43 protein-coding genes, 11 tRNA genes and 1 riboswitch are annotated in these 40,966 nt (G+C 40.5%); of the genes, 48 read left to right on the top strand and 6 right to left on the bottom strand.

The window, feature by feature from the left end; translation table 11 throughout:
- Nucleotides 1-264 precede the first annotated feature (264 nt).
- A riboswitch (cobalamin riboswitch) is annotated at nt 265-451 on the top strand.
- Nucleotides 452-702: 251 nt separating this feature from the next.
- From F7731_RS25095 to F7731_RS25030, 14 genes are read left to right on the top strand one after another with little or no spacing between them, the layout of a single operon-like run.
- Entirely contained in the window at nt 703-1,677 is a 975-nt protein-coding gene (locus F7731_RS25095; protein WP_151537509.1) for an ABC transporter substrate-binding protein, read from the top strand.
- Nucleotides 1,643-2,701 carry a FecCD family ABC transporter permease gene (locus F7731_RS25090; RefSeq protein WP_151537508.1) on the top strand — a complete coding sequence of 353 codons (1,059 nt, stop codon included), beginning with the start codon at nt 1,643-1,645 and terminating at the stop codon, nt 2,699-2,701. The genes F7731_RS25095 and F7731_RS25090 overlap by 35 nt, the downstream gene beginning before the upstream one ends.
- 3 nt (nt 2,702-2,704) lie before the next feature.
- Nucleotides 2,705-4,171, top strand: a complete 1,467-nt coding sequence (locus F7731_RS25085; RefSeq protein ID WP_151537507.1) for an adenosylcobinamide amidohydrolase — start codon at nt 2,705-2,707, stop codon at nt 4,169-4,171.
- Nucleotides 4,168-5,130: an adenosylcobinamide-phosphate synthase CbiB gene (gene cbiB / locus F7731_RS25080; protein WP_151537506.1), complete on the top strand. Its 963-nt coding sequence runs from the start codon at nt 4,168-4,170 to the stop codon at nt 5,128-5,130. The genes F7731_RS25085 and cbiB overlap by 4 nt, the downstream gene beginning before the upstream one ends.
- Nucleotides 5,105-6,181, top strand: coding sequence for a threonine-phosphate decarboxylase CobD (gene cobD / locus F7731_RS25075; protein ID WP_151537505.1), 1,077 nt, complete (start codon nt 5,105-5,107; stop codon nt 6,179-6,181). The genes cbiB and cobD overlap by 26 nt, the downstream gene beginning before the upstream one ends.
- Entirely contained in the window at nt 6,163-6,735 is a 573-nt protein-coding gene (locus tag F7731_RS25070; protein WP_151537504.1) for a bifunctional adenosylcobinamide kinase/adenosylcobinamide-phosphate guanylyltransferase, read from the top strand. Before cobD ends, F7731_RS25070 begins: the two co-directional genes overlap by 19 nt.
- A gap of 2 nt (nt 6,736-6,737) precedes the next feature.
- Complete coding sequence (locus F7731_RS25065; RefSeq protein ID WP_151537503.1) at nt 6,738-7,601, top strand: cobyric acid synthase; 864 nt, start codon at nt 6,738-6,740, stop codon at nt 7,599-7,601.
- Nucleotides 7,588-8,379, top strand: coding sequence for an adenosylcobinamide-GDP ribazoletransferase (gene cobS / locus F7731_RS25060; protein ID WP_151537502.1), 792 nt, complete (start codon nt 7,588-7,590; stop codon nt 8,377-8,379). Before F7731_RS25065 ends, cobS begins: the two co-directional genes overlap by 14 nt.
- The gene (locus F7731_RS25055) at nt 8,337-8,942 is read left to right on the top strand and encodes a histidine phosphatase family protein (protein WP_151537501.1); all 606 of its coding nucleotides are present in this window, start codon (nt 8,337-8,339) and stop codon (nt 8,940-8,942) included. The genes cobS and F7731_RS25055 overlap by 43 nt, the downstream gene beginning before the upstream one ends.
- Nucleotides 8,894-9,325, top strand: coding sequence for a bifunctional adenosylcobinamide kinase/adenosylcobinamide-phosphate guanylyltransferase (locus F7731_RS25050; RefSeq protein ID WP_151537500.1), 432 nt, complete (start codon nt 8,894-8,896; stop codon nt 9,323-9,325). The genes F7731_RS25055 and F7731_RS25050 overlap by 49 nt, the downstream gene beginning before the upstream one ends.
- A 47-nt stretch (nt 9,326-9,372) precedes the next feature.
- Nucleotides 9,373-9,957, top strand: a complete 585-nt coding sequence (locus tag F7731_RS25045) for a cob(I)yrinic acid a,c-diamide adenosyltransferase (protein ID WP_151537499.1) — start codon at nt 9,373-9,375, stop codon at nt 9,955-9,957.
- Nucleotides 9,958-10,452 (top strand): ECF transporter S component, encoded by a 495-nt coding sequence (locus tag F7731_RS25040; protein ID WP_151537498.1) that lies wholly within the window; start codon nt 9,958-9,960, stop codon nt 10,450-10,452.
- Complete coding sequence (locus tag F7731_RS25035; RefSeq protein WP_151537497.1) at nt 10,449-11,171, top strand: ATP-binding protein; 723 nt, start codon at nt 10,449-10,451, stop codon at nt 11,169-11,171. Before F7731_RS25040 ends, F7731_RS25035 begins: the two co-directional genes overlap by 4 nt.
- Nucleotides 11,165-11,773 carry a histidine phosphatase family protein gene (locus F7731_RS25030; protein ID WP_151537496.1) on the top strand — a complete coding sequence of 203 codons (609 nt, stop codon included), beginning with the start codon at nt 11,165-11,167 and terminating at the stop codon, nt 11,771-11,773. Before F7731_RS25035 ends, F7731_RS25030 begins: the two co-directional genes overlap by 7 nt.
- Nucleotides 11,774-11,896: 123 nt before the next feature.
- Here F7731_RS25030 and F7731_RS25025 read toward each other — a convergent pair whose 3' ends face one another.
- The 3 genes from F7731_RS25025 to F7731_RS25015 form a co-directional block, all read right to left on the bottom strand.
- Nucleotides 11,897-12,319, bottom strand: a complete 423-nt coding sequence (locus F7731_RS25025) for an exosporium protein C (protein WP_151537495.1) — start codon at nt 12,317-12,319, stop codon at nt 11,897-11,899.
- Between the two features lie 200 nt (nt 12,320-12,519).
- Nucleotides 12,520-12,810, bottom strand: coding sequence for a YxcD family protein (locus F7731_RS25020; RefSeq protein ID WP_151537494.1), 291 nt, complete (start codon nt 12,808-12,810; stop codon nt 12,520-12,522).
- Nucleotides 12,798-13,244: a hypothetical protein gene (locus tag F7731_RS25015; RefSeq protein WP_151537493.1), complete on the bottom strand. Its 447-nt coding sequence runs from the start codon at nt 13,242-13,244 to the stop codon at nt 12,798-12,800. Before F7731_RS25015 ends, F7731_RS25020 begins: the two co-directional genes overlap by 13 nt.
- A 327-nt stretch (nt 13,245-13,571) precedes the next feature.
- Here F7731_RS25015 and F7731_RS25010 point away from each other — a divergent pair, with 327 nt between their 5' ends.
- The 11 genes from F7731_RS25010 (at nt 13,572) to cshA (ending at nt 26,462) form a co-directional block, all read left to right on the top strand.
- Nucleotides 13,572-14,627 carry an ABC transporter substrate-binding protein gene (locus F7731_RS25010; RefSeq protein WP_425482042.1) on the top strand — a complete coding sequence of 352 codons (1,056 nt, stop codon included), beginning with the start codon at nt 13,572-13,574 and terminating at the stop codon, nt 14,625-14,627.
- Nucleotides 14,617-15,444, top strand: coding sequence for an alkaline phosphatase family protein (locus tag F7731_RS25005; protein WP_151537491.1), 828 nt, complete (start codon nt 14,617-14,619; stop codon nt 15,442-15,444). Before F7731_RS25010 ends, F7731_RS25005 begins: the two co-directional genes overlap by 11 nt.
- 117 nt (nt 15,445-15,561) lie before the next feature.
- Nucleotides 15,562-16,398 (top strand): ABC transporter permease, encoded by an 837-nt coding sequence (locus F7731_RS25000; protein ID WP_151537490.1) that lies wholly within the window; start codon nt 15,562-15,564, stop codon nt 16,396-16,398.
- Complete coding sequence (locus F7731_RS24995; protein WP_151537510.1) at nt 16,395-17,174, top strand: ABC transporter permease; 780 nt, start codon at nt 16,395-16,397, stop codon at nt 17,172-17,174. The genes F7731_RS25000 and F7731_RS24995 overlap by 4 nt, the downstream gene beginning before the upstream one ends.
- Nucleotides 17,171-18,175, top strand: a complete 1,005-nt coding sequence (locus F7731_RS24990; RefSeq protein ID WP_151537489.1) for an ABC transporter ATP-binding protein — start codon at nt 17,171-17,173, stop codon at nt 18,173-18,175. Before F7731_RS24995 ends, F7731_RS24990 begins: the two co-directional genes overlap by 4 nt.
- The gene (locus F7731_RS24985; RefSeq protein WP_151537488.1) at nt 18,172-18,960 is read left to right on the top strand and encodes a DeoR/GlpR family DNA-binding transcription regulator; all 789 of its coding nucleotides are present in this window, start codon (nt 18,172-18,174) and stop codon (nt 18,958-18,960) included. The genes F7731_RS24990 and F7731_RS24985 overlap by 4 nt, the downstream gene beginning before the upstream one ends.
- Nucleotides 18,954-19,961 (top strand): histidinol phosphate phosphatase domain-containing protein, encoded by a 1,008-nt coding sequence (locus F7731_RS24980; RefSeq protein ID WP_151537487.1) that lies wholly within the window; start codon nt 18,954-18,956, stop codon nt 19,959-19,961. The genes F7731_RS24985 and F7731_RS24980 overlap by 7 nt, the downstream gene beginning before the upstream one ends.
- A gap of 321 nt (nt 19,962-20,282) precedes the next feature.
- On the top strand, nt 20,283-21,365 hold the full coding sequence (locus tag F7731_RS24975; RefSeq protein ID WP_151537486.1) for a D-alanine--D-alanine ligase: 1,083 nt from the start codon (nt 20,283-20,285) through the stop codon (nt 21,363-21,365).
- A 335-nt stretch (nt 21,366-21,700) separates the two neighbouring features.
- Nucleotides 21,701-23,074, top strand: coding sequence for a UDP-N-acetylmuramoyl-tripeptide--D-alanyl-D-alanine ligase (locus tag F7731_RS24970; RefSeq protein ID WP_151537485.1), 1,374 nt, complete (start codon nt 21,701-21,703; stop codon nt 23,072-23,074).
- Between the two features lie 451 nt (nt 23,075-23,525).
- Nucleotides 23,526-24,224, top strand: a complete 699-nt coding sequence (locus tag F7731_RS24960; protein WP_151537483.1) for an alpha/beta hydrolase — start codon at nt 23,526-23,528, stop codon at nt 24,222-24,224.
- A gap of 765 nt (nt 24,225-24,989) precedes the next feature.
- Entirely contained in the window at nt 24,990-26,462 is a 1,473-nt protein-coding gene (gene cshA / locus F7731_RS24955) for a degradosome RNA helicase CshA (RefSeq protein WP_151537482.1), read from the top strand.
- A gap of 64 nt (nt 26,463-26,526) precedes the next feature.
- Here cshA and F7731_RS24950 read toward each other — a convergent pair whose 3' ends face one another.
- The gene (locus F7731_RS24950) at nt 26,527-26,937 is read right to left on the bottom strand and encodes a VOC family protein (protein ID WP_151537481.1); all 411 of its coding nucleotides are present in this window, start codon (nt 26,935-26,937) and stop codon (nt 26,527-26,529) included.
- Nucleotides 26,938-27,105: 168 nt separating this feature from the next.
- Between F7731_RS24950 and F7731_RS24945 the strand changes: the two genes are divergently transcribed.
- Both F7731_RS24945 and F7731_RS24940 read left to right on the top strand, forming a co-directional pair.
- The gene (locus tag F7731_RS24945) at nt 27,106-27,585 is read left to right on the top strand and encodes a PH domain-containing protein (RefSeq protein ID WP_151537480.1); all 480 of its coding nucleotides are present in this window, start codon (nt 27,106-27,108) and stop codon (nt 27,583-27,585) included.
- Entirely contained in the window at nt 27,578-29,008 is a 1,431-nt protein-coding gene (locus F7731_RS24940) for a PH domain-containing protein (protein WP_151537479.1), read from the top strand. The genes F7731_RS24945 and F7731_RS24940 overlap by 8 nt, the downstream gene beginning before the upstream one ends.
- Before the next feature lie 32 nt (nt 29,009-29,040).
- Here F7731_RS24940 and F7731_RS24935 read toward each other — a convergent pair whose 3' ends face one another.
- The gene (locus F7731_RS24935) at nt 29,041-29,637 is read right to left on the bottom strand and encodes a rhomboid family intramembrane serine protease (RefSeq protein WP_151537478.1); all 597 of its coding nucleotides are present in this window, start codon (nt 29,635-29,637) and stop codon (nt 29,041-29,043) included.
- 358 nt (nt 29,638-29,995) lie between these two features.
- Between F7731_RS24935 and acpS the strand changes: the two genes are divergently transcribed.
- The 9 genes from acpS to F7731_RS24890 all read left to right on the top strand — a co-directional run bounded on the left by acpS (nt 29,996) and on the right by F7731_RS24890 (nt 38,343).
- Entirely contained in the window at nt 29,996-30,349 is a 354-nt protein-coding gene (gene acpS, locus F7731_RS24930) for a holo-ACP synthase (protein WP_151537477.1), read from the top strand.
- Nucleotides 30,350-30,725: 376 nt separating this feature from the next.
- Nucleotides 30,726-31,733, top strand: coding sequence for a LolA family protein (locus tag F7731_RS24925; protein ID WP_151537476.1), 1,008 nt, complete (start codon nt 30,726-30,728; stop codon nt 31,731-31,733).
- 195 nt (nt 31,734-31,928) lie between these two features.
- The gene (alr, locus tag F7731_RS24920; RefSeq protein WP_151537475.1) at nt 31,929-33,098 is read left to right on the top strand and encodes an alanine racemase; all 1,170 of its coding nucleotides are present in this window, start codon (nt 31,929-31,931) and stop codon (nt 33,096-33,098) included.
- A gap of 434 nt (nt 33,099-33,532) precedes the next feature.
- Nucleotides 33,533-33,814: a CopG family ribbon-helix-helix protein gene (locus tag F7731_RS24915; protein ID WP_151537474.1), complete on the top strand. Its 282-nt coding sequence runs from the start codon at nt 33,533-33,535 to the stop codon at nt 33,812-33,814.
- A gap of 4 nt (nt 33,815-33,818) precedes the next feature.
- Nucleotides 33,819-34,169 (top strand): type II toxin-antitoxin system endoribonuclease NdoA, encoded by a 351-nt coding sequence (ndoA, locus tag F7731_RS24910; RefSeq protein ID WP_151537473.1) that lies wholly within the window; start codon nt 33,819-33,821, stop codon nt 34,167-34,169.
- A gap of 277 nt (nt 34,170-34,446) precedes the next feature.
- Entirely contained in the window at nt 34,447-34,791 is a 345-nt protein-coding gene (locus F7731_RS24905) for an STAS domain-containing protein (RefSeq protein WP_151537472.1), read from the top strand.
- Nucleotides 34,775-35,248, top strand: a complete 474-nt coding sequence (gene rsbW / locus F7731_RS24900) for an anti-sigma B factor RsbW (RefSeq protein WP_151537471.1) — start codon at nt 34,775-34,777, stop codon at nt 35,246-35,248. The genes F7731_RS24905 and rsbW overlap by 17 nt, the downstream gene beginning before the upstream one ends.
- Nucleotides 35,226-36,023, top strand: coding sequence for an RNA polymerase sigma factor SigB (gene sigB, locus F7731_RS24895; RefSeq protein ID WP_151537470.1), 798 nt, complete (start codon nt 35,226-35,228; stop codon nt 36,021-36,023). The genes rsbW and sigB overlap by 23 nt, the downstream gene beginning before the upstream one ends.
- 139 nt (nt 36,024-36,162) lie before the next feature.
- Nucleotides 36,163-38,343, top strand: a complete 2,181-nt coding sequence (locus F7731_RS24890; protein WP_212031247.1) for a Tex family protein — start codon at nt 36,163-36,165, stop codon at nt 38,341-38,343.
- Between the two features lie 65 nt (nt 38,344-38,408).
- On the opposite strand, the gene cmpA is transcribed toward F7731_RS24890, so the two are convergent.
- Entirely contained in the window at nt 38,409-38,522 is a 114-nt protein-coding gene (gene cmpA / locus F7731_RS24885) for a cortex morphogenetic protein CmpA (protein ID WP_151537468.1), read from the bottom strand.
- A 206-nt stretch (nt 38,523-38,728) separates the two neighbouring features.
- Between cmpA and F7731_RS24880 the strand changes: the two genes are divergently transcribed.
- The 12 genes from F7731_RS24880 (at nt 38,729) to F7731_RS24825 (ending at nt 40,843) form a co-directional block, all read left to right on the top strand.
- The gene (locus tag F7731_RS24880) at nt 38,729-39,202 is read left to right on the top strand and encodes a SprT family protein (protein WP_151537467.1); all 474 of its coding nucleotides are present in this window, start codon (nt 38,729-38,731) and stop codon (nt 39,200-39,202) included.
- 505 nt (nt 39,203-39,707) lie between these two features.
- Nucleotides 39,708-39,782 (top strand) — tRNA-Asn (locus tag F7731_RS24875).
- 7 nt (nt 39,783-39,789) lie between these two features.
- Nucleotides 39,790-39,880 (top strand) — tRNA-Ser (locus F7731_RS24870).
- A gap of 15 nt (nt 39,881-39,895) precedes the next feature.
- Nucleotides 39,896-39,967 (top strand) — tRNA-Glu (locus F7731_RS24865).
- 21 nt (nt 39,968-39,988) lie between these two features.
- Nucleotides 39,989-40,065 (top strand) — tRNA-Asp (locus F7731_RS24860).
- A gap of 6 nt (nt 40,066-40,071) precedes the next feature.
- Nucleotides 40,072-40,146 (top strand) — tRNA-Gln (locus F7731_RS24855).
- Between the two features lie 10 nt (nt 40,147-40,156).
- A tRNA-Lys gene (locus tag F7731_RS24850) sits at nt 40,157-40,232 on the top strand.
- A gap of 70 nt (nt 40,233-40,302) precedes the next feature.
- Nucleotides 40,303-40,387, top strand: a tRNA-Leu gene (locus tag F7731_RS24845).
- A 62-nt stretch (nt 40,388-40,449) separates the two neighbouring features.
- A tRNA-Leu gene (locus F7731_RS24840) sits at nt 40,450-40,535 on the top strand.
- A gap of 61 nt (nt 40,536-40,596) precedes the next feature.
- Nucleotides 40,597-40,673 (top strand) — tRNA-Arg (locus F7731_RS24835).
- Between the two features lie 4 nt (nt 40,674-40,677).
- A tRNA-Pro gene (locus F7731_RS24830) sits at nt 40,678-40,754 on the top strand.
- 15 nt (nt 40,755-40,769) lie between these two features.
- Nucleotides 40,770-40,843 (top strand) — tRNA-Gly (locus tag F7731_RS24825).
- Nucleotides 40,844-40,966: the final 123 nt, after the last annotated feature.

The raw sequence follows: 40,966 nt of genomic DNA, 5'->3' as shown, positions 1-40,966 counted from the left end.
AACTATGAAGTGTTCATGGTACGCGTTTTCGCGAGTCCTCAGTCAAAACGGTGACTATGAAGTGTTCATGGTACTCGTTTTCGCGAGTCCCCAGTCAAAACGGCGACTATGAAGTGTTCATGGTACGCGTTTTTGCGAGGCCCCAAGTAAAACACCCACTATAAAACGTTCATGGGTGAGGCAAGTTTATATTTTAAGGCGAAAAATAAATAACCTTGTCCTATTCCCGAAAATATGTGTATAATCAAAAGTGTTGAAAATTTCATACAAATCAAGAGAATGGGTGTCTTTTTAACTAAAAAGACTTAATAGGGAAGTTGGTATAATTCCAACGCGGTCCCGCCACTGTATATGGGAGCTTACTGCAATGGCCACTGTACAATAATGTATGGGAAGGCGCAACTAAGCAATGACCATGAGCCAGGAGACCTGCCTAATTCTAATTGCACCACAAACCTACGAGGATAGGAGGTGTTTGACAGGTACTGCCTTTTATTTTCTCGTATACCTATACAAACATCTCCATCTCAATTGTGGAGATGTTTTTTTGTCTAGCTGCAGCGCCTACCCCCTCGAGGTCACAAGCCAATCCTCCCTGAAAGGTAAAGTACACCTTTCCGGGAGGCTCGACTTGTGCTTGTCGGGGGTGATCAAGGCGCTTCCGCTTTTCTATTTTATTTAAAAAAATTGGAGGAATCTAGAATGAAAAAGCTTTATTCATTATTTTTCGCATTGCTTTTAGCAATCGGTGTTCTTGCTGGTTGTGGAGCTAGTACGGAGGAGCCGAAGAAAAATACGGCGAGCGAAGGAAATCAACAAGCCCAAGAGGAAAAGGCTGACTTTCCAGTTACGATAAAGGATGCATTAGATAATGAGGTAGTTATAGAATCGAAGCCTGAAAAAATTGTTTCACTAATACCAAGTAATACGGAAATTTCCTTTGCATTAGGTTTAGGCAATGAAATTGTTGGTATATCTGATTATGATAATTATCCAGCTGAAACCGCTGAAAAAGAGAAAATTGGCGCCATGGATTTTAATGTTGAGAAAATCATTTCTTTAAAGCCGAACTTAGTATTGGCACATGAATCTGGTGCTAATTATGGAGAAGCTGGTCTTCAGCAGCTTAGAGATGCAGGGATAGCTGTGTTTATTGTCAATGAGGCGAAAAACTTTGATGATGTCTTTAATTCCATTAACATGATAGGTACAGCGACAGGGAAGAAGGACGAAGCAGAGCAGCTTGTTGAGAGCATGAGAGCAAAGCTTGAGGAAATTAAGGAAAAAGCAAAAACAATCAAGGATGAAGACCGTAAAAAGGTATTCATTGAAGTTGCACCAGCTCCAGAAATGTATGCGGCAGGAACCAACACGTTTATGAATGAAATGCTCAGCATCCTTCATGCAGATAACATCATTACCGAAGAAGGCTGGCCGAAAGTGGATCCAGAAGCAATAATTGAGAAAAATCCGGATGTAATCATTACAACTCACGGATATTATACAGAAGACCCTGTTGGCAATGTATTAGGCCGTAATGGCTGGCAGGAAATAAATGCAGTTAAAAACAATCAAGTGGTAGACGTAGATTCTGATATGGTTAACCGTTCAGGCCCAAGGCTAGTTGAAGGAGTAGAGCTACTTGCAAAAGCAATTTACCCGGAAACATTTAAATAATAAAGGTTTCGCTTATATACTAGCAGCGGCATTTTTAATAATTGCTATGCTGCTTGGCATTTCCATTGGAACCGTTTCTGTTCCAGCGATGGCTATTATTAAAATTATTGGTGCAGAAATTTTCCGCTTATCACCAAATGAACAAATTGATTCGATGTACGCAAATATTGTCATGAATATTCGTCTTCCACGAGTGATTCTGGCAGGCTTAGTTGGGGCGTCTCTCGCAATTGCGGGAGCCGCCTTCCAAGGTTTATTAAGAAATCCTCTGGCAGATCCATATACTCTTGGCGTTTCTTCAGGTGCCTCGGTGGGAGCTGTCATTACTCTATTCTTCGGTCTTTCCATTCCGTACGTGGGCCTATTTACATTGCCATTATTAAGTATCCTATTTTCTTTTATTACGATTTTTTTAGTCCTGCTCTTTGCCCGTCAAGTGGAAAGATCAATGAAAGTAGAAACGATTATATTAACAGGGATTATTTTCAGTTCCTTTTTAGGAGCCTTCATTTCTCTTATGATTGCCCTAACGGGGGAAGAACTAAGGCAAATTATCGGCTGGCTCCTAGGTAGCGTTTCGATGCGGGGCTGGGCTTATATTAAAATTATCATGCCATTTTTTATTATTGGTTCCGCTATACTTATTTTTAATAGCAATGAATTAAATGCGATGTCCTTTGGAGAGGAACGAGCACAGCATATTGGCGTAAATGTACAGCGAAGAAAAATGATGGTTCTAGTGGCTGGCTCTATTTTAACAGGTGCTGCTGTCGCTGTTTCAGGAACGATTGGCTTTGTTGGGCTCGTCATTCCCCATTTAACAAGGCTCCTTTGGGGACCTGATCATAAGCATTTATTGCCTTTATCCATATTAACGGGGAGCGGCTTCCTTATTCTCGCTGATCTCGTAGCAAGAACGATCATCTCACCAACCGAGCTGCCAATTGGGGTCATTACTGCGCTTGTAGGCGCACCTGTATTTGCTATCATTTTGATGAAAAGAAGAACGGAAAGAAGAGGATAGAAGATGCTTAGTGTCCAACAGATAACGGGAGGATATACAGGAGATTCTGTCATTAAAAATGTATCCTTTGAAGTGGAAAAGGGGGAGCTATTCGGCATATTAGGCCCAAATGGAAGCGGGAAAACAACCTTGCTCAAAATGCTTAGCGGGATCCTGCCTTTTAAATCCGGAGAAGTTACGTTGAAAGGCATATCACTAAAGGACTACTCTGCTAAAGAATTGGCGAAAATTATTGCTGTTTTGTCCCAGCACTCCAACCAAAGCTTCTCCTATACGGTAAAAGAAACGGTTTCATTAGGCAGGTATGCTCATCAAAAGGGCTGGTTTCATTCGTGGACACAAGAGGATGAGCGGATTGTGATACAGGCCATGGAGCAGACAGGCGTTGTCCATTTTGAAAGTCATTATATTCATGAGCTATCCGGTGGGGAAAGACAAAGGGTGTTTTTAGCGCAGGCACTTGCACAGGAGCCGGAAATTTTGCTGCTCGATGAACCAACGAATCATCTTGATCTTTCTTTTCAAAAGGATTTGCTGGATTTATTAAAAAGCTGGACAAAAAATCGCGGTCTGACTGTTATCTCGATTTTTCATGACTTGAATCTTGCTGGGTTATATTGTGATCGGCTTCTGCTGTTAGAGAATGGTGAAATAAATATTAACGACACAGCAAATGAAGTGTTGCGGGAGGAGCGAATTCGAAGTGTCTACAAGACAAAAATTGAAAAGCATCCTCATCCGAAAGTGCCAGCCCCTCAAATCGCTTTACTGCCCGAGAAGGAAGTAGAAAAGGAATCTCACTATTTAGATGAAAGATTTCTCGAGCGTTTCGATGAACAGGTCGTCTTCAGATCGCCAGTTCCTCTTCGAACGATGTCCTCAGGAGTAGTTGGGGCAGGGACAGGCTGGCATCAAGTCTTTGTAAATCGGCATGTAGATAAAAATTATGATTGCAGTGACCATCGGCAAGAAATGGCAGATTATTTAAAATCTCACGGGTTTGAACCGGGCGAAACAGTCGGCATGATGACAGCAGTGAAGTTGGAGGATGTGAGCTATCAGTTTTATCGGGAAGATCACTTTGCTGTATTCATTGTCGTCACTGCTGGTGTCGGTAACGCAATCGATGCTTCCAGAGGCGGTCAGCATGCGTTTCAACTGCAGCCTGGAACGATTAATACGTGGATATTTGTTAGCGGCGACATGACAGAGGAGGCCTTTATTCAAAGCATTATGACTGCAACCGAAGCAAAGGTGAAGGCGATGCATGATCTACAAATAAAGGACCCTGTAACGGAGACGATTGCTACTGGCACATCGACAGACAGTATTTTAATTGCGGCAACTCAAAGGGGAGAAAGGCTAGAGTATGCCGGAACGATTACCCCGCTAGGAAAATTGATTGGAAAAGGCGTTTATGAATGTACGCTTGAAGCGATTCAAAAGAGCAGAAAAAGGGTGAAAAAATGATATTGTTTCATCTTTTTGCGCTGACTATTGCCATAGGCATTGATCTTGTTGTTGGGGACCCGCCAAACTGGCCCCATCCTGTTAAATGGATAGGATCATTCATAAATAAACTCGATAAAAGCTGGAATCATGGAAGCTCGAAAAGACAAAAAGGCCTGCTCATGCTGTTAACTGTTTTATTAACTGTCGGAGCCATAGCCTTTCTGCTCGTCAGTGTTTTGTATTGGATTCACCCGATAGCAGGCATTGTTGGGGAAGCCATATTAATTTCAACCGCGATTGCGCAAAAAAGCTTAAAACAGGCAGCACTGTCTGTTTATGACCCGTTGGAAAAAGGGGACCTTCAAGAGGCTAGGCACAAGCTTTCTTATATTGTCGGCAGGGACACTGACCGACTGAATGAGCCTGAAATTGTAAGGGCAACTGTTGAAACGGTCGCCGAAAATACGAGTGATGGGATTACAGCTCCGCTATTTTGGGCTCTCATTGGCGGTGCGCCGCTAGCCCTTATGTATCGCGCTATTAATACATGTGATTCAATGGTCGGCTATCGCAATGAGAAATATGCGGACTTCGGCTGGGCATCTGCCCGCCTAGATGATATCGTCAACTGGATTCCGAGCAGGCTCACTTCTGTATGTATGCTTGTCGGTAACCGCTCCTTTGATAGTAAAAAAAATGCTTGGAAAATTGTTTTCCGTGACGCTAACAGGCATCCAAGCCCGAATTCAGGCTGGGGAGAAGCCGCGGTCGCAGCCCTTTTAGGTGTTCAGCTTGGGGGCATTAACTATTACAAAGGGATCGTATCTAGTCGAGCAACTATGGGGAACCCGTTTTTAGAGCTAGAGAAAAAGCATATTCTTCAAGCAAATGATATTGTCACTCGCACGATTCCAATTTTTTTATTTTGGTTGTGGATAGGAGGAATGCTCATTGATTTGGCCGGCACATGGTTCTAATCCGCAATATTTATTCGATGCCTTACAAATCTCGTTACCTAAGAAAAGGATTGATTTTAGCGCCAATATCAATCCGAAGGGACCCCCTCCTATTTTAAAAGAAAAATGGGGAGAGCTTTTTTCAAGCGTCTCTGATTATCCTGATCCGCAAGGAAAGAAGCTGAGGAGAAAGCTTGCTAAAAAGGAAAAGATTGCAGAAGAGCAAATCTTACTCGGCAACGGTGGAGCAGAGCTTATTGCCCTTATAGGAAGAATGCTCGCCGGAAAAAGGGCTCTCATTGTTCAGCCCGCTTTTTCAGAATATGAAGAATCATGCCGGATAAATGGGTGTACAATTGAATATCATCAGCTAACATCAAACGAATGGGCATTACATATAGAAGACTTAGCTGAAAAATTACCTCATACAGACGCATTATTTCTATGTAATCCATGCAATCCAACGGGCATTTATTATTCTAAATCGCTGTTGATTAAACTGATGAAAGAGTGTCATAGACAAGAAACCCTATTAATCATCGATGAAGCCTTTTATGATTTTCTTTCAGAATATGAGTCTATTGTTCCTTTTATAAAAGAATATCCAAATCTGCTAATTATCCGGTCGATGACGAAAATGTTTGCGATCCCTGGCCTGCGCTTAGGATATGTGATGGCAGCCAAACCGGTTATTGACCAATTAGAAAGCTTTCAGCCGCATTGGAGCATGAATGCCATTGCTTTACAGGCAGGGGAGTGGTGCCTCGATAGTGAATCTTATGTTGAGGAAACAATAGAGCTCATCAATACCGAAAGAGAAAGATTATTTGATTTTTATAGACAGATGAAGTTTATTGTTTCTCCTTCCCGAATCAACTTTTATTTATTAAAAGATCCATTCATTCGTTCCCAGCTTCCACTTTTTCAATTTTTAATCACAAAAGGGCTAATTCCTAGGCATACGATGAATTTCCCGGGTCTAGAAGGGGAGTGGCTACGCTTGGCGGTTAAGGGACCAGAGGAGAATGATCAATTAATGGGGGCGATCGAGGAATGGCGGAATCGTCCATAATCTTTATTAGTGGCGGCGTTCGGAGCGGAAAAAGCAGCTTTGCGGAAAAGCTGGCTGCAGAAGAGGCACAAAAAACAGGTGGAAACCTTCATTACATTGCAGCTGGACAGGCGAGTGATGAGGAGATGAGGCATCGAATCCTAAGGCATCAAAAGGATCGTCTAAATAGCGGGCTGAACTGGAGAACGTGGGAAAAGCCAACTCAGCTAAAAGAGCTTTCAGGGGTTTTTAACCATGCAGATATTATTTTGCTTGATTGCTTAACGACGCTATTAAATAATGAGTTTTTCAGCATGGATGATCAGTGGATAAAACGTCAATTTCAGCAATATGTCATGGAGACCATTATAGAAGGAATAGGAGATATTTCACAAAAATGCCATCGCTTGATCGTTGTTAGCAATGAAGTACTTTTTGAACCGCAAGGAAATAATGAATTAGTCATAATATATGGGAAAATGCTTGGATTGCTTCATCAGCATATTGTTACAAAAGCAAAGCAGGCTTATCTCGTTGAAGCTGGCATTCCCATCCTGATGAAAGGAAAAGAATGAGCATGAAAGGGATTATGATACAAGGAACGGCATCTGATGTAGGAAAAAGCCTGATTACCACCGCTCTTTGCCGGGCATTCGCCAATGAAGGCTTTAAAGTAGCTCCATTCAAATCGCAGAACATGTGTAATTTTTCATATATAACGCATAATGGCAAGGAGATTGGCAGATCTCAGGGGATTCAAGCTGAAGCTGCCAAAACGTCTGCGAATGAATGGATGAACCCCATCCTGCTAAAGCCAAGGCCCAATCAGCTTTCAGAGGTTGTGCTGCTCGGGAAATCGTTAGAAACAATCCCGGGAAAGAACTATCGGGAGTTATTTTACGAAAAAGGGATTCAAACGATTGAAACCGCTCTTGAGAATTTAGCGGAAGACTATGATCTGCTAATCATGGAAGGGGCAGGGAGTCCGGTAGAAATTAATTTAAAAGATAAAGAACTTGTCAATATGAAGGTAGCGGAAATGGCGGATGTTCCAGTCCTGTTAGTGGCAGATATTGAAAGAGGCGGTGTCTTTGCCAGCATTGTTGGCACATTAGAGCTGCTTACCGCTGCTGAAAGGGCAAGAGTAAAAGGGTTAATCATTAATAAATTTCGCGGGGATCATCACCTATTTAAGGATGGTGTCAAATGGCTGGAGGAGAAGACAGGCATTCCCGTTCTAGGCGTGCTGCCGTATGTAGAGAACCATATGATCGCAGAGGAAGATTCTTTATCGGCTACTGAAGCCGTTGGACCAACCTACCCTAATGAAACAAACGATGAAATTTATGATGAGCTTGCCGCGCGTCTACTAAAGCATCTTGATTGGGAGAGGCTGAAGGACATTATTTTTAACTGGAGTAAAGCTGATGAAGTGGGTTAAAGGCTTACTCATCAACCTGCAGTTTTTCACATCCATTCCGATCCGTTTAGAACTGCCGATGGATAAAAACCATCTTGAAAAAGCAATTAAAACCTTCCCATTGCTCGGTCTCATCCAAGGTTCTATTTATGCGTTGATACTGTATGGCTTTCTTCATTGGACACCATTTTCGGCTTTAACGGCCGCCTTTGCCGTCTGGCTTGCTGGGATCATCTTGACTGGCGGCATTCATCTGGATGGGTGGATGGATGCGAGTGACGCATATTTTTCTTACCGTGATCAGAAGAAAAGGCTTGAGATTATGAGTGATCCGCGGACAGGCGCCTTTGGTGTTTTGTCTGTCATTGTTTTATTAAGTGCCCGTTTTCTTTTTATATATGAGATAGTCCAGATGGCGCAAGCTGCATCTTATCTGTTTATCGCATTGGTGCCTTTTTTCAGTAAAATGGTGATGGGTGAATTGATTTTAAAGGTTCCAGCTGCAAAAAAGGAAGGCTTGGGCACGCTGTTTAAAGAGGCATCTAATGAAAAGACACATTTTATTTATCCGTTTTACATTCTAATTTTACTGGGCGTCGGCGGAACTTTTATAAACGAATTGGCTTTAGGGGTTTTATTCTTTATTTTCGTATCGGGATTGACTTTTCTGTTTTTGCAGAAGAAAGTCATCCGCTGGTTCGGCGGAATGACAGGGGATGTTCTCGGTGCAAGTGTAGAGGGGACGGAGGTGCTGTTATGGATGACGTTGTGGCTATTTCATTATTTCGCCATGGGCTGACGGAGGCTAATAAGCGCCATGCTTATCTTGGTTGGTCAGATTCTCCATTATGCCAAAAAGCAGGAAGGGTTGAAAGGCAATATGATTTCCTTTTTTCAAGCGATTTAGGACGATGTTTGGAAACGGCTAAAATGCTATTCCCTGATAATCAACCTCATCCTCATTCCGAGTTTCGTGAGATGAACTTCGGCGCGTGGGAAGGAAAAACATATGAAGATTTAAAGCTTGATCCGGAATATCAGACTTGGCTTGCTGATCCCTTTTCTACGAAGCCTCCAGACGGGGAATCGTTTAAAGAGTTTTCCGAAAGAGTGGATAGTGGGTGGAAAATGGTGACGGATGCCATCTTATCCGCCTCACTGAAAAAGGTAGCCATTGTCACTCATGGCGGTGTAATCCGGACTTTTTTATCAAAATGGGCACCAGAAGAAATGGATTTTTGGGATTGGCAAGCGCACCACGGAAAGGGCTATGAACTCATCTGGACTCAGGACGGATTAAGGAGGGGTGAGCGATGCACTTCGTTACGGGAGGTGCCTTTAACGGCAAATCAAACTGGGTAACTGAATATTATCAATTAAAGGCGGTTCCTCACCTATGGATTTCCGGTTATAAAGATGAAGGGATTCCCGAGGATTTTCCCCATCATCAAATCGTCATCCTTGAGGGAATCGAAGTCTGGTTAAAACAATTAGCAGCCCAATACGAAATCGGTCAGGCGCGAGCAAAATGGCAGCAATATCTTACCGAATGGCGTAAATGGGAAAATGAGGATCCACGCCGGAAATTAATTTTAATCGGAACAGATATGAATAAAGGAATTGTTCCGATGTTTGCAGAAGTACGTAAATGGCGAGATTTAACTGGCTGGGCCTATCAGGATACCGCAAAAACAGCGGAACAGGCAGAGTTAATTTGGTATGGAGTTAGTCAGCGGATTAAATGAGTATTTCGGGAAAAGCGATTATAAAAAAATATAAAGGGGTAGTGACAATGAAAATTTACACGCGTACAGGTGATAAGGGAAAAACAAGTATTATCGGCGGCCGAGTTGAAAAGGACGATATTCGTGTCGAGGCATATGGAACAATTGATGAAGTGAACTGCTTTGTTGGGCAGGTGATGTCACAGCTGGACAAAGAAAAGTTTAAAGATATTTTAGATGACTTGGAAAAAATCCAGCATGAGCTATTTGACTGTGGCGGCGATTTAGCGAATGTCAAAAAAGACAAAGAGCTAAAGCTGCAAAAAGAATCAGTTGAATACTTAGAGAAACAAATCGACGCTTTTATCGAAGAAGCACCTAAGCTTGAAAGATTTATTTTACCTGGAGGCACACCTGCTGCCGCATCTATTCATATCGCACGCACAGTAACGAGAAGAGCGGAGAGACTAGTTGTTTCATTAAAAAAGGCGGACCCAGAGATTTCTGAAGCAGCCCAGCAGTATTTAAATAGATTGTCAGATTATTTCTTTGCGCTAGCAAGAGTGATTAATTTTCGTTCGAATGAAAAGGATGTGGAATACATTCGCAGTGCAAAGGTTTTTCGTGAAGGGAAACGCAAGGAGGATAAGTAAGTGAAAAGTAGAAAAATAGCTTTTATAGCTTTATTAGTTGCCCTAACGGCCGTTGGTGCTGCCATCAAAATTCCTGCGGTAATCGGCAGTGTGGCATTGGATGCTTTTCCTGCCCTGCTTGCCGCAGCCATTTTAGGCGGACCTTCTGGTGCTATCGTTGGTGCGATGGGTCATCTGCTTTCGGCTTTCATAGGCGGAATGCCAATGGGTCCGTTTCATGGAATTGTTGCGGGTGAAATGGCTATTTTAGCTTTTGTCTTTGCTGTTCTTTACCGCAAAGGGTTGAAATGGCAAGCAGGTGTGTTATTTGTTCTAGGGAATGCATTTGCAGCTCCCTTGCCGTTTATGTTTTTAATGAGTAAGGCCTTCTATTTTTCCATTGTTCCATCGCTTTTTATCGGAGCAGCTATAAATACTGTGTTCGCTTTAATTTTAATCCCGAGACTAGCTCGTTTAATTGAGCCCATGCTTTCAAAAGTGAGAACACATCAATGAGAGATGTACTAATCTTTCCTTTTAATGGAGAGGAAGCGGTAGTAGTTGCGAGTGATAATAGCGGAGGAATCGGATTAAAGGAAATGGATGCAGTCCATGTCCCTTATGAAACGGTTGCTTACTTTAGCTTCCGGGTAGCAGTAATGGAATGTATGGCTGCAGGAGGAGCTCCTTTCGCTGTTACGATCCAGAATTTTTGTGGAGAAAACGCTTGGACAGCATTAATCGACGGAATTAATCGCGGGATAGAGGAGCTTTCCCTTGAGAGGATTCAGATTAACGGGAGCACGGAAAGCAATTTTTCCCTTCTCCAATCAGCTATTGGATTAACGGTTCTTGGGAAAAAGCAGAATGGCGCTGAAGAACATCGTGTGGATTTTACAGAGGATTTGGCTATCGGTGTTATCGGTAAACCTTTATTAGGGAATGAGGTCATTGAGCATGCATCAGAAGTTGCTTCGCTATCTCTGTTTAAACAGCTCAATTTCATGGATGATGTTACCCTTTTGCCTGTTGGTTCCAAAGGGATACTCTATGAATTGAATCAATTATTTTGGAATCGGACTTTTGAGGATTCTGAAATAGATACAAGTCTAGATATTCATAAATCATCGGGACCGTCCACTTGTTTCCTTGCTGTTTTTAATCAGGAGAAAGAAGCAGAAATCAAAGCGGTTGCTCGTCTGCATTTTCATAAGGTTGAGGTGATCAAATGTTAAATGTATATGTGATTAGACATGGGGAAACCGAATGGAATACGCAAAAAAGGATGCAGGGCCGATTGGATTCTTCCTTGACCGAAAAGGGAATAAAGGACGCGCGATCATTAGGTGAGAGACTGAAAGATACAGATTTCGTGCGAATCATTTCTTCTCCCAGCACTAGAGCGATGGAAACGGCTAAGCTTGTTAGTAGGAAAAATCCTAAATTAATTGAAACCGACGAAAGATTAATGGAGATTCATTTAGGTGATTGGCAAGGGAAAGTGGAGGGAGACATCCAAATTGAGTACCCTGAAGAGTTTCATGCTTTTTGGAATCAGCCTGAGCTTTATAAAAGTCTAGACGGAGAAAACTTTTTCGATGTTAAAAAGCGGATTGCCGATTTTTTTATGGAGCTAGTGAAGAGCCCGCCAACTGGAAATGTTCTCGTTGTTACACATGGAGTGGTGATCAAAGCACTTTATCTCCTTTGCAGAAATAAGCCAATTGAAGAGATATGGAGCCCACCTTTTATCCATGGCACAAGCCTAACAATCATAAAAATGGATAATGGAAAGATGGAACTATTATTGGAAGGGTGTACTGACCATTGCCGCTAGACTTGCCTGAAGGTGAGTCTAGTTTTTTGTTGTAGTCATTGATAAAAGAGTGTTGACCATGCCAACACTCGACTGCCTGTTATACAAATAGCATCGATGAAGATTACGTGTAATAGCTATTAGTTACCTCTTAACTGCTAAACCGCTAAAAGAAATGGGTCCAACAACGTTTGCTGTAGTGTTTCCGGTAATATTTTCAGCAGTAACTTCATAGACGTGGGACCCAGCTCGTAGGTTGGTATCAATGGCTTGAAAAGTAATGGCGTAGTTTTGTTCTGAGCCTGCTGATTCTATTCCTGTTTGAGTATTAAAAATTTCTTCCCCATCACGAAAAATTCTAAATAAAATTTGAGCTATACCTGTAATTCCTTCTACGCCTACAGTTGCAATTAGCTCTACATGATTATTTCTTGTAGCAATAGACGGGATATTAATTCGAATCGTGGCTAAAGGGACACTTTGTGGAGCTTGTGGAATGATAAAACCCTTTGCTGGATTAAAACTGTTTAAAGGTTGTGTTGCTTGGAAATCAAGGACGCGAACCAAATTATCATCTCCTTAAACAAGATATAATAAGGTATGTTTATTTATCATGAATTGTGACAAGCTTTTACGGGAGTAATAATCGTGGCCTGTCAAAGAAATGTCGTATCATAAACAATTGAAATTTAAAAAGATGACCCCTGTTTAAACGTTTAAACAGAGATCATCTTCAAGTGATAGTCAGGGAGTATATGGTTCTCATTTTACTCGTTAATTTTTGCAATAATCCCTTCTTCATCGTCTAGCACTAATTGAATTCCTGCATACGGGTCTCTATTCAAAAATTCATCAAGCCATAAACGGAGAGCCTCAATGATATTTGCAGTAATTAAAACTTGCTTTCGTCCGTCAACAAAAGCTTCCGCAGAGAATCCATAATCGTCATCATACATTAATTCAACTTCAACCTCTTCAGGCCGCACTTGTTTTTTACGAGAAATATAAACGCAAATCGCATTTATAATATCTTGCTCAAAAATAGTTAGCCTCTCCATGGATTCGGATCCTGATCTTTCTTATTGTTTTTGAAAAAGGCAAAGATTTTGCGAATGATTGAGATTAAAACGACAATCGCCAGAACATTGATGATAAGCCCTAGGATCGATCCTAATGCTCCCATATTAGCAAACAGACTTCCAAACAGTAATCCAGCAAGCCCACCTAACATTAAACCTTTCATTAGGCCTCCAGACATGAATCCACCCTTAGGATTCGTTGTATTTGCTGGCTTCTTTGCGGCAGAAGGCTCTGTTTTTTTATTTTGAAAATTAGAATTGTTAGTTGATTTATTGTTATTGATGTTAAAACTTTTCTTTCCTGATTTGTACCCTTTTGCTTCTACAGTTGTTGCATGATCTTTGAAAACAATGTTCCCAACAGGCGAAAATATAAGCGCCGTTGTAAGTAATGCAGCTAATATCTTTTTCATTTCATATTTCCTCCATTTTTTTGAGCATACTGCTATTTTTGTTAGTCTAAGCTAACTCTACTATACTATATCAAATTTCACACCATCTTCCACTTACAAATATCTTTTTCGATAGTTACCTCTATTTCAACTTAATCAAATGTGGGATGTAAATGATTTGTAAATTGAAATTTACAAAGGCTTAGTGTTTGAAGGGTTTTTGCTTAATATTTGTTTTGTATATTCATAGTGTAATACAAAACAAAAACAAACATATTTAGGAGGAAAATGACCATGTCTTGGATTCGTAATTGGAAAAAAGGAATTATCGGTGTCATGACTATTTCTATGTTAGCAGCTTGTTCCTCAAACAATAGTAATAATGGTTTAAGCGCAGGAGAAGAAACGGATTATAACCAATTGACATTGGCTCAAATAGAAGAAAAAGCAAAAGTAGAAGGTAAAGTAAATTCAGTTGGGATGCCGGACACTTGGGCAAACTGGGTGGAAACATGGGATGAGTTAGGAACAAAGTATAATTTACAACATTCGGATACAGATATGTCCAGTGCAGAAGAGCTAGCAAAATTTGCAGCAGAAAAGAAAGATGCAACAGCTGACATTGGTGATGTTGGAATCGCCTTTGGGCCGATAGCAAAAGAGCAAGGTTTATCGCTTGCATATAAAACATCTTACTGGGATGACATTCCAGCTTGGGCAAAAGATGATAATGGAGACTGGATTGTTGGATATACAGGCACGATGTCTTTTATTACCGATAAAAATAATGTGAAAAATGCACCAACATCTTGGGCAGATTTAAAAAATGGAAATTACAAAGTTAGCATAGGGGATGCCCTAACAGCAAACCAAGCCCAATTTGCTATTCTAGCAGCTGCCTATGCATTCGGCGGGAACGAAAAGAATATTCAACCAGGTATTGATTTCTTTGCAGAATTAGCGAAACAAGGCCGATTATCTGCTGGGGATCCAAGTGTTGCTAACTTAGAAAAAGGCGAAATTGATGTTGCTTTAGTTTGGGATTTTAACGCACTAGGCTATCGTAAACAAATTGATGAAGCGCGTTTTGACGTAACGATTCCAGAAGAGGCTTCTGTTACATCTGGTTATGCCACTATTATTAACAAGTACGCAAAAAATCCGCATGCGGCGATGTTAGCTCGTGAATACATTCTTTCTGATGAGGGGCAAGAAAATTTAGCAAAAGGATATGCTCGCCCAATTCGTGAAAACGTTAAGTTATCAAAAGAAGTTCAATCTCTTTTATTGCCAAATGAAATGTATAAAAATGCTCAACCAGTGAGCGATCAAAAAGCTTGGGAAGACACAACGAAAAAGATTCCACAAATGTGGCAAGAGCAGGTGTTAATCCATGTCAAATAATCGCTTAATCATGATCGTTATTGATGCGTTACGTTTTGATACAGCATGTTCACATATGGGATTTATGCAGCATTTGGTTGAACAGGGAAAGGTCGCGCGTTATGAAGTGAAATCGGAAGTCCCTTCGCTATCCCGACCGTTATACGAAACCATTTTAACTGGAACGCCACCTTTCGTTCATGGAGTTGTCGGCAATGGAGTCATTCGATTATCGACGCAAGAAAGTCTGTTTCATTTAGCAAGACGCAGCGGGAAGAAAACCGCTGCAGCTGCTTATTACTGGGTAAGCGAACTTTATAGTCATGCGCCTTTTCGACATGGAATCGATCGAATTCAATTAGACAAAGATGCACCTATTGAAAATGGACTGTTTTATTTTGAAGATCATTACCCAGATAGTCATTTATTTGCCGAAGCACAGTGGCTTGTTTCTGAAAAAAATCCGGATTTTCTCTATATTCATCCGATGAATGTAGATGATGATGGACATAAATATACAGCGGATTCGGTTCAATATCGCAATCGTGTTTTGGCTACAGATGACCTATTGGCACAGACGTTGCCAATTTGGATGGACCTTGGTTATGACATCATCGTAACAGCTGACCATGGGATGACGGCTGATGGAAATCATGGCGGGAATACAATGGATGATCGTCATGTTCCGTTATTTATTGCCTCTAATAAAGTGAAACCGATTATACAAGAGCAGGTCGTTTCACAGCTGCAATTGGCACCACTTGCCTGTCATTTACTCGGAATCGATCCATCTGAAGCAATGGTTCCTCTGCTCATGCCGGGGCTAGTCGATCAATAATGTGAAAAAACTTCTATCAATGGGGGTTTTCCAACATACAGGAGATGGCTTCAGCGGCCATCCCCTCATTGATGGTTAGTTGAACTAATCTGCGATAAAAAGGGAGACATCATGATTATGAATGGAAAAAAAAGCGTACTTCTCATATTAGTCCCGTTCGCTTTATTGATGACGTTCTTTTTTCTCGTCCCGCTCATTTACATGTTGGTGAGCAGTTTTTCTAATAGTCAAGGCTTTACGTTAGAACATTATCAAGAAGCGTTATCAAGCTCTTATATTTTACAAGGGTTTAAAAATAGTTTCGCTTTGTCTATCGTTTCAGCATTCATTGCCCTCGCCGTTTCTTTACTTGGGGTGTTTGCGATGACATATTTTCCCGAACAGATCCGCGAAAGGTTATTGATTTTGTCCAATTTAACTTCTAACTTTGCAGGTGTTCCGCTTGCTTTTGCATTTATTGTATTACTTGGAAATAGCGGACTTTTTACATTAGCACTTCATTCGTTTGGTTGGGACCTATCCTTTTCGCTTTATAGCTGGTCAGGGCTATTACTCATTTATATTTACTTTCAACTTCCTCTGGCAATTATGCTTTTATATCCGATATATCACGGAATACAGCAACAGTGGAAAGATGCCGCTGCGTTATTAGGCGCCTCACCGGTTGTATTTTGGCGAAAAATCGGTCTGCCTATCATATTTCCTGGAATTGCAGGAACGTTTACCATTTTGTTCGCCAATGCGATGGGTGCCTACGCATCTGCTTATGCTTTAACGGGGAGTAATTTTAACCTAGCGGCTATTCGGATCGGGGCATTGATTACAGGAGATATCTTTGCTCAACCGGAATTAGCGAGCGCGATTGCCGTTCTACTTGGTTTGATCATGATTATTGTTATGTTGCTTAGTGAGTGGCTCGTCAAAAAAACGAGAAGGGATTTGTTGAAGCGATGAAAAAGTTTACAGTCATTATGCTCACCCTGATCGGAATATATTTAGCTTTGCCGATTCTCGCAACAGCTTTGTATGCATTTTCAACAGAATGGAATAAAACCATTTTACCGGAAGGATTAACGTTCGAATGGATTGGTGCGCTCTTTCAAGATGCTCGCTTTATCGAAGCGTTCGGCCGATCTGTTCTTCTTTCTGGAGGAGCGGTTGTCATTTCAATTTTGTTTATTGTGCCGGCGATTTTCGTGATCGTCTTATACTTTCCAAAGTTAGAAAAGTGGTTTCAGGCAAGTATTGTGATGGTGTACGCCTTCCCAGGTGTTATTCTAGCAGTTGGATTAATTCGATTTTATTCAGGAACAAGTATGCCAATGACACTAGCTGTGATTGGAGTATATGTCATTAGTGTCCTCCCGTATATGTACCAAGGAACACGAAATAGCTTGAGGAATGTACAAGGACGTCAATTAATGGATGCGGCAGAATTATTAGGTGCTTCAAAAATGGACGCTTTCCGTAAGGTGTTACTTCCATCAGTATATCCGGGGTTATTCGTATCAGCACTGTTATCGTTTTCCGTCTTATTTGGTGAATTTGTTTTGATTAACCTTGTGGTTGGTTCTCGTTTTGAAACCGTGCAAATTTATTTAATGGCGAAATTAAGTACAAGTGGTCATATTGCGAGTGCAATTGTGTTCTTATACATCGTGTTGATGGGGATTTTGACGATGGTGATGGCAGTATTAACGAATAAAGCGAAAGGGATGACGCGCGCATGAGTCATGTATTGTTAAAAGACGTTCATAAGCAATATCAAGATACAAATGTTCTTACTGGAATTGATATGAAAATTCAAGATGGTGAATTTGTGACGTTACTTGGACCAAGTGGCTGTGGAAAAAGTACGATCTTGCGCATATTATCCGGTCTAACAGATGCGACTGGCGGTACGGTGATGATCGATGGAAAAGACATGAAGAACATTCCTCCTAAAAAGCGCAAAGTGGGTATGGTATTTCAATCATACGCACTTTTTCCGAATATGACAGTGTTTGAAAATGTTGCATTTGGTTTAAAAATGAACAAAAAACCAGCCAATGAAGTGGAAGAACGTGTAGAAAGAATGTTAGAGCTCGTTGGTCTACAAGAAAAGAAGAAGGCGTATCCGCATGAGCTATCCGGCGGTCAGCAGCAACGGGTCGCACTTGCTCGTTCACTTGTTGTTCGTCCGAAAGTATTGTTGCTTGATGAACCGTTAAGTGCGCTTGATGCGCAAATTCGGAAGCATTTGCAAGTCGAACTGCGCACGATTCAACGTGAACTGAATATGACAATGATTCTTGTTACACATGACCAAGAAGAAGCAATGTCTGTTTCTGATCGCATTTTCGTCATGAATAAGGGGAAAATTGCGCAAGAAGGAACACCATCTGAAATTTATACAAGACCAAAAACGGAATTTGTCGCCAATTTTATTGGCAGATACAATGTTTTTTCAAAGGATCAATTAGGAAATCTATTTGGAAAAAATTTATCGATGTCTGCAGATAAATACGCGATTCGCCCTGAATCGATTCATATACAATCACAACCCTCCTCTTACCCATTACGAGCAATTGCTGGTGATTCTGTTATGAATGGAAATGTGATCAGGACAACATTTTATGCCGACGACAAGCAATTTACGACGGAACAATTACATCATCGTGCTCCTACTTTTGTGCAAGGGATGGAGTATCAATTATTTGTGGAACCAGAGGATGTTATTGCTTTATCATGAATGAAATAAAAGAAGAACGACAGCGTTTAATTATTCAATGGGTGAAAGAGGAGAAGCGAGTATCCGTGGCAAAAATGGCGTCAGAGTTTTCTGTGACGCCAGAAACGATTCGCCGAGACTTGAACGAGCTAGAGAAGCTTGAACAGTTAACTCGAGTACACGGGGGAGCTGTTCTGTATACAAGACTAGAAGAAGAACAAGCCTTTTTACGAAAGCTTGATATCAATCGGATCGAAAAAGTACAAATTGCTTTAGAAGCGATATCACGTATTGAAGATGGAGATACGATTGCGATCGATGTTGGAACGACTACGGTTCATATGGCTGATTTCATTCAAAATTTGCATAATTTAACCATTGTAACGAATTCGATTGCTGCAGCCGATCGGTTTAACCAAGCGATTGAAGAAAAGCGAGTGACAGGAAAGGTAATCATGCTCGGTGGGGTATCGAATCCCGCGCAATCCTCTGTCTCAGGTGCCATGACACTTGAGTGGCTAAGTCATATGCATTTGGATAAAGCGTTCATTTCCTGTGGTGGAATGGTGGCAGATACAATCTATGATTATGATTTAGATGAATCGCTCGTTTCAGCGAAAATGATGGCGTGCAGTAAAAAGTGTATTTTGCTCGCTGATTCATCGAAAATAGGTGTTCCTTCATTTTTCTCTTTCGCTCAGGCGAACCAATTCGATGAAGTCATAAGTAATCAGCTTTGTCCGAAAGAATGGAAAGAATGGTACACGAAATGGACAATCGCAAAGGGGAGTCAAGTGGAATGTTAATCGATTATCACGTACATCTTGAAGAAGGACCATATTCGTTTAGCTGGCTTGAAAGAACGGCGAAAGCTCTTGGATATTTTCAACCAAATGTATCACTTGAACATGGGTCGAAAGCAAAGATTGAATACGAAATGAATCAGCTATCCAAACGATTGAAAGCTGGCTGTTATAGTCAGGAATGGTTGGACTTATATTTGAAAAAAGCAAAAGAAGTTGGTTTGAAGGAAGTTGGAATTGTCGATCATTTGTATCGTTTTCAAGAAACGAAGAACTATTTTGAAACCGCGTTGAATTTAGACCCATCTGATTCAATTGGCGCATTGCAGTCATATTGGCTGAAAAATGTCATGACGGAAAAAATGGACGAATTCGTTGAAGTCATTTTAGCAGCAAAAAAGCGCTGGGAAAATGAAGGCGTCTCATTAAAGTTAGGCATTGAAGCGGATTATTTTGTCGGGCAAGAGCAGGAGCTTGCAGCCCTTTTAGAAGGAAAACCATGGGATTATGTGATCGGTTCTGTTCATTTTGTGGACGGATGGGGATTTGATAATCCACAAACCGTATCTCACTTCGAAAAACAAGATTTAACCGAGTTATATACACGTTTTTATGAAACCGTTGAAAAAATGATTCGGTCAAAGATGTTTGATTTTGTTGCCCATTTAGATAATTTAAAAGTATTTAACTTCAAAGTAAACAATGAATCTTTTAATCAAAAATGGTATGAACGTATAGCAGATGCACTATTAGAAACAAATACGGCTACAGAAGTGAACGCGGGTCTATATTATCGCTATCCAGTTAAGGAAATGTGTCCATCTGTTGATTTCCTAAAGACAATTGTCAAGAAGGGTGTCCCCATTACCCTTTCTTCTGATTCACACTTTCCAGACGATCTTGGCAAATATGTAGCAGAAAACAAGACATTGTTACAGCAATTAGGCGCTTCAAATCTAGCAACCTTTCAGCAAAGAGAACGAATTATGGTACAGATCCAGTAATATGGGTCTGTTTTTTGATTAGAAGGAATTACTCTCTTTTCAAAATTAAATTATCGAAATTCCATTATTCGGAAAACACCTTTTTAACAAAATTGAAATAATAAAATAGTTTTTCGACATTCTTTTTTGAGATAAAATAATCTGTAGTTATTATGTGAAAACAAAATTTAGTTTCCACCCATGATGTTTTTACATACATATAAAGTAATGGGCGAATGTTTGAAAAATATTCCTCGATAAATCACACCTTAATCACTCCCTTTCTTAATTCACTAAGTGGTAAAATAGGAAAGTGATTGAGAATGGAGGTTCACATTATTTATGAAAACGAAAGTTGGACTATTATACGGCGGGAAATCCGCTGAACATGAAGTTTCTATGCAAACAGCTATGGCTGTCTTAAAGGCGTTAGACCAAGAGAAGTTTGAAGTTTATCCTATATATATATCAAAAGATGGCGCTTGGAATAAAGGACCCCAGCTAACAGGACCTGTTGAAAATGTGAAGGAGCTGGCGTTTTCCAACTTGGATGCACTTCCTCCTACGGCTTTAGCTCCTGCATTGTTTAAGGCTACAGAAGATGAAAAAGGCTCATTCGATGTTATCTTCCCGCTGCTGCACGGACCGAATGGAGAAGATGGCACGGTTCAGGGCTTGCTTGAACTACTTAATCTTCCTTATGTTGGGAACGGCGTGCTTTCATCATCAGCTGGAATGGATAAAGTGATAATGAAAAATATCTTTGCTCAGGCAGGCCTTCCTCAAGTGAAATATGTTTGGTTTATCCGCAGTGAATGGGAGAAGGATAATGAGGAAGCATATAAAAAGGTTGAAAGTGAACTTGGCTATCCATGCTTTGTCAAACCGGCAAACCTTGGTTCAAGTGTAGGGATTAGCAAATGTACGAATCGATCAGAGTTGGAAAAGGCATTTTCTGAAGCATTCAAATTTGACCGTAAAATCATTATCGAAGAGGGCGTGACGGCTAGAGAAATTGAGGCTGGTGTCCTTGGCAATGATCACCCTGAATGTTCTGTTGCCGGCGAAATTGTTCCGAAAAAGGAATTTTATGATTATAAAGCCAAATATGAAGATGGCAACACTGCATTAATTATTCCGGCTGAAATTACAGAATCAGAGTATGAGCAGCTAAAGGAAATGGCCATTCGTGCATTCAAATCACTTGACTGTTCGGGACTAGTGAGAGCGGACTTCTTCTTAACACGAGAAGGAAAATGGTATATTAATGAGGTTAATACGATGCCTGGATTTACGCCATTTAGCATGTTCCCGCTGCTTTGGAAGCACACTGGGGTTGAGTATCCACAGTTAATTGAACGCCTTGTTAATTTGGCTATTGAAAGACACAACGAAAAGCAGCATATTAAATATACGATGGAATAAAAAAAGCGGAAGCGCCTTGACTAATTAAGGACCGCAGACTTAAGTCGCCACGACCTGCGGCAACGTCTGCATGACCCACATTCTGTGGGCCGCAAGCACAAGACAAGATGGCGAGTAAGTTGCTCTTTAACCTACTTGACGGATTGGCTTGTGACCTTGAGCCCTTAGGCGCTCCTTCAAAAGCTAACGCTTTTACTAGTGCGGTGATAATACTGCCGTAGCGTTCCTTGTGGAGCTGGAATAAGCAGTTGGAACACGGCTTTTTGCCGTGTTTCTTCTATGACTACATGTTAAGATAAAGAATGCAGATCGTTCGTTAGCCAAGGAGGTTCGAAATGATAACAAAAACAGTTAAACAGATTTCGGAAATGATCAAAATTGAAAATGATCTTTCTGAATTTCAGAATATAGAAGTGCGCGGTTTAAGCATAGATTCTAGAAAGATTGAACAAGGCAATTTATTTGTCCCTTTTAAAGGTGAAAACTCTGACGGCCATCGCTTTGTAGAGGAAGCGATCCAAAAGGGCGCTGCGGCAGCTTTTTGGCAAAAGGATGTGCCGAATCCGCCATTGCATTTACCGATATTAATCGTTGAAGATACGCTGTTAGCCTTGCAAGAGCTTGCAAGAGCTTATCGAAATATGCTTAATGTTCGCATTGTCGGCATTACCGGCAGCAATGGGAAAACGACAACAAAGGACATGACGGCCAATCTCCTTGCGATTGAATACAAAGTTCAAAAAACAGAAGGAAATTTTAATAATGAAATTGGCTTGCCATTAACCATCCTGGCTTTAGAAGAAGATACAGAAATAGCTGTTTTGGAAATGGGGATGAGCAGTAGGGGAGAGATTGATTTTCTAACCCGACTCGCACGACCTGAGGCAGCGATCATCACTAATATTGGGGAGTCCCACCTTCTTGACTTAGGTTCGCGAGAGGGAATAACTGAAGCAAAGCTAGAAATTATCAATGGTCTTCAGGAGAATGGCTTAGTTACTTATTACGGGGATGAACCGCTTTTAAGTGAAAAGTTATTAGATTATAAAGGCAATATAATGATTAAAACATTTGGTAGAAGGGGGATAAATAATATCTACCCTGTGGATATTGAACAAAATGATAATGGGAGCGTCTTCAGCACGAATGTGTCAAATAGCGAATTTAAGCTTCCTGTTTTAGGAACACATAATGTTTTAAACGCTTTAGCCGCGATGACAGTCGCTAACCAATTTGGTGTGCCATATGAAAAAATGAACGAAGGCTTCGCCAAGCTGAAATTAACAAATATGCGAACAGAACTACTGCAAGGCAGAAAAGGCGAAAAAATCATCAATGATGCCTATAATGCAAGCCCAACCTCGATGCATGCAGCAATCGAGCTTCTTTCCCATCTTCCAGGCTACAAAAATAAAATTCTCGTTCTTGGCGACATGCTTGAACTAGGTCCAGAAGAAAAGAATTTTCATCTGAAGATGGGCGAATCCATTGATCCTAATAAAATTAACTATGTCTTAACATTTGGCAAGTTAGGAGAATGGATTGCTGAAGGTGCAAGAAAGAAATTGCCAGCTGATCACGTATTTTCATTTACTGAAAAGCAGCTGCTGATCGAAAAAATTGAAAAACTCGTTGACGAGGAAACAATTGTTTTAGTCAAAGCATCAAGAGGCATGAAGCTAGAAGAAATCATAGCTGCCCTGCAATAAACTGGCCTTGGAATTAATTTTGTAAAATAGTTTTTTTACTCATACTGTATTATATAGAAAAAAATCCCTGTTCCATGTGAAACAGGGATTTTTTCAATAACTTAGCCGGATAAATTGAAGGATAACAAATAACAATCCTAATAGAATTGGAGAGAGTGCTAAAACTGTTAGACTGCCTGCACTGTTTATATAGTGTTCAAACGGATTTTCTGCCGGAGAGCCGAGATAGCGAAAGGTGCGCTCCAATCGATTCCTTTTTAACGGGATATCAGGAATCTCAAATTGGTCTGAATCTTTTAACTCATATACAAATAAGGGAGACGAAAGGTTCAAACAAAGTTTCAGGTCAGTGAATCCCTACCTTAATATTACCATTTCGAAAATTAGCATTGTTCAAAATCAAGGGTGTAAAATAGAATTAATCTTTCAATTTTTACTGGCGGTGATTTATGTGATTGGATGTTTATGCATACATGGTTTTACAGGGGCTCCTTTTGAAGTAGAGCCTTTGGCAGACTATTTAAGGAAACGGACAAATTGGGAAATCGCAGTACCAACACTGCCTGGACATGGAGATACATTAAGTCTAAAAGGCATAGAATATAAAAATTGGATTGAACATGCGGAACGAGAATTACAGCGATTAATTGCAAAATGCGAGACTGTATATGTTATTGGCTTTTCGATGGGTGGGTTGATCGCAAGTTATTTAGCTGTCCATTATCCGGTTACAAAACTGGTATTATTAAGTGCGGCGGCTTATTATTTAAATCCAAAACAGCTTTTTTTAGATATCGGCGATATGGTAAAGGACGCCTTACGGGGACGTATTTCTGAAAATGAAATGTTTACAAGATACAAACGAAAAATTAAAGCAACTCCTTTCACAGCAACTTTACAATTTCGCAGACTCGTTTCTACGGTTAGACCGATTTTAAACAAAGTAGAAATTCCTACTTTTATCGCCCAAGGAGAGTGCGATGGCGTCGTTCCACCAAAGAGTGCTCAATTCCTTTATCAGAGCATTGGGGCTTCGGCTAAAAAACTTATTTACGTAAAAGAATCTAGGCATCTCATTTGTCATTGTGAGGAAAGTGAAAATCTCTTTTCCGAAATTCATCACTTTTTATTGAGAGAGCCTATTCAATAAGGGCTCTCTAATCTGTTAAAGGACACAACTTGGTCAAAAGCGCCAAAGTATGTCCTTAAACAAAGCAATAAAGGACACAGATTGCTAGAAAGCGCCAAAGTATGTCCTTAAACGAAGCAATAAAGGACACAGATTGCTAGAAAGCGCCAAAGTATGTCCTTAAACGAAGCAATAAAGGCCACAGATTGGTAGAAAGCACCAAAGTATGTCCTTAAACACAGCAATAAAGGACACGGATTGCAAGAAAGCGCCAAAGTATGTCCTTAGACGAAGCAATAAAGGCCACAGATTGCTAGAAAGCGCCAAAGTGTGTCCTTAAACGAAGCATTAAAGGACAAAAATTGGTCGAAAGTGCCGAAGTATGTCCTATAACAAAGCGTTAAAGGCCACAGATTGATCGAAAGGATCTAAGCTTGTCCTATAACTCTAGCTCCAGTGCCTAGCTGGATAATGCCAGAGACCATGTCAATTTATAGTCGAAGTTCCTTGATAAGGCGCTTCCGCATTTCTCTTCAACACTCATTGCAAACAAGCTCTTATAGTGGTAGAATTATCACCAAAGTGCCTAGAGGACTTCAATTGAAAACTGGACATACTCCCGTTGGAGAATGTCTTTTTTCACTTTCAAATAGGATTTTTATAGGGTGCGGAAATTATTTTCATAAAGGCTTATATATTTGTTTATTGTGAAGAAGTGCACTCAAATTTATATTTCATGAGGACCCATCCCAGGGTAAGTTTTATTTTAGAAGGAGAATGAATATAGTGACAAAGTTTCAAGATTTGGGCATTAGCCCTGCAACGATGAAATCCCTAAAACGAATGGGATTTGAAGAAGCAACACCTATTCAAGCGCAAACGATCCCGTTAAGCTTAGAAAATAAAGATTTGATCGGACAGGCACAAACAGGTACGGGAAAAACAGCAGCGTTTGGTATTCCGATGATTGATAAAATTGATCACGAAAAAGATGTAATTCAAGGTATTATCATTGCTCCTACTCGTGAGCTTGCTATTCAAGTTTCAGAGGAGTTATACAAAATTGGCTATGGAAAAAGAACGAGAGTCCTTGCGATTTATGGTGGACAAGATATTAACCGCCAAATTCGCGCTTTAAAAAATCGCCCTCATATTATTGTTGGGACTCCTGGACGGGTTCTTGATCATATTAACCGTAAAACCTTGCGCTTAGATAATGTGCATACTGCTATTCTTGATGAAGCGGATGAGATGTTAAATATGGGCTTTATCGAGGATATTGAGTCCATCCTTGCGGCAATTCCAGCAGAGCGCCAAACGTTATTATTCTCTGCTACGATGCCGCCGCCAATTCAAAGAATGGCTGAGCGTTTCATGAAGGATCCACAAATCGTACGTGTAAAAGCAAAAGAAGTAACGGTTCCTTTAATTGAACAATTTTATTTAGAAGTTCAAGAGAGAAGCAAATTTGATATTTTGGCAAGACTTCTTGATATTCAGTCTCCTGAGCTTGCCATTGTATTCGGCCGTACGAAGCGCCGTGTCGATGAGCTTGCAGAAGCACTGAATTTAAGAGGGTACAATGCTGAAGGCATTCATGGGGACTTAAGCCAAGCAAAGCGTATGTCTGTCTTACGCAAATTTAAAGAAGGCTCAATCGATGTTCTTGTTGCTACGGATGTGGCAGCTCGCGGACTTGATATTTCGGGTGTTACACATGTGTATAACTTCGATATTCCACAAGATCCAGAAAGCTATGTACACCGCATTGGCCGTACAGGCCGTGCTGGCAAATCGGGAATGGCAATGACTTTTATTACGCCGAGAGAAAAGTCTTATTTACAAGTTGTTGAAAAAACAACAAAAAGAAAAATGGAGCGCATGAAGCCGCCGACAGTAGATGAAGCATTAGAAGGTCAGCAAAAGGCAGTTATTGAGCGCATTTTGCAATCTGTTGAAGCAAACAACTTGCAATATTATAAGCAAGCAGCAGAAGAATTATTAGAGCAACAAGATGCAACGATTATTGTTCAAGCTGTCTTAAAAATGCTTACGAAAGAACCAGACACAACTCCTGTGAAATTAACAGAAGAAAAACCGCTGCCATCTAAGAGAGACCGCAGACCTGACGATCGCAACAGATCTTACGGCGGTCAAAGAGGAAGACAAAAAGCACCGGTAAGAACGCGTCAAGGTTCTTCATCAGGGAAACGATACAGCAATAGCAACAACCGAAGCAATTCGAATAACTATCGTTAAGTAAGGGGAGAGCATGCAAAGGCATGCTCTCTTCATTTTTTTATTCAAAAATAGGAATGGTGCATTAAGACTTTGTCATATTTAAATCCCAAATAACTCCAAAGTCATCCTTCACTTTTGCATACTTTGCTCCCCAAAATGTATCTTGAAGCTCCATTAGCACATTGCCTTTCTTGATAAGACGGTCATATACTTTTTGTATTTCTTCTTCGGATTCAAGTTCTAGGGCTAACGAGATGTGATTACCAATTTGAACGGAATCATTTGTGAATGAATCTGAAGCCATAAGGAATAAATCATCTTTTCTAAATTGAGCATGCATGATTTTGTCATCTGCTTCAGGAGGGGTTGGATAATCGGCATCACCAAATGTTTGCAAATTCGAAATTTCACCTTCAAAAACTTCTTTATAATATTCTAGAGCTTCTCTGGCATTTCCATTGAAATATAAATATGGTGTTGCTTGACCTTTCATATGTACCACACTCCTAATTAATTATAATCCCTACCATAATTACCATTGTATATAGTTTATAAACAAAAATAAAGAACGGATGTTCCTGTCGATAAAAATATTTTTCCTCAATGCTTCTGTCATGCTAATGTATACTATATAGACGTAGGAATATGCAGGAGGTCGGACATGGTTTTAGAACCGCAAAAAAGAATATCGGAAAAAGGTTTGACGGTTTGGAGAATTTCCGGTGCGATCCATTCACTGATTTCGCTTCTGGTTGCTGGGAGCATAATTGGACTGACGATCGTGTTTGATTGGCCGATTTGGATTATAGCAATAGCAACTTTATTATTTGTTATCGATGCGTATGTAGTTGTGGTGCTCATTCCATCCTTAAGATGGAAGCGCTGGCGATATGAAGTGAGAGAGAATGAAATCGAGCTTCAGCATGGTATATTCGTTATAAAAAGAACACTCGTACCAATGATAAGAGTTCAGCACGTGGATACGAGACAAGGACCGATCATGTGCAAATACGAGCTCGCGACCGTAACCGTTTCTACCGCAGCGACGGTTCATGAAATACCAGCACTCGATTTGGATGAGGCAGAGGAGCTTAGATTCTTCATTTCTAAACTAGCAAGGGTGGCTGATGAAGATGTCTGAACCGAAAAGACTTCACCCGATTTCAGCTGTCTTTAACTTTTTAAAGCAATTGAAGGATTTAATTATTCCATTTCTTGTGTTTGTTGTTTTTGGCAGCAGAGATGGCAGCTGGCAATTGCTTATTTCTTTAGCTGTTGTCGTTATCATCCTTATTGGCGGGATCCTTTCATGGCTAAAGTTTACATACCGGCTAGAAGAAGGGGAGTTGAGGATCGAATACGGCATTTTTGTAAGAAAAAAGAGATATATCCCGATCGAGCGTATTCAGAGCTTAGATTTATCTGAGGGAATTTTGCAGCGACCATTTGGCCTTGTGAGAGTGAAGGTAGAAACAGCTGGTTCGAGCGGCAAAGGAGAGGCAGAAGCTGTACTAACGGCCATTTCAAAGGAAGAGGCCAATCGTATTCAGCAATTGCTTTTTTCCGCGAAAAACGATCTTAAAGACGCAGGCATCGATGTTTCCCATCACAAAAATCAAAGTGAAACACTCTATCAAATATCACCTAGGGAGCTATTGCTTTTAGCATCAACCTCAGGGGGAGTTGGAGTTGTTTTATCGGCAGTTTTCGCTTTCGCCTTTCAATTTGAAGACATGATTCCTTATGAAAAGCTATTTAAAGGTCTGGGGGATGTCATATCAAACGGAGTTATTTTAATCAGTATTCTTGTGTTTCTCGGCTTTGTCGTTGCATGGGTAATTGCCTTAGTAGGGACAATGGTTAAATATGCAGGGTTTACGGTAAATAAATCGGGTGATGATCTCGTAATTACGAGGGGGCTTTTAGAAAAGCGGCAGCTGACCATTCCCTTAACCCGGATTCAAGCTATTCGAATATCAGAAAATTTAGTTAGACAGCCTCTAGGATTCGGGACTGTTTATTTAGAAAGTGCAGGCGGCTCAGCTACTGACCAGGAAAGTGCCCGTGTCATGCTCCTGCCAATCATTAATAAGAATCACATTGTCAAAGTTTTAGCGCCATATTTAGCGGATTATTCCTTCGAACCGACCATCAGGCCCGCTCCGAGGAGAGCAATCAAACGCTATATATTCAGAGGGCTTCTTTACAGTGTGCCAGTAGCTGCGGCAGCGATTATTTTTTTCAGACCATGGGGATATTTGGCTCTTTTATTCGTCATCTTCTCTGTAGTATGGGCGTTTATTAATTATAGAGATGCGGGATTTGAAATAAGGGACTCACAGCTTACCTTAAGGTATCGTGCGATAAATAAGACAACGGTTTTTATGAAAAGAAATCGTATTCAATCTTTAAACATTCAAGATAGCTATTTACAAAGGGGAAAAGATCTTGGGACCATTTCAGCTGTTGTCATGTCCGGATCCGGGGGAGCGGGCGGTACAGTTGTTGATCTAGAAAAAAACGATTTACATGACATTTATAAATGGTATTCTTATTCGAAGTAAAAGCGCCGGTTAGGCGCTTTTTGTCTAGTGAATCACCAATTTTTTTTGTTTTTTAGGAATGCTATCCCTAACAGAAATCCCGCTAACAGGCCGAAGAAATGGGCTGTAATATTGATATTTGGTTGTAAAAAAGTCATAATCAAAGCAATAATTGTGATTGTCAAAATCAGTTGGGAATTGGCCTTCGACATGAGATCTTTTCTAAATAGAATGATGGAAGCATAATAGCCGAAAAGTCCAAATATCGCTCCGCTTGACCCTACATGAATATAAGTTAACGGCTCTATAAGGAAAGTTGCGATATTCGCAGCAATCCCAGCTATGAGGTATACAAAAATAAATTTTCCTTTTCCGAGTATTCTCTCTAAAGCTGGCCCAAAAAGAACCAGGGAAAAGCTATTAAAAAGCATATGGGTAAAATCACTATGCAAAAAAACAGGTGTAAGCAGACGCCAATACTCACCATCTGCAATATAAAGGTTCACCCCAGCAAAGTTTTCATACATCCATAAATGAGGGACCCATGGAATTTTCGAAATAACATACAGAACAAGATGAATAAAAATGATAATAGAAACAATGGGATAAAATCGCAAAAATTCTTTAAAGCTTTCTGTCCGTATAAACATAATGCTCCTCTTTTCTCTCCTTATTACTTCCATAATAGCCGAAATAAATAATAAATATATGATTATAATGTATATACCGCTGAAAGCTTGGCTGTCTTATCGCAGATTAACGGGCAGTAAAACTCCTACCTTAAAACTTTAGATAACTCGGAGAAGTCTAGGTGGGAGATCAACTGCCCGTAAAGGCCCGATTTAAAGAACGCAGACTAAGAGCGCCACGTCCTGTGGCAACGTCTGCGTGACCCACATCCTGTGGGCCGCATCTAACATTCAGTGGGAAAAGACACCCCACTGAATGAAGTTGTACTTTATACTATTGATTATGTCGATTTTACTTTAAATAGAAGGATGATGATTGATGATTTCCGGAATTGGAATAGATATTGTTGAACTGGACCGCATACGAATAATTTTTGAGCGGCAGGAAAAATTTGCTGAAAGAATACTGACATTAAAAGAGAGGCTTGAGTTTCTTCCATTAACACCGCAAAGAAAGATCGAATTTTTAGCTGGGCGGTTTGCGGCGAAAGAGGCTTTTTCGAAAGCGCTTGGGACTGGAATTGGCGGAGAACTTTCGTTTTTAGATATTGAAATTGAAAAAGATGAAAAAGGGAAGCCGTTTATTTCTAAACCATTAGGAAAAGGTGTACATCTTTCTATTTCCCATAGTAAAGAATACGCCGTTGCCCAAGTGGTAATTGAAGAAGTGTAAGGTGAATTTTGCAATCTCAACTCAGCAAGTAAAGTCGAGAGGTTTCATTCTACTACGCTGGTGATTACTTCGTACATCAAGAACAAGTTCTGCCGAATCCGACAACGATTTAGTTATACACAGAAAAAAGCTTGTCATTCCACCTAGCATAATTCAAATGGTTGTCTCATATATTCATAGTGCAATAGGAGACAAGGCTAGACAACCGGACTCTCAGCGTTTCCAATCTGTCTGTCCTTCTCTCCTTCGTGATTAGCGCAAATCAAAGTCAGTTTTCAACATGGAACAAGAATGGATTACAAAATTCTATGTTGACAAATTGGCTTCGTGCTGTGGCTGGACAATACACTGAATAGAGGCAAAAGGGGTTGAAGGAATGAGGAGAAAGTGGTTAATGCTGCTAATCGGTATATTGGCAGTACTTGCATTGTCTGCTTGCGGAACGAAATCCAAAGAAGATGTTGAAAAGGATTTAAACGCAAAGGTTGAGGAGCTAAAAGGGTACAAGGCAAACGCGACCATGACACTAGAGGTAGGAACAGAGCCGCAAGTATACGAAATTGAGGTTTGGCACAAAGATCCCGCCTATTACCGTGTCAATCTCAAAAATGCCCAAAAGGATCAAAGTCAAATGATTCTTCGCAATGACGAAGGTGTTTTTGTTCTGACGCCAGCCCTGAACAAAAGCTTCCGATTCCAAAGCGAATGGCCTCAAAACAGCAGTCAAGCCTATCTTTACGAATCTTTGGTAAAAGATATTACGGAGGACAAAGAGGCGAAATTTACAGCAACGAAAACTCATTATGTATTTGAAACAAAAACAAGGTATCAAAACAATCAAGTTCTGCCAACACAAGAAATCACATTTAAAAAATCTGACCTATCGCCAGTCAGTGTTAAAGTAATGGATACAGATAGAAAAGCTCTTGTTAAAGTAGAGTTTTCAGATGTGAAGTTTAATGCTGCTTTTGATAAAAAAGATTTTGATATTCAAAAGAATATGACAAGAGCTCAACTACATGTTCCAGTTTTGGCTGAAGTCGGAAATGAGGAATTCTCAGTGAAATATCCTTCAGAATTCCCAGGCGTGAGTTTAACAGATGAGAAAGAGGTCGCTATAGATAACGGCAAGCGGGTCGTCTTAACATATGAAGGGGAGAAATCCTTTACAATCGTTCAGGAAAAAGCGGTTGCTATGCCTGTAACATCGTTTACTAATGTAAATGGCGAGCCAGTGGACTTAGGCTTTACAATCGCGGCACTTTCCAATAATACGATTAAATGGACGTACAATGGAGTCGACTATGTCATTGCATCGAATGATCTTACAAAAGAAGAACTCATTGAGGTTGCACAGTCGGTTCAAGAAAGTACAGTAAAATAAATCAAATTTAAAAAGGCTCTGATAAGAGCCTTTTTTCATGAAAATAGATCTTGAAAAAGTGGTTGAATTTACTGAAATCATGAGAAGATTAAATAATTGTACTAGGAATATTCCTAAAAATTCGTTAATTCAATTGACAAACCTGTCGAAGGAGGTCGATAATCGACATATAAACAAGAAAAAGGGTGTTCAAAGATGTTGAAAATCGAAGAGTGCCAAACGGCTTTTTATAGAGATACTTGGGCAGAAATAAATTTAGATCATATATCTTATAATATTGCAGAATTGAAGAAGCATGTGCGTGATGAGGTGAAAATCTTTGCCGTTGTGAAGGCGAACGCATATGGGCATGGGGATGCTGAGGTAGCTATTGCGGCCTTGGAGGCAGGAGCTTCCTATATTGCTGTCGCGATCCTTGATGAAGCATTTTCATTAAGGAAAAAAGGAATCACTGCTCCTATTCTTGTGCTTGGTGTGAGCCGGCCAGAAGATGTGGAAATAGCTGCGGAACTTAATATTACATTGACAGTTTTTCAAAAAGAATGGCTTGAGAAAGCAATACATTGTATCAGCCCCAAGCATAAATTAAAGCTCCATTTAAAGCTTGATACGGGAATGGGTAGAATCGGCATTCGCAGCAAACAGGAATTAGAGGAAATCGAAGCTCTTGTTAGCAGCAATCCCGCTTTTTTAATTGAAGGAATATTTACTCACTTCGCAACTGCAGATGAGTTAGATACGACTTACTTTAATAAACAGCTTGAGCGATTCAATGAAATGATTTCGTGGTTAAAGCAAACACCTGAAATCATTCATACGAGTAATAGCGCGGCCGCATTAAGATTTCCACAGGCCCATCTTCATGCAGTCAGAATGGGAATCGCGATGTATGGGTTAATGCCATCGATTGAGATGGAGCCGACACTTCCTTATCCTTTAAAGCCATCCTTTTCACTTCATACGAAGCTTGTAAATGTCAAAAAGGTACAAAAGGGAGAGACAATTAGCTACGGGGCAACATATGAGGCGCAAGATGATGAATGGATTGGAACGCTGCCAATTGGGTATGCTGATGGATGGACACGCAAACTCCAAGGACAAGAGGTTCTTGTTGATGGAAAGAGAGCCCCAATTGTCGGCAGAATCTGCATGGATCAATGCATGGTCAAGCTCCCTTCAGAATTACCTGTTGGAACTGAAGTAACGCTGATTGGCCCACAAGGAAATGAGACCATTTCAGCAGATGAAATTGCGCAAAAACTTCAAACCATTAATTATGAAATTACTTGTATGATGGGTGCAAGAATTCCAAGGGTGTACAAGAAAAATGGGCAAGTCACCAAGATCGTTAATAGCCTTCTTTAGGTCAACAGGCACTATCTATTTAAGTTCGTATGATCTCTTACTCTTGGGGAAGAGATCAAAAAAATTCTTCCGATATGAATGTAAAGCCTTATCGCAGATTAACTGGCAGTAAGACTCCCCACTTAAAGGATTCAAGTATAACAATGAAGAGCAAGTGGGGACTCAACTGCCAGTAATGGCCCGATTGGTTCAACTAATAATCAGTGGAGGACGGAAACTATCTAGAATACCCGTCCTATCGTAACGTCCGCCTTAGCATTACCGTGCGTCGGAAATCTCCACTGATTAAAGTTTCACTTTATGCATAAAAGTTTAATTTTTTGGCTGATAATAGAGGAGAATTGATAAATCCCCTTTGCATGAGGTCAGATTGATGTTAATATTAAAAATGGTAGATATAAAATGGTGTGTAGTGATGGTGGAGGTGTTTGTTTGTGTCTGAATCCAGCGCGACAACAGAGATTATGGTAAAATTACCGCAACATCTTGTAACCGAGTTAGATGGCTTTGTTAAGCAAGAAAACGTTAATCGGAGCGAATTCATTTATCAAGCAACCAAAATGTATTTGCGTGAGCGGAAAAAGAGACAAATCCGTGAGTCCATGAGACGTGGTTATATGGAGATGGCGAAAATAAACTTGACGATTGCATCTGAAGCATTTCTAGCAGAATTCGAGGCAGAACATACAGTTGAACGTCTAGTTAGCGGAGGGTAACCCCTTGATTGTCAAACGTGGTGACGTTTATTTTGCAGACCTATCCCCAGTTGTTGGTTCAGAACAAGGTGGCGTCCGTCCAGTGCTGATCATCCAAAACGACATCGGGAATCGGTTTAGTCCCACAGTAATTGTTGCTGCAATCACTGCTCAAATTCAGAAGGCTAAGCTGCCTACTCATGTTGAAATTGATGCCAAGCGTTATGGCTTTGAACGGGATTCGGTCATCTTATTAGAACAGATTCGAACAATCGATAAACAGCGATTAACCGATAAAATAACCCATCTCGACGATGAAATGATGGAAAAAGTGGATGAAGCCTTACAGATTAGCTTAGGTCTCATCGAATTCTAGAGTAAAATACGCTCTTACTGTAAGGGCGTTGTTTTTATTTGTGCGTCTGACAATTGAACTAATATTTAATATAATTTATTATCATCTACCCGCGGCAAGCATTTCTTTTAATGCTTGCTTTTTTTATTGGCTTGCCAAACGTAATTTTCTGTACCCTCTACATATTTTTTTCAAACAAAAACTGAATAAATTAAATTTATTTTAAATAAATAGGTTTAGATAAGTTGTAAACAGGGAAGAAAATCCCCAATTGATATGTTAAAAAGGTGGGTCAGTTATGAATATATCAGTGAAAATTCAAGAGGAAGCAAATAAAATTAAAGTGGATATTCAAGGAGAGATTGATGCTTTTACAGCTCCGAAGCTTCGAGAAAGGATATTTCCCTTGACAGATAAAGAAGGGGTGGAAATGATCATTAATCTTTCTAATGTTTCTTATCTTGACAGTACAGGGCTAGGCGTGTTTGTCGGTGTTTTTAAAAACCTTCGTTCAAATAACGGAGGTCTTCAGATTATCGGTTTATCTTCGCGTTTAATGAGACTTTTTAAAATGACTGGACTTGCTAATATTATCAATATTTCGGGCCAGAGTGAAGGTGAAGTAAATGAATCAACCTTTTGACTATATTGAAATCAAAGTTCCCGCTAAAGCTGAATTCGTCAATGTGATCCGGCTAACTTTATCGGGTATTGCCAGTCGGATGGGCTTTTCCTATGACACTATTGAGGATTTGAAAATAGCTATTAGCGAGGCATGTACAAATGCTGTTCAGCATGCATATAAGGCAGAAGAACAAGGGGAAGTAGTCGTTGGGTTTGGAGTGTATGAGAACCGTTTGGAAATAATGGTTGCCGATAATGGAAAAAGCTTTGATTTCCTCTCTGCAAGACAAGGAATTGGGCGATATGAAAAAACCGATTGCGTTGAATTTTTGCGTGAAGGAGGTTTAGGACTGTACTTGATTGAGTCTTTAATGGATGAAGTTAGAATCCATAATAAAGAGGGTGTGACAGTGTTCATGATCAAATACCTAGAAGGAGAGCGGGTGGAGATGGATGCTAAGACGATCTCAACCTAATCAAAAGTCGAAGGAAGAAATAAACCAGCTCATTAAAGCTTATCAGCTTCATCAAGATGAAGAGGCTCAAAACACGCTCGTTCTTTATTATCAAAATCTGGTTGAATCCATTGCCCGTAAATATTCTAAAGGCAAAGTTTTGCATGAGGATATTACACAAGTTGGACTTATTGGTTTACTCGGAGCGATTCGTCGTTATGACGAAACATATGGTAAGAACTTTGAAGCTTTTGCTGTGCCGACAATCATTGGCGAAATTAAACGATTTTTGCGTGATAAAACATGGAGTGTTCATGTCCCTCGCCGGATCAAAGAGCTCGGACCAAAAATTAAGACCACGGTTGAAGAGTTAACTGCCAAGCTGCAAAGATCTCCGAAGATGAATGAGATTGCTGAACAGTTAGACATAACGGAGGAAGAAGTCATAGAAGCGCTAGAAATGGGCAAAAGCTATCATGCGCTTTCTGTCGATCATTCCATCGATGCTGATTCGGAAGGCGGAACAGTTACGTTGCATGATCTTGTCGGTCATGTGGATGAAGGCTATGGAAGAATTGACCAAATACTTGTTTTGGAAAAAGCGCTTTATGTATTAACAGAGAGAGAAAGAGAAGTTATTCAATATACTTACTTAGAAAACTTAAGTCAAAAGGAAGCGGGAGAAAAGCTGGGCATATCCCAAATGCATGTATCCCGGCTTCAAAGACGGGCGATTAATAAGTTGCAAGAAGCGATTCGTGCAGATACATTTAATCAGGAGTTTCCTTCGGACTAGAACAAAATATTTTTTCGTGAAGCTACCTATAACTAGGTTAGCTTCCTTTTTCACTTTGGCATAGTTGGTACTATCGCTATATGAAACTTCATCAAGAATTTGGTAAAATAATTAATAAGACTAAATGGCTGGGGGTTAAATGTTGGAGACTACTATTGCGAAGAAAGATCAAGTGTTAGAAAGAATTGCTTCGGAACAATCGTTATCAGTGAAACAGGTGAAAAATACAATCAGCCTGCTTGAAGAAGGCAATACGGTTCCTTTTATTGCCCGTTACCGTAAGGAACGAACTGGTGCATTAGACGAGGTTCAAATTCGGGATATTATGGAGCGCTGGCAATACATACAAAATCTTGACCAAAGAAAAGTAGAGGTCATTCGCTTAATTGATGAACAAGGAAAGCTAACAGACGAATTGCAAAAACAAATCCAAGCAGCAGAGAAATTGCAGGAAGTTGAGGATTTGTATCGCCCGTATAAACAAAAGCGCCGGACAAAGGCAACTGTTGCAAAGGAAAAAGGTTTAGAGCCCTTTGCTGAATGGATGCTAGCCTTTCCTTCAACACAAGCTCCAGAAGAAAAGGCAACGGAGTTTCTCTCTGAAGAAAAAGGAGTACATACAGTAGAGGACGCAATCTCCGGAGCAAAGGATATCATTGCTGAGCTGGTGTCTGACGATGCAGATAGCAGAAAGTGGATTCGTCAGCAAACGGCTAAGACTGGTACGATCGAATCGACCGTGAAGGATGACACAAAGGACGAGAAAAAAATCTTCGAAATGTATTATGAATACGAAGAACCGATTTCAAAAATTGTTCCGCACCGGACATTAGCCTTAAATCGTGGTGAAAAGGAAGAAATTTTACGCATCAGTATTAAACCAAATACCGACTTTATTTTGAAATATTTACATAAAAAATGGATTAAGAATGAGAAATCACCTGTTGCAGTCTTAGTTCAAGAAGCATATGAAGATGGCTATAAACGTTTGATCCAGCCATCGATTGAAAGAGAAATCCGCAATGAATTAACGGAAAAAGCAGAAGAGCAAGCGATCATGATTTTCTCAGAGAACTTGCGAAAATTACTGCTGCAGCCGCCGTTAAAAGGGAAGGTCGTCCTGGCGGTAGACCCTGCTTACCGAACGGGCTGTAAGTTAGCGGTCGTAGATGAGACAGGTAAAGTTCTCAAAATCTCTGTAATTTACCCGCATCCGCCAGTGTCCAAACAGAAAGAAGCAAAGGCTCAAATCATTGACATCATTCATAAGTTCCAAGTGAAAATGATCGCTATTGGAAACGGAACAGCTTCAAGGGAGACTGAACAGTTTATTGCGGATATTTTGAAGGAACTTAAAGAAGAGGTTTATTATCTGATCGTAAATGAAGCGGGAGCGAGTGTTTATTCTGCTTCTGATTTAGCAAGAGAGGAATTTCCGGATCTGCAAGTGGAGGAAAGAAGCGCAGTGTCCATTGCACGCCGTCTTCAGGACCCGCTAGCAGAGCTTGTGAAGATTGATCCTAAATCAGTTGGAGTAGGGCAATATCAGCATGACGTTTCCCAAAAAAGATTATCGGAATCATTAACCTTCGTAGTAGAAACAGCTGTTAACCAAGTGGGTGTTAACGTAAACACAGCGTCCCCATCCTTGCTTCAAAATGTAGCAGGATTATCGAAAACAGTCGCAAACAATATTGTCAAAATGCGCGAGGAAGAAGGAAAGTTTTCAAACCGGAAGCAGTTGAAAAAAATCCCTCGCCTAGGAGCCAAAACGTATGAGCAAGCAATCGGTTTTTTAAGAATCATTGACGGAACAGAGCCGCTAGACCGGACAGGCATCCATCCAGAAACATATCCTGAGGTCATCAAGTTGCTTGTTAAATTAGGCTTTAAAACGAGCGATTTAGGCTCTGCGTCATTAAGGGAGTCACTTACTCAATTAAATGTGGCAGACACCGCAGCTGAATTAGGTGTTGGAGAACTAACATTAAAGGATATTATCGATGCCCTTGTTAGACCTGAAAGGGACCCGCGCGATGAGTTGCCAAAACCACTCTTAAAGAAGGATGTCCTTCAGCTAGAAGATTTACAGGCTGGCATGGAGCTTCAAGGAACGGTTCGTAATGTGGTAGACTTCGGCGCCTTTGTTGACGTTGGCGTAAAACAGGATGGACTTGTTCACATCTCCAAGTTAAGCCGTCAATTTGTTAAGCACCCATTAGATATTGTTTCCGTTGGAGATGTCGTAACTGTTTGGGTTGATTCAGTGGATAAACAAAAAGGGCGAGTGGCATTAACGATGCTTGCTCCGAATGAATGATTGCAATCTGTAAAGCGCTAGGTGTTATGCCTAGCGCTTTTTTGGTCTTGTCGCAATTAAGACTTTTACGAACAATGTTTTTTTCTGTAGATAAACCAACATTGGTTTAACAATTTTATTTGATATCGATCTTTTTCAAAGAAAGCACGCTGCATTTGATTTTGAAACCAAACAGGCATTGAGAGAACCTCCTTGATCGTCATTCTGGATGTCATCTATTTTTTGTTTTGGTGCATTTCAGTATTGGAAAGAAAAAGAGAAGATGGCTAGAGCACATTTGAACGTTGTCTGCAGGCTCAATTGGCACTGTCAAATATTAATGGGTATATATAACATATGCTATAATAGGTTGTCATGTTCACAATAATATAGAGGTGGATAATGAATGGATGATAAAGAACTGCAGCAATTAGTTAAAGAGATATCGCTTAATAGCTTTCGTAAACCGTTCCGGCATAAGGCTTATTTCAACACAAGACTTCGTTCAACTGGCGGACGCTACTTGCTGGACAGCCACCATATTGAGATAAATAGAAAATACTTTGAGCAGCTTGGACAGGAAGAGTTGGTCGGAATTATTAAACATGAGCTATGCCATTATCATCTCCACCTTGAAGGTAAAGGATATAAGCATAGAGACTTGGACTTCCGCCTCTTGATGAAAGAAGTCGGTGCCCCAAGATTTTGCTCACCTCTCCCTGAACGTACCAAAACGAAAACAATTAAGAAAATCATCGTCTATAGTTGTGTGAAGTGTAGTCAAATATATGAAAGAAAAAGAAGTATTAACACAGATAGATTTGTTTGTGGAAAGTGTAAAGGGAGATTGCAAAAGGTTAGGGAGGTTAAGTGGGGTTAGCTTTATTGGGGATTGTAAGGATTATTGCTTTGCTAGGAATATTAATCGAGAACTTGTGTATGGACCTGTCACGGGGACTATTTTTGTTGGACGGCTCTCGGAATGCGCTCTATGACAGCTTCATGGCGACCGTTTTGTTTGTGAGGTAGATGAAGCGCGCTCCATGAGAGCATCATGACGATCATTTTGTTTGGAAGGTTCCTCGAAAAACGTTCCATGAAAGCATCATCACTCGTTTTCCTTAGAATGTTCTCTAAACGCTATCCATAAATACTTTAAACCCCGATGCCCGTGGTAACCTCAAATATTAGTAAAACGATTTTTATAAAATTTATTGAAATCAGCTATATTATAGATGTTATCTGATCAATACAAAAAAATGATATTTTTTTAAAAAACATTGTTGACTTTTAGTAATTAGGTTTTTATAATAGTAAGAGTCGACAAGATGATAAGTGATTAAGACATTAATCTTCACTATCAAATTTCGGCAAGATAATATTATTCCGCAGTAGCTCAGTGGTAGAGCATTCGGCTGTTAACCGAACGGTCGTAGGTTCGAATCCTACCTGCGGAGCCATATATATGGGGAAGTACTCAAGAGGCTGAAGAGGCGCCCCTGCTAAGGGTGTAGGTCGCGTAAGCGGCGCGAGGGTTCAAATCCCTCCTTCTCCGCCAGATATTTTCATCTATGGCCCGTTGGTCAAGCGGTTAAGACACCGCCCTTTCACGGCGGTAACACGGGTTCGAATCCCGTACGGGTCACTTTTAAATTAGAAACAATATGGTCCGGTAGTTCAGTTGGTTAGAATGCCTGCCTGTCACGCAGGAGGTCGCGGGTTCGAGTCCCGTCCGGACCGCCATTTTATTGGGCTATAGCCAAGCGGTAAGGCATCGCACTTTGACTGCGACATGCGTTGGTTCGAATCCAGCTAGCCCAGCCATTTTTATAACGAGCCATTAGCTCAGTCGGTAGAGCATCTGACTTTTAATCAGAGGGTCGAAGGTTCGAGTCCTTCATGGCTCACCACCTTAAAGTAAAATAATGACGGATTACATTTACTGTTAATTTTTGGTTTAAGGTTTATAGTTTATAGTTTGCGGGTGTGGCGGAATTGGCAGACGCACCAGACTTAGGATCTGGCGCCGCGAGGCGTGGGGGTTCGACTCCCTTCACCCGCACCAATAATTACTAGTTGAATTCCTTAATGATTTTTGTTATTATAGTTTTTATCACTTCTTAATAAGCGGTCGTGGCGGAATGGCAGACGCGCTAGGTTGAGGGCCTAGTGGGGGCAACCCCGTGGAGGTTCAAGTCCTCTCGGCCGCACCAAAAAAAGTTGTTGACAACTAGAAAGAAATGTTTTATACTATAAAAGTTGCTTTAAAAAAATGCGCCCGTAGCTCAATTGGATAGAGCGTCTGACTACGGATCAGAAGGTTATGGGTTCGACTCCTTTCGGGCGCGCCATTAACGGGAAGTAGCTCAGCTTGGTAGAGCACTTGGTTTGGGACCAAGGGGTCGCAGGTTCGAATCCTGTCTTCCCGACCATTATTTTAAATATATGCGGGTGTAGTTTAGTGGTAAAACTACAGCCTTCCAAGCTGTTGTCGTGGGTTCGATTCCCATCACCCGCTCCATTAGATAGTTCTTTGAAAACTGAACGAACAAAACGTCAACGTTTTAGTCTTTTTATCAAAAAGACATTATGAGCTAATCAACTCACAATTTATTGGAGAGTTTGATCCTGGCTCAGGACGAAC

Source organism: Cytobacillus depressus (assembly GCF_008923245.1).
Taxonomy (GTDB): Bacteria; Bacillota; Bacilli; order Bacillales; family Cytobacillaceae; genus Cytobacillus; species Cytobacillus depressus.
The sequence above is the reverse complement of the archived record's forward strand: the minus strand, read 5'-3'. Positions and strand labels throughout refer to the sequence as shown.

What these genes read in the sequence shown, in the direction of transcription:
- cmpA (WP_151537468.1), bottom strand. Translation starts at nt 38,522, where the DNA reads ATGCCTGTTTGGTTTCAAAATCAAATGCAGCGTGCTTTCTTTGAAAAA.
- F7731_RS25055 (WP_151537501.1), top strand. Translation starts at nt 8,337, where the DNA reads ATGGATGACGTTGTGGCTATTTCATTATTTCGCCATGGGCTGACGGAG.
- alr (WP_151537475.1), top strand. Translation starts at nt 31,929, where the DNA reads ATGTTGAAAATCGAAGAGTGCCAAACGGCTTTTTATAGAGATACTTGG.
- F7731_RS24905 (WP_151537472.1), top strand. Translation starts at nt 34,447, where the DNA reads ATGAATATATCAGTGAAAATTCAAGAGGAAGCAAATAAAATTAAAGTG.
- F7731_RS25015 (WP_151537493.1), bottom strand. Translation starts at nt 13,244, where the DNA reads ATGAAAAAGATATTAGCTGCATTACTTACAACGGCGCTTATATTTTCG.
- F7731_RS25065 (WP_151537503.1), top strand. Translation starts at nt 6,738, where the DNA reads ATGAAAGGGATTATGATACAAGGAACGGCATCTGATGTAGGAAAAAGC.
- F7731_RS24940 (WP_151537479.1), top strand. Translation starts at nt 27,578, where the DNA reads ATGTCTGAACCGAAAAGACTTCACCCGATTTCAGCTGTCTTTAACTTT.
- F7731_RS25005 (WP_151537491.1), top strand. Translation starts at nt 14,617, where the DNA reads ATGTCAAATAATCGCTTAATCATGATCGTTATTGATGCGTTACGTTTT.
- F7731_RS25010 (WP_425482042.1), top strand. Translation starts at nt 13,572, where the DNA reads ATGTTAGCAGCTTGTTCCTCAAACAATAGTAATAATGGTTTAAGCGCA.
- F7731_RS25050 (WP_151537500.1), top strand. Translation starts at nt 8,894, where the DNA reads ATGCACTTCGTTACGGGAGGTGCCTTTAACGGCAAATCAAACTGGGTA.
- F7731_RS25095 (WP_151537509.1), top strand. Translation starts at nt 703, where the DNA reads ATGAAAAAGCTTTATTCATTATTTTTCGCATTGCTTTTAGCAATCGGT.
- F7731_RS25070 (WP_151537504.1), top strand. Translation starts at nt 6,163, where the DNA reads ATGGCGGAATCGTCCATAATCTTTATTAGTGGCGGCGTTCGGAGCGGA.
- F7731_RS24950 (WP_151537481.1), bottom strand. Translation starts at nt 26,937, where the DNA reads ATGAAAGGTCAAGCAACACCATATTTATATTTCAATGGAAATGCCAGA.
- F7731_RS24980 (WP_151537487.1), top strand. Translation starts at nt 18,954, where the DNA reads ATGTTAATCGATTATCACGTACATCTTGAAGAAGGACCATATTCGTTT.
- rsbW (WP_151537471.1), top strand. Translation starts at nt 34,775, where the DNA reads ATGAATCAACCTTTTGACTATATTGAAATCAAAGTTCCCGCTAAAGCT.
- acpS (WP_151537477.1), top strand. Translation starts at nt 29,996, where the DNA reads ATGATTTCCGGAATTGGAATAGATATTGTTGAACTGGACCGCATACGA.
- F7731_RS25045 (WP_151537499.1), top strand. Translation starts at nt 9,373, where the DNA reads ATGAAAATTTACACGCGTACAGGTGATAAGGGAAAAACAAGTATTATC.
- F7731_RS24945 (WP_151537480.1), top strand. Translation starts at nt 27,106, where the DNA reads ATGGTTTTAGAACCGCAAAAAAGAATATCGGAAAAAGGTTTGACGGTT.
- F7731_RS24880 (WP_151537467.1), top strand. Translation starts at nt 38,729, where the DNA reads ATGGATGATAAAGAACTGCAGCAATTAGTTAAAGAGATATCGCTTAAT.
- F7731_RS25035 (WP_151537497.1), top strand. Translation starts at nt 10,449, where the DNA reads ATGAGAGATGTACTAATCTTTCCTTTTAATGGAGAGGAAGCGGTAGTA.
- cbiB (WP_151537506.1), top strand. Translation starts at nt 4,168, where the DNA reads ATGATATTGTTTCATCTTTTTGCGCTGACTATTGCCATAGGCATTGAT.
- F7731_RS24990 (WP_151537489.1), top strand. Translation starts at nt 17,171, where the DNA reads ATGAGTCATGTATTGTTAAAAGACGTTCATAAGCAATATCAAGATACA.
- F7731_RS24985 (WP_151537488.1), top strand. Translation starts at nt 18,172, where the DNA reads ATGAATGAAATAAAAGAAGAACGACAGCGTTTAATTATTCAATGGGTG.
- cobS (WP_151537502.1), top strand. Translation starts at nt 7,588, where the DNA reads ATGAAGTGGGTTAAAGGCTTACTCATCAACCTGCAGTTTTTCACATCC.
- F7731_RS24935 (WP_151537478.1), bottom strand. Translation starts at nt 29,637, where the DNA reads ATGTTTATACGGACAGAAAGCTTTAAAGAATTTTTGCGATTTTATCCC.
- F7731_RS24975 (WP_151537486.1), top strand. Translation starts at nt 20,283, where the DNA reads ATGAAAACGAAAGTTGGACTATTATACGGCGGGAAATCCGCTGAACAT.
- F7731_RS25020 (WP_151537494.1), bottom strand. Translation starts at nt 12,810, where the DNA reads ATGGAGAGGCTAACTATTTTTGAGCAAGATATTATAAATGCGATTTGC.
- F7731_RS24890 (WP_212031247.1), top strand. Translation starts at nt 36,163, where the DNA reads ATGTTGGAGACTACTATTGCGAAGAAAGATCAAGTGTTAGAAAGAATT.
- F7731_RS24995 (WP_151537510.1), top strand. Translation starts at nt 16,395, where the DNA reads ATGAAAAAGTTTACAGTCATTATGCTCACCCTGATCGGAATATATTTA.
- F7731_RS24925 (WP_151537476.1), top strand. Translation starts at nt 30,726, where the DNA reads ATGAGGAGAAAGTGGTTAATGCTGCTAATCGGTATATTGGCAGTACTT.
- sigB (WP_151537470.1), top strand. Translation starts at nt 35,226, where the DNA reads ATGCTAAGACGATCTCAACCTAATCAAAAGTCGAAGGAAGAAATAAAC.
- F7731_RS25030 (WP_151537496.1), top strand. Translation starts at nt 11,165, where the DNA reads ATGTTAAATGTATATGTGATTAGACATGGGGAAACCGAATGGAATACG.
- F7731_RS25085 (WP_151537507.1), top strand. Translation starts at nt 2,705, where the DNA reads ATGCTTAGTGTCCAACAGATAACGGGAGGATATACAGGAGATTCTGTC.
- F7731_RS25000 (WP_151537490.1), top strand. Translation starts at nt 15,562, where the DNA reads ATGAATGGAAAAAAAAGCGTACTTCTCATATTAGTCCCGTTCGCTTTA.
- F7731_RS24970 (WP_151537485.1), top strand. Translation starts at nt 21,701, where the DNA reads ATGATAACAAAAACAGTTAAACAGATTTCGGAAATGATCAAAATTGAA.